The sequence below is a fragment of the Stenotrophomonas sp. YJH_SMC_33 genome, assembly GCF_059372295.1.
Map to the genome: position 1 here is coordinate 112607 of NZ_JCAFVJ010000006.1, position 54721 is coordinate 167327.

Sequence of the window (54721 nt, forward strand, 5' to 3'; positions counted from 1 at the left end):
CTGGGCTGGAGGACACCGCGCCATTGCTGCCGCCCACGCCGCTGCCGTACAGCGACCTCGGCTGGGCGCGGCAGCAGGCCGATTGCTGGAGCGCACCGTTGCCGGCGCCGGAGGACTTCCCGGATGCGGCCGCGCATTCGGCGATGCAGCGCCTGTGGCATCCGTTGTGGGGGGATCGCCGCCAGGAGCTGGTGGTGATCGGCGTGCACATGGATGAGCGCGCGGTGCGATCGGAGTTGGACGCGTGCCTGCTCAACGATCAGGAACTGCGTGCGGGGCCGTTGCTGTGGCAGCAGTTGCCGCAGGCGTTCCCGGTGTGGAAGCGGTGAGCGAACGGCTCCAGTAGATTCACGCCATGCGTGGATGGTGGTTCAACCGGTCTTTGCCCGCCTTGTAGAGCCGAGCCCACGCTCGGCTGCAATTGCAGTGGTTCCACGCCATGCGTGATGCGTCAGCCGAGCGTGGGCTCGGCTCTACAGAATCGAACCCACGCATGGCGTGGATCTACAACGCATCGCGCCATTGCCAGGCGTCGGAGGTGACTCGCAGTACCCGCGTCGGTCGCAATGCCTGCAGCAGGTACCGGTCGTGGCTGACCATCACCAGTGCGCCCGGCCACGCCGCAAGCAATTCTTCCAACGCCTGCAATGCGCTCAGATCCAGCGCATTGCCCGGCTCGTCCAGCAGCAACAGCTGCGGTGCGGGATCGGCATACAGCACGCTGGCCAGCGCGCCTTTCACCCGTTCGCCATCGCTGAGGCTGTGGGCCGCCCGCTGGATGCGCTGTGCATCCAGCCCGAGCAGGGCCAGCCGCGTGCGCAGTTCGCCGGGGGCCGCGCGCGGGTTGGCGGCCTGCACGGTGTCGAGGATGCTGCGCTCGCCGGACAGCCCCAGCAGCTGCTGGTCGAGCAGGGCCAGGGGCGCATGCCGTTGCACGATGCCGCTGCGCGCAGGCAACTGGCCGGCCAGCACGCGCAGCAGAGTGGATTTTCCAGCACCGTTGTCGCCGATCACGGCGATGCGTTGCCCGCGGCGGATCTCCAGCTGCAACGGCGCACTGCAGCCATGCGGCAGCACCAGGGATTCGGCCTGCAGCAGACGCGTGCTGCCACGTTCGCCTGCGACGGCAAACAGCGCCAGCTCCGGCGCCACATGCACCGCCGATGCCGCTGCGCACAGCTGCTCTGCGCTGGCCTGCAGGCGTTCGGCCTGTACCAGCTGCGCGCGGCCGTGGCTGGCCTCGGCGCGCTGCTTCTGCCGGCCGAGCAGGATGGGGGCCTGGTTGGCCTGCTTCGCATCGCGATTGCCACGCGCCTGGCGTTGTTGTTGCCGTTCGTGCTGTTCGCGCGCGCTGCGTTGCTGCTGCCGGTGCTGGGCGCGCGCATGGTCGAGCTGGGCGGCGGCAGCTTCGCGCTCGGCGGCGCGCGCATCGGCGTAGTGCTGCCACGGTCCGCCGTAACGATGCAGCCCGCGCCCATCGACCTCGACGATCTGCTGCATGTGCCCAAGCAGCTCGCGATCATGACTGACCGCCAGCAGGCCACCGCGCCACTGCTGCAACTGCTCGTACAGCTGTTGGCGATGGCGTGCATCCAGGTGGTTGCTGGGTTCGTCCAGGATCAGCCAATCGGCACCGCTGGCCCAGGCACCGGACAGCGCCACCTGCATCGCCTGGCCACCGCTGAGACGCGCGGCAGGCTGGGCGGGGTCGAGGTCATCGGGCAGCCCGAGCATCTGCCATTGCTGCTGCAGGCATTCGCGCAGATCCCAGCGGTCGCCGATGCAGGCGAAGTCGGCCTCATCCACGCTGCCGGCCTCGATGCGTTGCAACGCGGCCAGTTCCGCGCCGACGCCGGCCAGCTCACCAACCGTGCCGGCGGGTGGATAACCGGGCGTCGGCAACAGGAACACCCGGCCACTGCCGCGTACCTGGCCGCTGTCGGGCAGCAGCCGGCCAGCCAGCAGGCGTGCCAGCACACTCTTGCCGGCGCCATTGGCACCGACCAGGCCGGTAGCAACCGGTTCGAAGGAAAACGTCAGATCGGAAAACAGCAGGCGGCCGTCGGCCAATCGATACGACACGCGATCGAGCGTGAGGGAATGCGGGGTCATGCGACCTCCATGGATGCCGGGTTCTCCCCTGCGCGCAGGGGGCGGGAAGAGTCAGGCCGTCTGGTGGGAAGACGGCGGCATCAATGGCGCATTGGTCGCGAGCCTCTGGGAGGAATGAGCGGTCAGTATAGCGGCAGTGGCTGAATGGTCAGGTGTGCGGCCGCCGGGCATGGCCCGGCGCTACCGATGGTCGGGCGGTTCTGTAGAGCCGAGCCGATGCTCGGCTTCCTTTCGCCGCGAGACGCATCCACGCATGGCGTGGATCTACGGCACGGTACCCAGGCGGTCGCCGACGAAGTCGATGAACACCCGCAGCTTCGGCAGTACGTGTCGGCCCGACGGCCACAGCAGATGGAAGGTGCCGCAGGAATGCACGTGTTCGTCCAGCACCGTGACCAGGCGGCCGTCGGCCAGGGCATCGCGCACCGAGTGCACCGGCACGAAGGCCAGGCCGATATCGCGCAGTGCGAGCGCCACCCGCGCTTCGATGGTGTTGGCCACCATGTGCACCGGAAGCTCCTGCGGCGTTTCATCGTCGGGCCAGTGGATCGGCCACGGTTCCAGCTTGCCGGTGGTGGGGAAGCGATAGTGCAGCAGCGTGTGCTGCATCAAGCCTGCCGGCGTGCGCGGAACGCCGCAGCGCTGCAGGTAGCCCGGCGAGGCAACGACGCGGCGCGGGAACACACCCAGGCGCCGTGCGTTCATGCGCGAGTCGCTGGGTTCGCCGACGCGCAGCACCGCATCGAAGCCCTCCTCGATGACATCAACCAGGCGGTCACTGAAGTCCAGGTCCAGGCGGATATCCGGGTACGCCGCCATGAACTCGGCCATCAACGGCAGGGTGAGGTCGCCAACCAGGGGCAGGCTGATGCGCAGGGTGCCACGGGGCGAGGCGTGCGGTTGTGCCAGCTCGGTGCGCGCGGCATCGCGTTCGTCCAGGATGCGCCGGCAGCGCGCCAGGAACAGCTGGCCCTCGGCGGTGAGGGTGATGCTGCGCGTGCTGCGATGGAACAGCCGTACGCCCAGCGCGTGCTCCAGCCGTGCCACGCACTTGCCCGCTGCCGAGGCGGAAATACCCTGCAGGCGTCCGGTCTCGACGAAGCTGCGGGTGTCGGCCGCGTGCACGAAGGTCTGCAGGTTGGCGAGGTTGTCCAGGACTGACATGGGCGTGCGGGCAATGAAAGCGGCAGGGTAGGCCGGCGCGGCTGTAGCGGGCGGCTCCGCCATCGCAACACTGTGGTGCGGGGTGGCGTGGAGACCGTTGCGGCCTTGCGGTGAGACCGTTGCGGCCTTGCGGTTCCGGCCATCATGCCGACTGCGGACTACACGGTCCATGATGCCCGGAGCGGCAACCGGCTTTTTGCGCGGACGCCCGCTGCCTAACGTGGCGGCCTCTCCCCCACGGATCACCGCGATGAATGCCGCTCCTTCCTTCGAACCTGCGCCGACACTGCCTTCGGTGCAGCGGCTGCTGCAGCAGGTCCACCCGCAGCGCCTGGTCGGCGCGGTGGTGCTGGTGCGCGAGCACGGCGTACTGCGCCATGCCAGCGCGACCGGGCTGGCCGATCGTGAATCGGTCACGCCGATGCAGCGCGACCAGCTGTTCCGGCTGGCGTCGGTGAGCAAGCCGCTGCTGAGCACGGTGATCCTGCGCCTGGTGGCCGAGGGTGTGCTCGACCTGGACACATCGGTACAGCGCTGGCTGCCGGATTTCCGCCCGGCGTTGGCCGATGGCACTGCGCCGCCGATCAGCCTGCGCCAGCTGCTCAGCCACAGCAGCGGGCTGGGCTACCGCTTCCTCGAAGCCGATGTGGACGGCCCCTATGCGCGCGCCGGGATCAGCGATGGCCTGGACGCGAACCCGCTCTCGCTGGCCGAGAACGTACGCCGCATCGCGCAGGCACCGCTGCTGTTCGCGCCGGGCAGCCAGTGGCTGTACTCGCTGGGCGTGGACGTTGCCGGTGCCGTGGCTGAAGCAGCGACCGGTGAATCCCTGCAGGCACTGTTCGAGCGCTTGCTGGCCGCACCCCTGGGCCTGCGTGACACCGCCTTCGCTGCGCGCAACGCGGCACGGCTGGCCACGCCCTATGTGAGCGACACACCGCAGCCGCACCGCCTGCGCGAAGGCGAGGTGGTCGCTCCGTTCGAGGGTACTGTCGGTATCGAGTACAGCCTCGCGCGCGCCACCGATGCCAGCCGTTTCCCTTCGGCCGGGGCAGGCCTGGTCGGTAGCGCCGATGAAGTGATGGCGGTGCTGGAGGCCTTGCGTGATGTGCAGCGTTCAGGCCTGTTGCCGCCGGCACTGGCAGCGGAGATGGCCAGCCCGCAGGTGGGCGAACAGGGGCCGCCGGAACCGGCCGGCTGGGGCTTCGGCCTTGGCTTTGCGGTGCTGCGCGATGCGGCCGCCAGCGGTACGCCGCAGAGCGCAGGCACATGGCGTTGGGGCGGCGCCTACGGGCACAGCTGGTTTGTCGATCCTGCGCGCGGGCTCAGCGTGGTGGCGCTGACCAACACCTTGTACGAAGGCATGGATGGCGCCTTCGTCGATGAGCTGCGTGATGCGGTCTACGCCGATCTGGAGGCCGCCCGGTGAGCGGCCATGCCATCGATGCGGCTGGCCCGGCCGGTGAAGCCACGCGCCTGCCGTGGGCGGGGCTGCTGGCGCTGGCCGGCGGCGGTTTCATCACCCTGCTGACCGAGACCCTGCCGGCGGGCGTCCTGCGGCCGATGGGCGAAGGCCTGGGCGTGAGCGATGCGGCGGTGGGCCAGCTCGTCAGCGTGTACGCACTGGGCTCGGTGATGGCCGCATTGCCGATGACTGCGTTGACCCAGCGCCTGCCGCGACGCGCCTTGTTGCTGGCCGCCATTGCCGGCTTCGTGGTGGTCAATACGCTGACCGCAGTGAGCAGCAGCTATCCACTGATCCTGGCCGCACGTTTCCTGGCCGGGGTGAGTGGTGGCCTGTTGTGGTCGCTGGTGGCCGGCTATGCGGCGCGCATGGTGGTGCCCTCGCTGCAGGGCCGGGCAATTGCGGTGGCGATGGTCGGATCGCCGTTGGCGCTGTCGCTGGGCGTACCGGCGGGCACGTTGCTGGGGCAGCAGCTCGGCTGGCGCTGGGCATTCGCCCTGATGAGCGTGCTGGCCGTGGTGCTGCTTGCCTACGCACGCTGGGCTCTGCCCGCGCTGCCGGCGGCGGCAGCCGGCCGGCGCACCTCGCTGGCGACGGTGTGGCGCATGCCCGGCGTGCGCAGCGCGCTGGCGGTAATGGTGCTGTACGTGCTGGCGCACAACGTGCTCTACACCTACATCGAACCGCTGGCGGTGGAGGCGGGGGCCGGCCCGTGGCTGGACCGCCTGCTGCTGGCCTTCGGGCTGGCGGCCATTGCCGGTATCGGTATCGCTGGCTGGGGTGTGGATCGCCACCTGCGCACGCTGGTGTGGGCGGCCGTGATCGGCTTCATCGTGCCGGTGCTCGCGCTGCTGCTGTGGCCGGGCGACGCGATCGCGCTGCTGCTGGCGACGATCCTGTGGGGCGTTGCCTTTGGCGCGGTACCTACGTTGTTCCAGACCGCATTGGCGCGGCGTGCCGGTGCCGCCGCAGATCTGGCGCAGTCGATGCTGGTGACCGGCTGGAACCTGGCCATTGCTGCCGGTGGCGTTGCAGGGGGTGTGCTGCTGCAGGCGGGCGGCCCGAACCAGTTGGGATGGCTGCCGTTGCTGCTGCTGTCGGTGAGCGTGGCGTGGTTGCTGGCACGGCCGAAGGCCTGGGCGTAGGCGGCGAGTCAGTGATGGCGCGGTGCCGGCCAGCGGCCGGCACTACCGTGGTCCCCGCCATCCACGCATGGCGTGGATCTACCGAGCGCAGCGCCTCCTGCGCGACCCATCCACCCGGCCCCAACTGATGGATTCACCGGGCGCGACCACGAGGGGCTCCGCCGTTCGCCGCCTTACTCCACGCCCTCACGCTCGATCGGCACGCTGCGCGGATTCTGCATGTGCTCCCGCGCTGCGCCATAGCGTTGCTGCCGCTTGTGGTGGAACACCACGAACTCGTCCCGTGGCAGCGGCCGCGAGAACAGCCAGCCCTGCGCGAACTCGACCTTGCGCGCATGCAGATATGCCAACTGCGCCTCGGTCTCCACGCCCTCGGCCACCACCCACAGGCCCAGCTCCTTGGCCATGTCGATGATGTGCGGCGTCACCGGGCTCGTCGCGCTCTCGGTGTCGATCGCATCGATGAACGACTTGTCGATCTTCAGCGCGTCCAGCGGCAGCTGCTCCAGGTACTGCAGGCTGGAGAAGCCGACTCCGAAATCATCGATGGCCACGCTGTGGCCGGCGCGACGTGCCTGCGCCAGCATCGTGCGGGCGCGGTCCAGATCGAGGAAGCCGCGCTCGGTGGCTTCCATCCAGATCTGCTGCGGCAGGATGCCGCTGCCGGTCATGTGCTTGGAGATCATCTTCAGCGCACGGCCGCTGCTGATGTCTTCGGCGGCCAGGTTGATCGCGATGTGTGCGCTGCGGTCGGCGACCAACAGATCGCGCATGTCGCGCACGACGTTCTCGATCACCAGATCGGTGATCGCGCCGATCATGCCGGCCTCTTCGGCCAGCGGAATGAACAGGTCCGGCCGTACCTGCGTGCCATCCGGGCGCTGCCAGCGCACCAGGGCCTCGGCGCCGACGCAGATGCCGGTATCCAGCTCGATGATCGGCTGGTAGTGCAGGTACAGCTCGCGGCGGCGGATCGCCGTGGCCAGTTCGCCGCGCAGGGACAGGCGGCGACGCGACAGCCACACCACCAGGCCGGCACCGGCAGCGGCCAGCAGAACACCGATCGGCACGAACAGCCACGCCTGCTGGCGGAAGGTTGCAGCCAGCGCGGTACGCGGCGTGGTTGCGATCGCCAGCCACTCTTCATTGCGGGCGGTGGCGTACAGGGTGTTGTGGTCCAGGCCTTCCTCGGGCGCACGCAGCAGGGTCTCCAGCAACGCGGGATCCATGCCGCTCTGCCTGGCCAGAAGGCGGCCATCCGGGCTGGCCAGGGCAAGGCGCACGTTCGGGTCGGCGATGACATCGACAAACCGGCGCGGATCGACCAGGACGTCGTAGTTGCCATACAGGATCGACAGCACCTGGCGCCGTCCGCTTGCCTCGGGGCGCACATCCACGGCAATGCCGGCGCCATCACTGGTGACGTGGTCGGCCCTGGGCTGGTTCACGTCGGACAGAAACGGCCCCCACGACGTGCAGCGCAGCTTGCCACCCTCGAAGTAGCCCATCTGGTCAACCGACGGCGAGGTCATCACCAGCGTCTGCATGCGCCGGATATGGTCCGGCCCGCAGGCGTCCTGGGCGCCGGCCTCGGCCGACTGCAGCGCCGCCAGTGCTTCCCGGTAGGACTGGTCGGCGCGGCGCAGGGTACGACCGGCGATATCGCGCAGGCGCTGCTGCTCGACGCTGACCGCACGGTCCCAGGTGGCATAGGCCATCACCGCGATCGGCACGGCCGCGGCCAGAATCGCCAGCGCGGTGCCACCGATGATCACGCGCAGCCGGCTCATGGCCGGGGCTCCAGCGGGGTGGGCAGGGCAGGGCACATGGGCGGGCCGATCCTTGGGCAGGAACGGCTATCTGAGCATGGCGCAGGGCCGGGCGGAATGGGATCAATCCGGTATTCGGTCACATTGTGATGAAAGCGGCCAAGTTTGACGTGATTGACCCGTCCGATGCTGGCGCTCGGGGCGCTGGAGGACTACCGTCGAACGCTTCGCCGACCTCTTGCCCGCGCCCATGACCGAGCCCGCAACGCCCCCCGAGCACCTGCGCCGCAGCCTTTCCAACCGCCACCTGCAACTGATCGCCATCGGCGGTGCCATCGGCACCGGCCTGTTCATGGGCTCGGGCAAGACCATCAGCCTGGCCGGACCCTCCATCGTCTTCGTCTACCTGATCATCGGCGCGATGCTGTTCTTCGTGATGCGCGCGATGGGCGAGCTGCTGCTGTCGAATCTGCAGTACAAGTCCTTCATCGATTTCTCCACGGATCTGCTCGGCCCATGGGCCGGGTTCTTCTGTGGATGGACATACTGGTTCTGCTGGATCGTGACCGCCATCGCCGATGTGATCGCCATTGCCGCCTATGCGCAGTTCTGGTTCCCCGGGCTGGATGCGTGGATACCGGCGCTGGCCTGCGTGCTGCTGTTGCTGGCACTGAACCTGGTGACCGTGAAGCTGTTCGGCGAGATGGAGTTCTGGTTTGCGCTGATCAAGATCGTGGCGATCTGTGCGCTGATCATCACCGGCGCCGGGCTGGTGGCCTGGGGCTTCACCTCGCCCAGTGGCCACACCGCGTCGCTGTCGAACCTGTGGAATGACGGCGGCCTGTTCCCGATGGGCCTGGTCGGCTTCTTCGCCGGTTTCCAGATTGCGGTGTTCGCCTTCGTCGGCATCGAGCTGGTCGGCACCACCGCCGCCGAGACCGCCGACCCCGAGCGCAACCTGCCCAAGGCGATCAACTCGATTCCGGTACGCATCATCATCTTCTACGTGCTGGCGCTGATTGCGATCATGGCCGTCACCCCGTGGCGCCAGGTGGTGCCGGACAAGAGCCCGTTCGTGCAGCTGTTCGTGCTGGCCGGCATTCCTGCCGCCGCCAGCCTGATCAACTTCGTGGTGCTGACTTCGGCCACGTCCTCGGCCAACAGCGGCATCTTCTCCACCAGTCGCATGCTGTACGGCCTTGCCGAGGAAGGCCACGCACCGCGGGGGCTGTCGAAGTTGTCGCGCGCTGCCGTGCCTGCCCGTGGCCTGCTGTTCTCGTGCCTGTGCCTGCTGGGTGGCACGCTGCTGATCTACCTGATTCCGAACCTGGTGACTGCTTTCACCCTGGTGACGACGCTGGCGACGGTGCTGTTCATCTTCGTGTGGTCGCTGATCCTGGTGGCCTACATGGCCTATCGCCGCCGCTACCCGGAACGCCACGCTGCGTCGATCTTCAAGATGCCCGGCGGCGTCGCCATGTGCTGGGCCTGCCTGGTGTTCTTCGCCGCGGTGCTGGTGCTGCTGAGCCTGCAGGCTGACACCCGCCAGGCGCTGATCGCCAGCCCGGTGTGGTTCGTGCTGCTGGGCGTGGGGTACCGGGTGCGTCTCAGAACGGTGAAATGACCGGGAATGCGGGGTTTCGGCAACGCCGGAAATCGAGAACGTCGGAAATCGGTAGAGTCGACTGTTAGTCGACTGCTCTTCCATGGGCTTTCGGAAAACCCCGCGCTGCGCGCGATAGTCGACTGACAGTCGACTCTACCGCTGCGGGCGCCGGCGCAAGTGCAGGGTGCAGCCCTGCCGACCCCCATTCACCCAACATTCGCGGGCGCGGCCGGATGATCCGGCCGCCATGTCCCGTCGCCCTCTCCTGCTTGTGCTGTTGCTGCTGCCCAGCCTGTGGCCCGGGCTGGCCGCCGCACGCACCGTCTACCGCTGTGTGCAGGGCAACACCGTCAGCCTGGCCACCGCGCCGGAACCGGGTTCGCGCTGTAGCCCGAAGGAAATCGACGACAACGCCATCCAGACCCCGAACCTGTGGGGCAACATGGGCGTGTTCAGCGGCGTACTGTACGAGCGCGAGCAGGATGGCGTGCTGGTCTACTCCACCCGCAACCTGCCCGGCTCGCGGGTATTCCTGAAGTTCACCGTGGCCACGCCGCCGGGCGAGCCTGCCCACGAAGGCCTGGGCAAGGTGGGCAAGCCGCAGCTGGCGCAGCACGCCAGGCAGTTCAAGGCCGCGGCCAAGGCCACGGGCGTCGACGATGCCTGGCTGCGCGCAATCGCCCATGCCGAAAGCAATTTCGATCCGCTGGCGGTGTCCAGCAAGGGCGCACAGGGCGTGATGCAGTTGATGCCGGAGACCGCACAGGAATATGGCGTGCGCGATCCGTTTTCGCCGCAGCAGTCGATCGAGGGCGGCGCGCGCTACATGCGCGCGCTGCTGCGCCGTTACAACGGCGATCGCCCGTTGGCGGCGGCTGCCTACAACGCGGGCATCGGTGCAGTCACCCGCTACAAGGGCGTGCCGCCCTACGCCGAAACCCTGGCCTATGTGGACAAGGTGATGGCGCTGTACGCGCGCTACCGCGAAGCGATGGGCATCCGCACCGAAGTGCCAGCCCGCTAGGCGGGAGGTGTAGTGCCGAGCCCACGCTCGGCTCCACAGGAAATCGGCTCAGCGCGAGGTGGACGTGCTGACCAGGTCGTAGCGCTCGATGCGGCCGACGCGTGCCACCTCGGCCTGCACGTCGGCACGCTGCTTCAGCACACGCCAGGCGGCATCGATCTTCACGTCGCCGGGCAGCGACGGATACGTGCGCATGTCCTGCAGGGAGGCCAGTGCCTCGCCGCGCTCAACCGGTGAGCGCAGCTGTTCGATCAGCACCGCAGCGGCCGCGTCCAGATTGCCTTCCTCCAGCAGCATCTCGCGCTGGAACAGGCGCGCTTCATCGCCCTGGGCCAGGATGGCTGCGCGCGCGGCCTGTTCGGTCTTGGCATCGCCACGTTCACGGGCGGCAACGAACTGCAGCAGTGCCTGGGCCGCCTTGCCGTAACCGGCCAGGCCCGGCATGTCATTCACCGCGACAGCAGCGTCCTGAATGCGGCCCAGCGAACTGAGCAAGAACCCGACGTTGAACTGGTGCTCGGCACCATCCGGGCCCAGCGCACCGATGCGTGCGGCCAGCCTGGCTGTGGACAGCGCATCATCGTTACGGCCCAACCGGCGCAGCGCCATAAGCCGGCTGTTGAGCAGCCACGCCACCCATTCGGCTTCCGTCGCCGAGGGCGACTCACCTTCGGCCGCCGCACCGGCCATGCCATCGGTCAGCGCAAGCACTTCCTCGTTGCGGTCCAGCATCAGCAGCGTGCTGCTGAACTCGGCCATGCGTGCGTCCAGCGCCCGGTCGAGCAGGCCGGAAACCCGCAGTTCGTCGAGGTGCTTCTGTGCAGCCTGCACTGGGTCGAAGCGGGCATCGTCGCGGTCGACATAGCGATCAAACCGCTTGTCACTGCGCAGGCGGATGATCTCGGCGGGGCCGGTGATGCGCGCCAACGTGGCCGGGATGTCGTCGCCCCGGCCATTGTCGGCCTGCAGTGTTGCCAGTGCCAGCCACAGTCCGGTGGGTTCCAGGCCGCCGCTCTTCCAGCCGTTGTCGAACAGCGCCTGCAGCAGTTCCATGCGCTGCTGGGGCTGGTCCCGCAGGCGGAACTGCAGGTAGTTGATCGCGTGGTGGTCCACCGGCAACGGCGCCTCGGCATGCTTCAGCGCCTGCACCAGGTGCTTCGTGGCAGGTGCCGGTTGGTTCTCGGACAGTTCCACCGAGACCAGGGTCAGCAGGATCTGCGCGTCGTCCGGCAGTGCTTCCTGTGCGCGCTGCAGGTAGCGGCGGGCCTGGTCCGGCTTCTTCTGCACCATCGCGGTCCAGCCGGCCACCTGCGCGGCGCGGCCGCGATGTTCGGCATCGAAGTCATCCAGCATCGGATCTTCCATCAGCCGTTCCATCGCGATCAGCGCGCCCAGCGTGTTGCCACTGCGTGACTGCTGGATGGCCTCATCCCAGCGCGTGGCATAGGCCATGTGCATCACATCGGCGGTGATTGACGGCTTCTGCGGCGCCACCGTGATCGAAGCGGTGGCGGATGTGCTGGCCAATGCGGCGGCCAGCAGGGCAGCAAGGGGGAGGATGCGGGGCATGGAGGATCTCCATCCGTGGGAACCGCATTGAACCTGCTGGGGCTGGTGAGAACAAGCGTGGCGCATGGAACTCTGGTATCCGGCAGTACGATTGGCCTTGGCGCATGCGGTGCCCAGCGTCTATTGTCGGTGCCTCTTCAGGCAGCAGGCAGGCAGCGCAGCGCGATGGCACGGTGGCAATGGATGGCGGCAGGCGTAGCGTTGGCGACGGTAGTGGCATTGGCTGCGACCTGGTGGGAGACACCGCTGCACACGTTGGCTGAACCGGCGGGCCCGGCTCCAACGCCACTGGCGTGGACCGCACAGATCGAGCCGCTGGCCGGCGATGGCCACCCCGGTGACCGCGACGGCGCGTCCGGGCAGGCACGCTTCGCCGATCCCTATGCGTTGCTGCGCAGTGCCGATGGCAGTGTCTATTTCACTGATGCCGGTGATAACAACCGGATCCGTCGCCGCCTGCCCGATGGCCGCGTCGAAACGGTGGCCGGGCAGGGCGAGGGGCGCGTTGATGGCCCGGCACTGCAGGCCAGTTTCAACACGCCTTCGGGCATTGCCGCCGACGCGCAGGGCAACCTGTATGTGGCCGACACCGGCAACCATGCCATCCGCCGCATCGGCACCGACGGCCAGGTGACCACGCTGGCCGGTGGTGAACAGGGCCACGTTGATGGACCTGCCGCGCAGGCGCGCTTCGATGCGCCGATGGGCATCGCAGTGGATGCGCAGGGCCAGGTCTACGTGGCCGATACCTTCAATGACCGCATCCGGGTGATCGGTACCGATGGCAACGTGCGCACACTGGCCGGTGGCGATCGGCCGGGCCTGGCCGATGGCACGGGCGCCGCTGCGCGCTTCGATACGCCGGTGGCACTGGCCTTCGACGCGCAGGGCGCGTTGCTGGTGGCCGACCTGTTCAACAACGCGGTGCGCCGCGTCGGTGCCGATGGCACGGTCAGCACCGTGGTGGGTGGGGGTGGCGTGATCAATGGGCCGCTGTCGTTGGCCACCACCCACGATGGCGTGCTGTACGTGGGCGACATGGATGGCCGCATCGTGCAGGTGACGCCGCAGGGCCATCAGATCGCGCTGGTCGGCAACGGTCGACTGCCACGCCTGGCCCGCCCCAGTGGCCTGGCGATGGACGCCGACGGCAGCGTGCTGGTGGCCGACGCGACGGCCTATCGCCTGCACCGCCTGCGCCCGCTACCGGTGGGGGAACTGCCCGCACCGGCGCTGGTCGGCCCGGCCGCCGATGCCGCGCTGCCCGATACCGGCGGCCGTTGGCCGCTGGCGCCGCAGGATGGCTGGCACGAAGTGGTCGGCACGCTGGGAGAGGTGCGCGGCAACTTCAGCGGCGAGAGTCGCCATCACCTGCACGGGGGCTTCGACGTGCGCGGTGATGTGGGCCAGACCGTGCTGGCGATTGCCGATGGCAAGATCAGCAGCCCGATGGCGGCCTGGAGCTTGGGCGAGCAGGCTGAGGGCCTGGCCGTGGATCGCCTCAAGTACATCCACATGCGGGTGGGCCGCACCCCACGCAATGAACCGTTCGATGCGCGCTGGCAGGCGCTGTACGACGAGCAGGGCAAGCTGGAGCGGATGCGCGTGCGGCGCGGCATGCGCATTCACGTCGGCGATCGCCTGGGCAGCATCAACAACCAGGCGCATGTGCACCTGGCCGTCGGCACCGGTGGTTTCGAGACCAACGCCGTGGCACTGGGCTTCCAGAACTACGCCGACCACTTCGCACCGCGCATCACCGATGTGGCGTTGCTGGACGACAACGACCAGCCGATGGCCGCAGGCAGCGATGGCGTGGTGATGGTGGCGCGCCAGGGACGCGGTGTGCAGATCGTGGTCGAAGCCTGGGACCAGGTCGACAACAACCTGCCGCGGCGGCGCCTGGGCATGTACCAGGTGGGTTACCAGATTCTCGATGCGGGCGGCCAACCGCTGCAGGGCTACGAGCAGCCACGCTGGAACATCGTGTTCAACCGCATGCCGCCGCAGCGGGAAGCGGTGCGCGTGACCTACGCACCGGACAGCGGCATCACCGTGCATGGCAGCGCGGTAACCCGGTTCCGCTACCTGGCCACCAACACCGTGCGTGATGGCCTGATGGAAACCGGGCGCTGGCAGCCGGCGGCGCTGCCGCCGGGCGAGTACATCGTGCGCGCTGGCGTGCGCGACTACAGCGGCAATGAAGGCATCGGCCCGCGCGAGATCAGGGTACGGCTGCTGCCGTAGCCGCAGCCGCAGCCGGCGCGCCGCAGCGTTCGCGCTCGGCGTCCATGTCTTCCAGCGGCCGCACTTCGATGCTGCCGAAGCGTGCCCAAGGGAAGTCGCGGGCGATGCGCATGGCTTCGTCGCGGTCGCGGGCGACGATCAGGTTGAAGCCGGCCAGCAGTTCGCGGGTTTCGGCGAAGGGGCCATCCAGTACGCGGCTGTGGCCATCACGCACGCGCAGGGTCTGCGCGGTGTCGACCGGCTGCAGCTTCTGCGCGGCCAGCAGCGTGCCTTCGGCCTGCAGCTTGTCGGCATGGGCCAGGCAGTCGCGCATCAGCGCGTTGAATTCTTCGATGGGCAGGGCCTGCAGCAGGGCAGGCTCGATGTAGATCAGGAGCAGGTACTGCTGCATGGCGCGGTCCTGGCGGGGGCGGGGTGCCCATGATGGCGCAGGTCTGCGCGTGGGCATGTTGCAGCGCGGGAGGCGCGCCTTCGGCGACTCCCGCCGAAGGCGCGCCTTCCACGGAAGAAAAAATTTCCAACAGACGTGTCGATTCCCAGCCCCTTGGTTCGTTGTACCCAGTGAAGGGCACGCATCACGCGTCCCCACGGGAGACTGCAATGAAAGTGATGGTGATCGTGAAGGCCAACGCCGACTCCGAAGCCGGCCGCATGCCCAGCGAACAGGAACTGTCCGAAATGGGCGCCTTCAACGAACAGCTCGTGGCCGCCGGCATCATGCTGGCCGGTGAAGGCCTGCACGCCACCCAGCGCGGCCGTCGCATTCATTTCGGCGGCGGGGCACCCAAGGTCGAGGCCGGTCCGTTCGGTCCTGCCAGCGAACAGATCGCCGGCTTCTGGTTGTGGGAGGTGCGGTCGCTGGACGAGGCCGTTGAATGGGCCAGCCGTGCGCCGTTCGGCGAGGGAGGCACGCTGGAACTGCGTCCCCTGATCTCCGCAGAAGACTTCGGTGAAGCCTTCACCCCCGAATTACAGCAGCAGGAACAGCGTCTGCGTGCACAGCTGGAAGGTTGACCCGATTCCTCTCCCTGCCGGGCAGGACCCGGCACTACTGCCCTGAACCGCACAACGGAGTATTGCCATGAAACTGATTCCCTTCCTCGGCTTCAGCGGCCAGGCCCACGATGCGATGGCGTTCTACGCCAAGGCACTCGGTGCCCAGGTCACCTCGGAAATGAAGTACCGCGACATGCCGCCCTCCGATGGGTCGCCCGGCTGCAACGAGATGCCGCCGGAAACCCTCGACCACGTTGCGCACAGCCAGCTGGAGATCGGCAACGCCATCCTGATGGCCGCCGATGGCCCCGGCGGTGGCGAGGGTGGCTCGACCACCATCAATGTCGACGTCGACAGCATCGAGGAGGCCGAGCGCGTGTTCGCGGCGCTGGCCGAAGGTGGCCAGGCGCAGATGCCGATCGCTGAAACGTTCTGGGCGCACCGCTGGGGCATGCTGATCGACCGCTATGGCAAGCCGTGGATGGTCAACTGCATGAAGCAACCCTGATTCCTCTCTCTCTCTCTCTCTCTTTCATCCACAAGGAGCTACACCGATGAGTGCACCGCAACCGCAGATGATCTTCGTCAACCTGCCCGTGCAGGATCTGGAGAAGTCCAAGGCGTTCTTCACCGCGCTGGGCTACAGCTTCAATCCAACCTATACCAATGACGATGCGGCTGGCATGGTCATCAGCGAGAGCATCTACGTGATGCTGCTGACCCAACCTTTTTTCCAGCAGTTCACCAACAAGTCGATTGCCGATGCGCACACCCACACGGAAGTGATCAACGCACTCTCGGCACCCAGTCGCAAGGCAGTTGACGAGCTGTTGGACAAGGCACTGGCCGCCGGCGCCAGCGAAGCGCAGCCGGCGCGCGACCTGGGCTTCATGTACCAGCGCGGCTTCCAGGACCTGGATGGCCATCTCTGGGAAATCGCACACATGGACGGCGAGCCGGGCTGACGGCCGCCGCAAGGGAGAACCCACATGGCCTACGTGGATGCTTACGTGCTGCCGTGCCCACAGGACAAGGTGGCGGCCTACCGCCGCCTTGCCCGCAAGGCCGGCGCAGTGTGGAAGGACCATGGCGCGCTGCAGTACATGGAATGCGTGGCTGACGATGTGGAACCGGGCAAGAGCACCTCGTTCCCGCGTGCGGTCAAGGCGAAACCGGGCGAGACGGTGATCGTCGCCTTCGTGGTGTTCCGCTCGCGCGCGGCACGCGACCGCATCAACGCCAAGGTGATGGCCGACCCGCGGCTGGCGTCGCTGGGCCCGAAGGACATGCCGTTCGATACCAAGCGCATGCTCTGGGGCGGCTTCAAGCCGATTGTTGAAGCGTGAGCTGCGGCGCTTGTGCGGGCCGGGCGTGCGTGTTGTGATCGGCGCATGCTCGATCCCGCACTGACGCAGCGTCTGGAAGCCCTCTGGCGGATGGAGTCGCCAGTGTTGATCGCGCGCCTGGCGCGGCTGCTCGGCGGTGATGTCGGCCGTGCCGAGGAGCTGGCCCAGGACACCTGGCTGGCCGCGCTGGAGCGCTGGCCGGAACAGGGCATCCCGGACAACCCCGGAGCCTGGCTGATGACCACCGCGCGCAACCGCGCCATCGATGTGCTGCGCCAGCACCAGCGGGTGACGCAGCAGCATGCGCAGTGGGGTGAGGAACTGCATCCGGCCGCGCTGCCGGCACCCGATGACAGCCAGGCGCTGGAGGATGACCTGGGTGACGATCTGCTGCGGCTGATGTTCGTGGCCTGCCATCCGGTGCTGCCGGCCGATGCGCGGGTGGCACTGACCCTGCGCCTGCTCGGTGGCCTGACCACCGTCGAGATCGCACGTGCGTTCCTGCAGCCGGAGCCAACCATCGCCCAACGCATCGTTCGCGCCAAGCGCACCCTGGCGCAGAAGCAGGTGCCCTACGAGGTCCCGCGTGCTGACGCGATGCCTGAGCGGCTCGGATCGGTGCTGGAGGCGATCTACCTGGTCTTCAACGAAGGCTATGCGGCCAGTGCCGGTGACGACTGGATGCGTCCGGCGCTGTGCGACGAGGCACTGCGACTCGCGCGCATTCTGGCGCACCGGCTGCCGGTGCCGCCGGTGCTGGGCCTGCTGGCGCTGATGGAGCTGCAGGCCTCGCGTGCCGCAGCACGGACCGATGCGCAGGGCGTGCCGGTGCTGCTGGACCAACAGAACCGCGCGCGCTGGGACTGGCTGCAGATTGAACGCGGGCAGCAGGTGCTGGCGCGCGCGCTGGCCGCCGGTGGCGGCGACGATCTCTATGTGCTGCAGGCGCGCATCGCAGCGTGCCATGCGGCGGCGCGGCGCGCCGACGCTACCGACTGGCCGCGTATCGCCGCGCTCTATGCACAGCTGCTGCAGGTGCAACCTTCGCCAGTTGTCGCATTGAACCGCGTGGTGGCGATACTGCGCAGCGAGGGCGCGTTCGCTGCATGGGTACAACTGCAGCCGCTGCTGGTTGATGCGCGCCTGCGCGACTACGCGCCGCTGCAGGTGGTTCGTGGCGAGCTGTTGCAGGCACTGGGGCGTGAGCAGGATGCGCGTGACGCTTTTGGCGAGGCAGCTCGGCTCAGCCAGAACCGGGCCGAGCGCGGATTGCTGCGGCAACGGGCGGGCCTGCCCCGCACAGACTGAGCCGACAAGGACAGCACTTGTCGCCGCGCGCCTGAGCGGCTATGTTTCGCGCCCAGCGGACGCATCAGCGTCCGCATTCCGTGCGTATTGACCGAGGAGCGGTTGGATGTATTCAAGGACGAAGAGCGCATCGCGCGCTTTTGCGCGCCTGCTTGCCTGTGCCCTGTGCCTGGCCGTGTGGCCGATGGCCACCCAGGCGGCAGACAAATCACAGCAGGCCTATTGGGCAGGCTTCGCCTACACCGCTGATGCCGCCGCCGTGCAGGCGACCACGCCGCATGCGCATGCGGTGCTGGAACAGCGCGGCCTGATTCCGTTGAACCAGGCGCTGGCACAGTCGCTCAAGCGCCGCGCCCCGGCCCACCTGCAGCTGATCGACCAGCCGGTGGCGATGCTCGACGGCACCACCAGCGCGACCGTGCTGGCCGCGGCACTGGACCGCGAACTGGTCTCGGTCGAGCCGATCGGTGACCAGTACAAGGTGCTGGTGGAAGTGGCGCTGCAGGCGCTGTTCTTCGACTTCCGCGAGCGCCAGGTGATCGCGTCCTATCCGCTGACCCTGCAGCGCATCGACGTGCAGGATTACCGGCCGGACAACGACGATATCGACGCGATCGTTGCCGATCTCCTGTACGGCAGTGCCGATACCAGCCTGTCGCAGGTGCTGGCCGCCAGCCTCGCCCAGGCCAAGCTGCCCGATGCCGCCGTGCGTCGCCTGCAGGTCGGTGGCGTAACCCTGTCCGACGCGGTCCGCGCCAAGCTGCCCGACCCGAAGTGGGACGCCCCGCTGCGCGCCACGCTGGCCCACGAACTGTCCAAGACGCTGTCATCCAATACCGGCGTCGGCCTGCTGCCGCCGGCCTCGGGCCAGGCGATCGGTGGTGCGATGGCGGCGCGCTTTGCCGACGGCAAGGTCTACCAGCTGAAGATTCCCGAGCCGGACTACGTCATCAACCTGCAGGTGGATGCGTTGAAGAACGGCGTGATCGAAGAAACCCCGGCGATGAAGACGATGCTGTTCGGCGCCTTCTTCACCGCCAAGGTGACCGAGCCGTTCTCGGGGAAGGTCTATTTCGAACAGCCGCTGCGCAAGGGGGCCACCAAGGTGGTGCCGGTCACGCAGTGGCAGGTCGACCAGTGGTCGGCCAGCTACGAAACCCTGCTGGCCGGGCTCGATGCCTTCGCCGGCGCCGCCGCCAAGCGTGCCGATTCGCGCGCCTGGCTGGACGAACAGAAGCCGGGCGGCCGCCCGTTGCAGCAGCAGACCCAAGCCCTTCAGGAGTTGATCAAGTCATGTCGTTGATGCGTACCATCCTGCTCTTCCTCATCGCGCTGGTGGTGGCCTCGCCGGTCGCTGCGCAGACCGCCAGCTCGCGCGGTACCGGTTCGGCCAGCTACGGCCTGCGCCTGAGTGCCGACACCCGTGCCCAGGCCCTGAACAAGGCCAAGGTCAATGCCCTGGAGGCGTACATCGCTGAAACCGGTGCGGCCAAGCTGCGCCTGTTCGAAGCGCGCCGCGCCGAGTTCATCGGCGAGATCGATCGCTACGTGCTCAGCGCCGTGCAGCTGTCGGACACCGAAGACAAGAAGGCCAAGACCTACACCGTCACCGTCCGCGCCGAGATCAACACCACCCTGCTGCAGACCAAGCTGGATGCGGGTTCGGCCGTGGCCGGTGCCACCGCCGCGCAGCGCTCGCTGCTGACCTTCCTGTTCATGGCGCGCTCGCAGGACACCGTGCAGTCGTTCCAGGACAAGGAATACCGCCGCGTCGACGCCAGCAGCAGCTACAGCGAGAACACCCGTGAGGGCGACAGCTTCCGCGGCAACTCGGTCAGCACCAACGGCAGCATCAACCAGAATGGTTCGATGTCGGTCACCAGCGGTGGCAGCACCACCGCACGCGCCGACAACATCACCTGGAAGGTGGCCAACGCCGCCGAAGTGAACACCGCGATGACCGGTGCCTTCAGCGCCGCCGGCTACGAAGTGGTCGAAGCCGAATACGTGGAGGGCGAGTCGCGCGGCCTGCTCAGCATCGAGCGCATCCGCAAGGACTTCAGCACCGGCAACGACCTGGCCCCGGCCACCCTGCGCGATACCGCCAACGGCATCCGTGCGGCCAACATTCCGTACATCGCCGTCGGCACCCTCGACATCGGCATGCGCGACCGCGATCCGGCCAGTGGCAACACCCGCGTGTTCGTCACGGTCACCGGCAAGGTGCTGGACGTGACCGGTCGCTTCCCGCGCACCGTGTCGTCGGTGGGCCCGGTGCAGTTCTCCGGCACCGGCCCGAATGAAACCGTGGCCCGTACCAACGCGCTGCAGCTGGCTGCCGAAAAGGCCGCCCAGCAGATGATCAACGAACTGAACGTCAAGGCGGTCCGCTGATCCGCCACCCCGGTGGGTGCCGAGCCCGCTCGGCATCACCCTGGATTACCGATTCCCACGTGCCGCTTCGCGGCCGTCTCTCCCAAAGGACACTCATATGATCCGCAATACTGCTCTTGTCGTGGCCATCGCTGCCGCCACCCTGTCGATGCCGGCCCACGCTGGCCTGGGCAAGCTGAAGGACCTGGCCGGTGCCGCCACCGGCACCTCCAGCAGCAGCGCTTCCAGCGCCGCCGCCCCGGACGAAGCCGCGCAGGAAGCGCTGGTGCGTCGTTTCGTCAGCTCGCAGTCGCACTCGCTGCAGGCCCAGACCTCGTTTGCCCGTGCCTTCGGCCTGGCCGAGCAGGTGCAGCTGCTGGAAGCCGAGCGCCAGGCGCTGTCGTCGGGTTCGGTAAGCGTCGATGCGATGAAGAAGTCGGTGTCGGTCAGCGAAGCGGCGCAGGCTGCGATCAACGAGCGCCAGGCCGCGCAGCCGGAACTGAACGCTGAATCCAAGCAGCACTACGCCGAAGGCCTGGTCTCGCTGCTGGCGTCGGCCGCCGAAGCACAGAAGCTCGGTGGCGAGGCCAGCAACTTCACCGCCGGCATGAAGAACCTGGGCGCGACCCAGCTGGCGACCGTCGGCCGCAAGCTGGCCGCCGGTGCATGGGTGGCCAAGGAATCGCCGGGCTTCATCCAGGGCCTGTACGGCTCGACCAAGTCGGCCGTGACCTTCGCCAGGAAGAGCAAGGTGAAGGTGCCGTCCAACGCCGATTCGATGCTCGACACGCTCTGATCCGAGGCGAATCTCCATGCGTATGACCTACCGTTTGATCGGCCTGGGCCTGGTTGCCGCGCTGCTTGCAGCCTGTGGCGAGCAGGACGCCCCGGCTGCCGCGCCCGCCAAGGAAAAGGCAACCAGTGCACTGGCCAGCAATGCGCCAGTGGAAGCGGCGCCCCTGCGTGGCACGCCGGATTTCGGCGGCACCACCCAGGTCGCGCGCGAGGCCGACGGCATCGGCAGCACCCCGGAACTGGCGGTGCTGGCGGCGTTGCAGTCGGCGGTGGCGCAGGTCAACGGCGTACGCGTGGCCAGCCAGATGCAGGGCCTGCGTGCAGGCCTGCATGTGGATGTGGATGACGAACACGTCGGCGACATCCGCGCCGACGCGTTCACCCAGCAGATGATCGCCGGCTCGCAGGGCGCGGTGCTGGGCTATGAAATCCTGTCGCAGGACGAAGTGCGGCAGCTGGACGAGGAGACCATCGCCCGTGTGCGCGCCAGCGACGAAGGCTGGAGCTTCAAGGGCTCGGCGTCGGCCAGTGCGTCCGGCGAAGCCTCGGCCAAGAGCGGTTCGGCTTCGGCCAGTGTCAAGCAGAGCTACGACGAGAAGGTCAACGTCGATGCCAAGCGTGGCGCCAGCTCGTTCGATTCCGACGTGACCCACCGCAGCATGCGCAGCTACTGGAAGGTACGCGTACGTGCCCAGATCGCCCAGTACCGCGCACCGGACGAGCAGGGCAAGCCGAAGATCGTGGTCGCGCTGCCGCGTACCAAGGCCGGCAGCTATGCCGTGGGCGATGGCCGCGTGAGCGCCGATGAAGTGGCCGACGCGATCCGCGCACGCCTGTCCGACACGCTGACCCAGACCCAGCGCTTCATCGTGCTGGACCGTGAGTTCGGCGACGAACTGCAGGCCGAGATCGACCACATCAACAGCGGCAACGTACGTTTGCAGGACACTGCCCGTGTCGGCCAGCAGCTGGCGACCGACCTGATCCTGATCCCGACCATCGAACGCTTCGAGTACCCGCGCAGCGTGCGCAACCTGCGCATGTCCGACCGCCAGGTGACCTCGTACTCCGGTGGTGGCCGCATCACCCTGCGCCTGGTCAACGCCACCACCGGCCAGGTGGTGATGTCCGACAGCTTCGACCACCAGCTGGCCTCGACCGGCCCCAGCACCCTGCCGCGCGTGGTCAACGGCCGCAACATGGCCGCGGCGATGATGGAATCGCTGTCGGGCCAGATCGGCACCAGCATCGTCACCACGCTGTTCCCGGTATCGGTGGTCTCGGTGGACGGTGACCAGGTGGTGCTGAGCCAGGGCGGTGACACCGTGCAGGCCGGCCAGCGCTGGCAGGCCGTGCGCCTGGGCGAAGAACTGAAGGACCCGCAGACCGGCCGCTCGCTGGGCCGCAGCGAACACCCGTGCTGCACCATCCGCATCGACCGCGTCGCTGCACAGACCTCATACGGCACCATCGAAGACGGCGTCGACGCGATGCGCGGCGGTTTCCGTCCGGGCCAGATCGAACTGCGCCAGAAGCTGGGCAGCAAGCCGGCGGCCGCCGCCGCAGGAGCGACTGCCTCGGCCGCTCCCGCAGCTGCCGCACGCCCGGCCGCCAAGCCGAAGCCCAAGCCCGCTGCCGCGCCGGCCGAAGATCCGAACTGGTAACAGGCTCAAGCAACACACCGATGGGGTCAGAGCCCTTTCCCGCCGGGAAAGGGATCTGACCCCTTCCTGTTTCAGTCCGTGTCGACCAAGGTCGACACCTACCAACAGCGGCGTGTCGATCAAGGTCGACACCCACCACAGCGGTGTGTCGACCAAGGTCGACTTCCACCAACAGCAGCGGGAACCTGTCGAAGGCGGGGTGGGTCCGGTTGCGGGGGCGTGAGCCGCATGGATGCGGCGACCGAGCTTACATGCATGTACTTGCAGCGTCCCCCGCAACCGGACCCACCCCGCCATCCCACGGAATGCCGCTGTTGCTTTGGCTTTGGCTTTGGCTGTTGCTGTTGCTGTTGCCCTGGCTTCGGCGGGTGCAGGGCGCAGCCCTGCCGAATCCCATTACACTCCAGAGAGATTTCCCTGCTGGAGAGAGCAATGAAGCGAGTAGCACTGGGCGTGCTGGCCCTGTCAGTGTCGAGCGCACTGATGGCCGCCACCCCGAAATTCGACGGCGCGCGGATCTCCGCCGACGTCAAGGAACTGGCCTCCGACGCCTACGAAGGCCGCTCGCCGGCCACCGCCGGCGAAGAGAAGACCATCGCCTTCCTCAGCAAGCAGTTCGCCGATGCCGGCCTGCAGCCGGGCGGTGACCTCAAGGATGGCAAGCGCCTGTGGACCCAGGCCGTTCCGCTGCGCAAGGGCGACATCGTCGGCGCACCGCAGCTGGCGCTGCACCAGGGCGGCAAGACCGTTGCGCTGGAGCAGGGCAAGCAGATCGCCGTGCGCGCCGCCATGAACGGCGCCAGCAACGTCGATATCAGCAAGGCGCCGCTGGTGTTCCTCGGCTACGGCGTGAAGGCCCCGGAGCGCAACTGGGACGACTTCAAGGGCGTGGACCTGAAGGGCAAGATCGCCGTCGTGCTGATCAACGACCCGGACTTCGAGACGGGCCAGGGTGATTTCGACGGCAAGGGCATGACCTACTACGGTCGTTGGACCTACAAGTACGAAGAAGGCGCCCGCCAGGGGGCGCTGGGCGTGCTGATCGTGCACGAGACCGCACCGGCGTCGTACGGCTGGGCCACCGTGGCCGGCTCCAACACCAACACCATGTTCGATGTGGTGCGCGACAACCCGGCGGAAAGCCACCCGCTGCTGGAAGGCTGGATCCAGCGCGACCTGGCCGTGGAGCTGTTCCGCTCGGCCGGGCAGGACTTCGAGGCGCTGAAGAAGAAGGCGCAGCAGCGCGACTTCACCCCGGTGCCGCTGACCGGCGCCAGCCTGGACGCGAAGTACGCGGTGAAGACCGAAGTGATCACCTCGCACAACGTGGCCGCACGCCTGGAAGGCAGCAGCCACCCGGACGAGACGATCATCTACAGCGCGCACTGGGACCACATCGGCGTGGGTGAGCCGGACGCGCGTGGCGACCGCATCTTCAACGGTGCGCTGGACAACGCCAGCGGTACCGCTTCGCTGATCGAGCTTGCCCGTGGCTTCGCCAAGCAGAAGCGCCCGCAGCGTTCGGTGCTGTTCCTGGCAGTCACCGCCGAGGAAAAGGGCCTGCTGGGTTCGGAGTACTACGCCACCCATCCGCTGTACCCGCTGGAAAAGACCGTGGCGGTGATCAACATGGATGGCATGGCGCCGTTCGGTCCGTCGCGCGATTTCGGCATCTACGGCGCCGCGCGCTTCGAGCTGCTGGACCAGCTGAAGGACGTGGCCAAGGGCTGGGATATCCGCTACACGCCGGACCCGAAGCCGGAAGCGGGCCTGTTCTTCCGCTCCGATCACTTCCCGTTCGCCAAGCGTGGCGTGCCGGCACTGTCGTGGTCGGCCGGCCAGGACTGGGTGGACGGTGGCGTGGCTGCGGGCAAGAAGGCCTCGGAAGACTACACCGCCAAGCGCTACCACCAGCAGGGCGACGAATGGCAGCCGGACTGGGTGTTCGCCGGTGCCGCCCGCGACCTGGAAGTGCTGTACACGCTGGGCAACCAGCTGGCCAACTCCCGTGCCTGGCCGAACTGGAGCAAGGACGAGTCGTTCCGCGCCGTACGCGACGCCAGCGCCGACCAGCGCGAATAAGAAGCACCGGTAGTGCCGGCCGCTGGCCGGCATTGCTGCGAGGCTTGCGGCGATGACGGGGTGCCGGCCAGCGGCCGGCACTGCCAGAGCCGCTTCCATCCCCGCTTTCCCGCCCTTCGTCGCAGCCCGCTTGCTTGCCCGGCGGGCCGCCCTATGCTCGGCTCACCCCCTTCCTCCAAGGCGCCGCCGTGTTCGCCAGCCTTTCTCTCCTGTTACGTCATCTGCTGGCCTGGGCTGCGGCGCTGTTCGTCGCAGGCATGGTCTGGAGCGGCATCTTCAGTGGCATGAACGATGGCCCGGGCTGGATTTTCGGCCTGCTGGCGATGTTCCTGATCATTTCCGCGCTGGGCAGTGCCATCACCCATATCCGCCGGGTCTGGCTGGTGGCCGGTCGCCTGGATGCCACCACCTTGTCCGGGCGCCAGCGCCGCCAGATCGAACTGCCGATGGACGCCGGCCACGCGTTCTCGGTAGTGGAAGCGGCGATCGCCGAACTTCCCCGCGTTGAGGATGTGGAAAGCTCGGCCGGCAGCCTGCAGGTGCGCGCCTATGTTCGCCGCGTGGATCTCTGGAATGGGCGTCAGCCCTCGCGCTGGAACCTGCCGGCGCGGCTGGCGATCAAGCGCAACAGCGTGCTGGCCACGGTCACGCCGGGGCAGGGCACCAGCACCGTCACCCTACTGTTTGAACCGGATGCGGGCTGGTGGGCCGACCTGCTGGCGCTGGACGAGGGCAGCAACTTCGAGAACGCCGAAGCGGTCACCCGTGCGATCAGCCGCCGCGTGGCCGACCAGCGTCGCGATGAGCAGGCCGCCGCCGAACAGACCCAGGTGGAAAAGGAACTGTCGGTGGCGCGCTTGAATCTGCTGCACGCGCAGGTGGAACCGCACTTCCTGTACAACACGCTGGCCAACGCGCAGGTGCTGACCCGCACCGACCCGGCGCGTGCCGAACAGATGCTCGGCCACCTGATCCAGTACCTGCGCAGCTCGTTGCCGCAGGTGGACGAATCGGTGTCCACGCTGGGCGTGGAGCTGGAGCGCACCCGCGCCTACCTGGAGATTCTGCGTATCCGCATGGGCGCGCGGCTGGCGGTGGAAGTGCAGGTACCCAACGAACTGCATGGCGTGCACCTGCCGGCGATGGCGTTGCAGACACTGGTGGAAAACGCGATCAAGCACGGCCTGGAACCCAAGCCCGGCGGTGGCACGATCTGGATCCTCGCGCGCGGTTTCGATGACCACGTGACCGTGACCGTCGCCGACGACGGGCTCGGCTTCGGGCAGGGCACCAGCGGTACCGGCATCGGCCTGAAGAACCTGCGCGAGCGCCTGCGCCTGACCTGCGGTGAGCAGGCCGGTGTGGCGATCGTGGCCAATTTCCCCAGCGGCGTGGCCGCGACCATGACCCTGCCGCAGTCGCACAAGGAGCGCAGCCATGCCGCTTGAGGCACTGATCGCTGAAGACGAAGAACTGCTGCGGCAGTCGCTGGTGGAGCAACTTCGCCGGCTGTGGCCGGACCTGAAGCTGGTGGCCGAGTGCGAGGACGGCGCCAGCGCGCTGGAGCAGCTGGCCGAGAAGCAGCCGGACATCGCTTTCCTCGATATCCGCATGCCCGGTATCAGCGGCATCGAGGTCGCGCGCTCGCTGTCCGAGCTGAGTCCGCGCACCCAGGTGGTGTTCGTTACTGCCTACGACCAGTACGCCATCGATGCATTCGAGCAGGGCGCGATGGATTACCTGCTCAAGCCGGTAAGCGACGAGCGCCTGCTTGCCACCCGCGAACGCATCCTGTCGCGGCTGCCATCGACGCGGCAGGACGATGCCGTGCTGGAGCGCCTGCTGCAGCGGTTGGGCCCATCGCAGGGCACTGCAGAGCGACCGCCGCTGGCCTGGATCACCGCCAGCAACGGCCGCGAGACGCAGCTGATCATGCTGGAGGAGGTGGCCTACTTCCGCGCCGACAACAAGTACACCACCGTGGTCACTGCCGCCGGCGAGAGCCTGCTGCGCACGCCGTTGCGCGAACTGCTGGAAGTGCTCGACCCGCAGCATTTCCGCCAGATCCACCGCTCGACCATCGTCAACATGAAGGCCGTGGCGGCGGTCAGCCGCGACGATACCGGGCGGGGCGTGCTGCGCCTGCGTGGCCGAACGGAAACGCTGGTGGTCAGCCAACCGTTCATGAGCCTGTTCCGCGGCATGTAGCCGCAGCCGCATCCCCCCTGCACCGAGGAATGAACATGTCCCGTCTGCTGATTGCGTGCGTTGCCGTGCTGGCACTGGCCGGCTGCGAAAAATCCCGCAACACCTCGATCACCCGCACCCATGCCAACGGCGTGGACACGCTGTACAGCAAGAGTACGGTGGTCGACGGCGAGGCGCGCTTTCAGTGCATTGCCAGCAGCAGTGGCCACTGCCATTACCTGGTGCTGGACCCAGCGTGCAGCACCGATGCCGCGTGCACCACGCCGCCGCTGCGTCGGTTTGCGGTTGCGGCAGGCAAGACCGAGGCCATGCGTGGCCTGCCCGACGGCTTCCGCCAGTGCGTCAGCCAGGACCCGATAGAACACTGCCACCGCGAGTGATCACGGTGGCAGTGTGGATCCCCCCGCTTCGCTGAAGGGTCAGTAGGCAGGCTGCAGCGTCAGCTCGTGATGGTGTTCGGTTTCGCCGACGTGGTTCAGGCGTCCGACCAGCTCCGAGTGCTGCTTCATCCGCCCGATCTCGGTCATGATGCGGATGTCCTCGTGGCGCAGTTCGCGCTTGGTGGTGACCGCCTGCTTGTAGTCCAGCACTTCCGGGTAGTGCTCGGCCAGGTCCAGTGCCTCGGCCACGTGCTCCACGCTGTCGGCCTTGGAACTGATGCGGGCGCGGCTGTTGAAGGCCTTCATCCAGCGCTCGAAGCCGGCCTGCTGATCGAACATGTTGGCCATGAACCAGATCACGAACAGGATCGAGACCCATGAGCCGAACACGATCACCACGCGGGTGAAGGTGATATGGAAGTCATCGCGCCACAGGTAGTTGGCGATCAGGCCCAGGATGAGCAGAGAGGCTGCCTGCCAGCCGATGATCGATGCGATCAGCCACTGGCACTTGGCCTGGGCCAGCACCGCCACTTCATCGCGGATCTGCTGCTCGCTGAGGTTGCGCCAGTGCGCCACCTGTTTGTCGAACGGGCTGCTGTAGAGCTCGTTGTCGCGAAGCAGAATTCCCAAACCCTTGAACAAGGCAATCATGGCTGGCTCCTTGTGGAACGTGCGTCGATCAGCATTGGACGGTGTGGCGGGTCCAGTTCTAGCACTTCCAGCGGGCGGTGCAACGGGGGCAATGCCAAGCGGCGCAAGGGTTTGCCCGGCGGGAGTGAAAATTGATGCATTGCATCATCGCGGTCACAGCCTGCGACAGGATGTCGCAGGGTGAAACGTGCTGCGGCCGCACATGAAACGGTCGCTGAGCGTGGAGGCTCGCCGCCTGCGCCGTGATCGCCGAGAATCGGGGCCGACCGCGCAAGATGCGACCGTTCTTCCGACTTTCCTGGACCCGTGATGCCGGCTTTGCTGCAGCGACTCTACCGCCCCGTCACCGCGCCGATCCGGCGCTGGGTACTGGACGCCTTCCCGCGCGGCCAGAGTGGCATCGACTACGACCATCCGCAGGGCGACCCGGGCTGGTTCGGCCCGGACAGCGTCACCTGGCGGCTGCACGCCGAATTTCCCTCGATGCTCGCCGGTGGCCTGTGCGCGCTGATGCTGCAGACACTGCACCCACGCGCGCTGGCCGGGGTCTACGACCACTCCAATTTCCGCCAGGATTTGGTGGGACGCCTGCGCCGCACCACCGCCTTCGTTGCCGGCACCAGCTACGCGCCCACTGGCGAAGTGGAGGCGCTGGTGGCCAAGGTGCGCCGTATTCATGCACGGATCCGCGGCCAGACCGCGCAGGGCGAGCCCTACGCCGCCGACGATCCGCAGTTGCTGACCTGGGTGCACGTGACCGAAGCCTTCGGGTTCCTGCAGGGTTTCCGCCGCTATGGGCGCGAGGTGCCGGGGGACATCGCCGACCGCTACTACGATGAGTACCGCCGTGTGGCCGAGGCGCTGGGTGCAGTGGATGTGCCGTGCAGCGAAGCCGAGGTGGCGGCGTACTTCTGCGCGCGGCAACCGGAGCTGCGTGTGGACGAGCGCTCGCGTGAAGTGCTGGAGGTGTTGTCCGGCGTGCGCCTGCCGGTACCGGTGCCGGGGCTGTCGCGCGAGGTGTTCCTCGGTGCGGGCGCGGCGCTGCTGCCGGACTGGGCCGAAGGCATGCTTGCACGCAGTGGCCGTCAGCGCGCCCAGGCTGCGGCGTCTGCGAAGCTGATGCAGGGCATGGCGCCGCTGTTCCGCCGTGCGCTGCCCGACGGCCTCGCCAGCCGCGCCTGTGCACGCATGGGCGCGCCGGTGGAGATCCTGCGCGAGTGGCCCGCGGTTGCCTGGTAGGTGCCAACCTTGGTTGGCACGCTTTTCGCGGTGCCGCGGAAGCGCCAACCAAGGTTGGCAGCTACCCGCAAGTGAAACGGGCGCCTTGCGGCGCCCGTTCCGGTTACATCACCACACCTTGACCCGCTTGTCCGGGGCCAGGTACAGCTTCTGGCCTTCCTTCACGTCGAACGCCGGGTACCACGCGTCGATGTTGCGCACGGTGAGTGCGCGGAACTGGCCCGGTGCATGCACATCGGTCAGCAGCGAGTTGCGCAGCGCCTGCTCGCGGCTCTTGCTGCGCCAGGCCTGGGCAAAGCCGAGGAAGAAGCGCTGGTCCGGGGTGAAGCCTTCCAGGGTCTGGCCCGGCTTGCCCTGCAGCGACAGCTGGTAGGCGTCGTAGGCGGTACCCAGGCCGGCCACGTCGGCGATGTTCTCGCCCAGGGTCAGCTTGCCATTCACATGCACGCCCGGGAACGGCTCGTAGCTGCTGAACTGCGCGGCCAGCGCATCGCCGGCGGCGTTGAACTGCTTCAGGTCCTCGGCGGTCCACCAGTTGTGCAGCTTGCCGGTTTCATCGAACAGTGCGCCCGCGTTGTCGAAACCGTGGCTGATCTCGTGGCCGATCACGGCGCCGATCGCACCATAGTTCACGGCGTCGTCGGCGGCGCCGTCGAAGAACGGCGGCTGCAGGATCGCGGCCGGGAACACCAGGCGGTTTTCCAGCGGCACATTCATCGCGTTGATGGTCTGCGGCAGCATCGCCCACTCGCCGTGGTCGACCGGCTTGCCCAGCTTGGCGATGTTGCGCTGGTACTCGAACAGCTCGGCGCGCTGTGCATTGCCCAGCGGGTCATCACGGCGGATCTCAAGGCCGGTGTAGTCGCGCCACTTTTCCGGATAGCCCATGCCCACGGTCAGGCCGGCCACCTTCGCCTTGGCGCTCGCCTTGGTCTGCGGCGACATCCACGCCAGCGCGTCGATGCGCTTGGCGAAGGCGGCAATGATGTTCTTGGCCATCTCGTCCGCGCGTTCCTTGGTCTTCGCGTCGAAGTGCTTTTCGACGTAACGCTTGCCGATCGCTTCGCCCACTGCGTGGTTGGCGTCGTCCACCGCGCGCTTCCAGCGATCGCTCTGCTGCGGCGTGCCGCTCAGCGCGGTGCCGTGGAAGGCGAAGCGGGCATCGGCGAATTTCTTCGGCAGATAGGCGGCGGCACGGTCCAGCGCGTGGAAGGCCAGGTAGTCCTTCCACACCTCCAGTGGCTCGGTGGCGACCAGCCTGGACAGGCCGGCCACGGCTTTGGGCTGCCAGACGATGAAGTCCTGCTGCTTGCCCAGCGCGGCCGCGTCGAGGAAGGCGTTCCAGTCCATGCCGGGCGCCTTGGCATTGAAGTCGGCCTGGGTCCAGGGATTGGCACCCTTGGTCACATCATTGGTTTCTTCCTGGGTGGCATGTGCCTGCGCGATCTTCGTCTCCAGCGCGAGAATGCGTTGTGCCTTGCCGGCCGGATCGGCGACCCCGGCCAGCTGCAGCATCTGTGCGATGTAGGCCTGGTACTGCTTGCGCAGTTCGGCCATGCGGCCGCCGCCCAGGTAGAAATCGCGGTCGGGCATGCCCAGGCCGCCCTGCACCAGGTAGGGCGCATTGCGGTCGGGCTGCAGCAGGTCCACCGACACCCACAGGCCGAACAGGCGGTCGGTGTAGAAGTTGGTCGCATTGAGCAGGTCGACGTCGGCGCGCACATCGCCGCCCAGGGCGCGTGCCAGGCCGGCCTTGTCGGTGATGGCATCGATCGCCTTCAGCTGCGGCTCCACGGGTGCAACGCCGCGCTGCTCGATGCCGGCCTCGTCCATGTAAGCGGCGTAGTAATCGCCGATCAGCTTGTCGTCACCGCTGGCCTGGGTGTTGCCGGCGGCCCCTTCGAGAATGGCGCGGGTGTCGGCCAGGGTCTTCTCGGCAATGACGTTGAAGCTGCCGAAGCGCGACCGGTCGGCCGGAATCTCGGTGTTCTTGACCCAGGTGCCGTTGGCGAAGCCAAAGAAGTCATCGCCGGCGGCAATGCTGCGGTCCATGCCGCTGGCATCGAAGCCGAAGCTGCCCAGCATCGGCTTGGCCGCAGCGGGGGTGGCATCGGCCGGCGCGGTGGCCGTGGCGGCCGGCTCGGCCGGGCGGTCACAGGCGGCCAGGGACAGGCTGGCAACGATGGCCAGCGCCAGGGTGGGACGGCGCAGCTTGGACATGGACTTCTCTTGCGGCGGAAAACGCCAAGTCTAATCTGCGCCGGCCCGCCTGGCGGCCCTGTGCTGCGTCCTGTGCTGTGCAGGATCTGGCTGAACACGTGGAACCGACCTTCACGCCGTGAGCGACGTGGTGCATGCTGGACCCTGGAACCCTGCGCGGACACGGGGAGGTGGCCATGCGGGGGCGGGTCAGGCGTCAAGAATGGCGTCCACCGGCCGTTGAGGTCGGGGACGTGGAGGATTCGTTCGCGCATGAAGCCAGCCGACTGCACAAGGAACACCCGCCGATGCCCGCGCTGAAACGCGCGTTGGCCCGGCCGCTGCGCGCCATTACCTGGGGCGGAGTGCTGCTGGGCGTGCTGCTGGTCACCGGGCTGACCCTCATGCTGGTCAATGACTACCACCGCCGTCTGGAAGCGGCGCAGCGCCAGAGCCGCGCGCTGGCGGTGGGCAGCGAGCGCCTGCTGGCGCTGGAACTGCGCAACCTGGAGCGGGCCATGTCCGGCATCGCCGCCGACGCCGCCGAGCTGTTCCGCAGCGTGCCGGCGCAGGCGCCGGCCCTGCTGGATGCATCCATCGGCGGGGTGCTGGGCCGGCATGCCGAACTGCACAGCATCGCCGTGCTCGACCGCCATGGCCGACCGCTGACGGCCGGCGAGGGCGACCTGCAGCTGCCGCTGTGGACCGACCCGCAGCGTCGTGGCCAGGGGAGCGCGCTGTACATCGGCCCGCCGCAGCGGGCCAGCGATGGCGGTTGGGTGGTCCCGCTGGCGCTGCCGATGGCCGGCGAACGCTGGCTGCTGGCACGGCTGCGCTGCGGCGAACTGCAGCGCATCGTCGGTGGCCTCGACGTCGGCCCCAAGGGACTGGTCTCGATCAGCGATGCCGAAGGCTACATGCTGGCCCGCGTGCCTGATCCGCATGGCACGGTGGGCCACCGCTATGACCTGCCACGCCGTGACCTGCTCGGCACGCAGGCAGTGGTCGAGCTGGGCAGCATGCCGGGCGTGGTGGATGGCGTACCGCGCATCCTCACCATCAGCACGCTCGAACGCAGTCCGCTGGCGGTGCAGGTGGGCCTGGCCGACGAAGACGTGCTGGCACCGTGGTGGCCCTACCTGCAGGCATCGGTGGCAATCGTACTGGCCTACATCGTGGTGCTGCTGGTGCTGCTGTATGCGGTGCGCCGAACCACCCGCAGCCAGCAGTCGATGGCCGAAGAGCTGAAGGCCGGCCACGCCGAGCTGCGCCTTGCGCACCAGGTCGGGCGTGTCTGCACCTGGTACGTGGACGAGGATGCCGCGCTGCTGCGCTGGTCACCCCTGGCGCGCGAGATCTTCGGCGTGCAGACCGATGCCCTGCCGGTGGCCGACTTCTTCGCACGCGTGCATCGCGACGACGCCGCACGCCTGCAGCAGGCCTTCGACCAGGCCTTCGCCGGCGGCGCGGTGCTCGACCAGGTATTCCGCCTGGTGCTGCCCGGAGGCGAGGTGCGCTGGGTCGGGGCACGTGGGCAGCGGGTGGAAGTGGCCGACAGCGAGCGGCGCATGATCGGTGCGCTGACCGACCTGAGCGAACGCTATCAGGCGCGCGAGCAGATGAGCGAAGTGGAACGCCGCTTCCGCCTGCTGTTTGACCGCAATCCGGCGCCGTTCTGGGTATTCGACCCGGACACGCTGCGCTTCATCGAGGTCAACGATGCCGCCGTGCGCCAGTACGGCTACAGCCGCGACGAGTTCCTGGCGATGAGCATCCTCGACATCCGCCCGCGCGAGGGCTGGGACGAGGTGCGTGGTGCCATCCAGCGCGCACAGGTGGGCGATCCTCCGGATGCGACCGTGCGCCTGCATCGGCGCAAGGACGGCAGCGTGTTCGAGGTGCGCGCACACCTGTCCAAACTCGATTTCGACGGACAGCCCGCGTGCCTGGTGCTGGCCGAGGATGTGAGCGAACGGTTGGCCTACGAGCGCGACCTGGCTTACCAGGCGCGGCACAACCCGGCCACCGGCCTGCTCAATGTACGCGCGTTGACCGAACAGCTGGATGGGCAGGGCGAGGGCTATACCATCGCCTTCGTGCAGCTGCGCGGCCTGCAGCTCGTGGCCGATACGCTGGGCCGCGAGATCGGCGATGCGGTACTGCAGTCGATGGCGACCCGGCTCGGGGGCCTGGGCGCGCGCTATGGCACGCTGGCGTTCCAGCCGGCCGAAGATTTTGTCTTGGCCATCGGTGCCGGGCACGATACCCAGCGCGTGCTGGACGACCTGCTGCAGATCGTGTCGGCGCCGATGCGCGGCAAGGACTCGCTGCACCAGTTCGAGCCGCGTATCGGCGTGGCCGTGCATGTCGCCGGTGACGGCCATGGCGCCGAACAGGTGATCGGCATGGCCGCGCAGGCCGCGCACGCGGCGCGTGCCGAGGGCAACGTGGTGGTCTGGTTCGATGCGGCGGTGACCACGCGGCTGGCCGATCGGTTGCGCCTGGCCGGGCGCATCCATGCCGCTATCGACAACGAGTTCCAGCTGTACTTCCAGCCGATCCGGCATGCCGGTGATGGCAGCCCGGCCGCGCTGGAGGCCCTGCTGCGCTGGCCGCAGGCCGATGGCAGCTTCATCCCGCCCAACGAGTTCATCCAGCTGTGCGAGGACACCGGGTTGATCCTGGCGCTGGGCCGCTGGGTGATCCGCGCCGCGGCGAAGGCGCAGCGCCGTCTGGTCGACGCCGGGTGGGGCGAGCTGCCGATCGCGGTCAACGTGTCTGCGGTGCAGTTCTTCAACAGCGACCTGGTGGCCGAGTTCACCCGCGCCCAGCAGGAATTCGGCCTGGCCCGCGGTGCGCTGCACGTGGAGCTGACCGAGAGCAGCCTGATGCGCAAGCCGGCGCAGGCGATGCAGACCATGCAGCGCCTGCATGAGCAGGGCATCAGCGTGTCGCTGGATGATTTCGGCACGGGCTATTCCAGCATGTCCTACCTGCAGCACCTGCCGCTGGACATCCTGAAGATCGACCGCAGCTTCGTGGCGGACGTGGAAACCAATCCACGCAACGCCTCGATCTGTCGCGCGCTGCTGTCGCTGGGCCACAGCATGGGCCTGACCATCATTGCCGAAGGCGTGGAAACACCGGGGCAGCTGGACTGGCTGGCCGCGCACGGCTGTGACCAGGTGCAGGGTTACCTGCTGGGGCGGCCGGCACCGCTGGAGCGGATCATCGATGCGCTGGATGAAGTCCCCGCCTGATCGGGTTTCGTATTTGCCGGCCAGCGGCCGGCACTACCAGACCGAAACATGACGGTAGTGCCGGCCGCTGGCCGGCAAACGCCAGGCTCGGCTACACCCCGGTTTCCACCAGATGGTCGATGAAACTGCGCACCTTCGGTGCCAGGTGGCTGCGGCTGGTATAGACCGCGAAGATGCCGATCGGGGCGGCCTCCCATTCGGGCAGCACGCGCACCAGCCGGCCATCGGCCAACGCGTCTTCCAGCAGGAAATCCGGCTGCAGGATCACGCCCATGCCGGCAATCGCCGCTTCGCGCAGCACGTCGCCGTTGTTGGCGTGCAGCAGGCTGTTCACCGCGACCTTTACTTCGCCTGCGGGCCCCTGCAACGGCCAGTGGTCGCCAGCGGCCCAGTAGCTGTAGCCCAGGCACGCGTGCGCCTGCAGGTCCTGCGGGGTCTGCGGGGCGCCGCGTGCGGCCAGGTAGGCCGGCGCGGCGCACAGGCTCACCCGCGATTCGCCCAAGCGGCGGGCGATCAGGGTGGGGCCCGGCTCGCGGGTGATGCGGATGGCCACGTCGTAGCCTTCCTCGACCATGTCCACCAGGCGGTCGGACAGGGCCAGGTCCAGTTCCACCTGCGGAAAGCGTTCGCGGTAACTGGCCAGCAGTGGGCCGAGGCGGGCGATGCCCCAACTGACCGGTGCATTGATGCGCAGCGTGCCGGAGGGCTCCAGCGCCTGCGCGCCGATGCTGGCCTCCAGCGCGTCGAACTCGGCCAGCAGGCGCACGCATTGGGCGTAGTAGGCGGCGCCGGTGCTGGTGGGGCTGACCCGCCGCGTGGTGCGATGGAGCAGGCGGGTGGACAAGCGCTTTTCCAGCGCGGCGACCTGGCGGGTAACGCCGGCGGTGGACATGTCCAGGGCCTGGGCGGCGGCGCTGAAGCCGTTGCGCTCGACCACCGCCACGAACACGCGCATCGCCTCGAGGGTGTCCATTGTTGCGCCTTCTGAAATAAATACGGTCAATCGATCGTATTTATCGGCCCGTGAAGGCGCAATAACCTGAGCCCACTCCCTTCAAGGTGCTTTCCGATGCACGCCACGACCGCTCCTGATTCGCCGCTGGCCCCGTATGGCGCCGCCCTGCTGCGCCTGGCCCTGGGCGTGCTGTTCCTGGTCCATGCGCTGACCAAGCTGCTGGAATTCACCCCGGCCGGCACGGCAGCGTTCTTCGAGTCGCTGGGCCTGCCCGGCGTGCTCGGCTACCTCACCATCGGCGTCGAGCTGGTGATCACTGTCGCGCTGCTGCTGGGCATCTATGCGCGCTGGGTGGGCCTGGTCGGCGTGCCGCTGCTGCTGGGCACCATCGTCACCGTGCACGGCGCCAACGGCTTCGGTTTCGCCAATGCCGGCGGCGGCTGGGAATACCCGGCGTTCTGGGCGCTGGCGCTGGTGGTGCTGTTCCTGGTCGGCGATGGCAAGTGGACCCTGCGTTCGCGCTGATCGCCGCCTGATCCTGCAACTGGAGAATTCCATGTCCCGCCTGCCTTCGCTGTACATCTCCCATGGTTCGCCGATGACTGCCCTGCATCCGGGCCAGGTTGGTGTGCGCCTGGCCGAGCTGGCGCGCGACCTGCCCACGCCGCGCGCCATCGTGATGGCCTCGGCGCACTGGCTGGGCCGGCAGCCGCTGGTCGGGGCGCATCCGCAGCCGCCAACCATCCACGATTTCGGCGGCTTCCCGCGCGCGCTGTTCGAACTGCAGTACCCGGCGCCGGGTGACCCGGCACTGGCCGAAGAAGTGGCCGGCCGCATCGCCGCCGCAGGACTGCCAGTGGCCATCGACCCGCAGCGTGGCCTCGACCACGGCGCGTGGGTACCGCTGCGGCTGTTGCGCCCGCAGGCCGACATCCCGGTGGTGCCGGTGTCGATCCAGCCGCTGCTCGGCCCCGAGCATCAGTTCGCGCTGGGCCGCGCGCTGGCACCACTGCGCGAACAAGGCGTGCTGCTGGTCGGCTCGGGCAGCATCACCCACAACCTGCACGACTGGGGCGACTACCAGGACGGCAAGGAAGCGCCATACGTGCGGCCCTTCATCGAGTGGGTGGAGCAGCGGCTGGCCGCTGATGACCGCCAGGCGCTGTTCGACTATCGCCGGCAGGCGCCATTCGCCGAACGTGCGCACCCGACCGACGAGCACCTGCTGCCGTTGTTCTTCGCGATGGGCGCGGCGGGCGAGGGCGGCTTCGGTGCGCGTCGCATCGATGCCGGCATCGACGCTGGCTTCCTGGCCATGGACCTGTACCGCTTCGATGGGGCGGCATGAGCCGGGGCTGACGCGCGGCGGCTCCCGTCGTCGCGGTCATGGCCGCATGTGGTAGTTTTTTCCGGGTTTCCGGCGCTGGCCTTCAAGCCGCCCCACGCGCCGCTTCCTGGAAGAAGCATGCATACCATTGAAGTCGTCCTGGCGATGCTGGTGGCCGTTGTCGCCAGCGGCTACCTGGTTCGCGTCCTGCCGTTCTCGTTGCCGCTGCCGCTGGTGCAGATCGGCCTGGGCGCGGTCATCGCCGGGGTGTTCAACCGCGGCCACGCGCTGGAGCCGGAAGTGTTCTTCCTGCTGTTCCTGCCGCCGCTGCTGTTCCTTGATGGCTGGCGCATCCCCAAGCAGGGCCTGTTCCGCGACAAGGGCGCGATCCTCGAACTGGCGTTCGGCCTGGTGGTGTTCACCGTCATCGGCGCAGGCTTCCTGATCCACTGGCTGATTCCGGTGATGCCGCTGGCGGTGTGCTTCGCGCTGGCGGCCATCGTGTCGCCGACCGATCCTGTGGCAGTGGGTGCGATCGCCTCCAAGGCGCCGATTCCCAAGCGCCTGATGCACATCCTGGAAGGCGAGTCGCTGCTCAACGATGCATCGGGCCTGGTCTGCTTCCGCTTCGCGGTGGCTGCGGTGATGACCGGCACGTTCTCGCTGGCCACGGCCTCGCTGACCTTCGTGTGGGTGGCGGTGGCGGGATTGGCGGTGGGCGTGGTGGTGACGCTGGGTGTGTCCACCTTCCAGCGCTGGCTGTGGCGCCGCTTCGGCGAGGAGCCGGGCGCGGCGATGCTGGTCAACCTGCTCATTCCGTTCGCGGCCTACCTGCTGGCCGAAGAGATCCACGCCTCCGGCATCCTCGCCGCGGTCGCCGCCGGTATCGCGATGAGCTACGTCGAGCTGACCGGCCGCGTCTCCGGCAGCATGCGCGTGCAGCGTGCCGGGGTCTGGAACATGCTGCAGTTCAGCTTCAACGGCATCATGTTCGTGCTGCTGGGCGAGCAGCTGCCCGGTATTGTCGAACGTGCCACCACCACCATGAACGAGACCGGCCACCAGAGCGCGTGGTGGCTGCTGGTGTACGTAGTGGTGATCAACCTGGCGCTGGTCGTGCTGCGCCTGCTGTGGGTGTGGCTGTCGCTGCGCTGGAACCTGCTGCGCGCGCGCCGCCGCGGACTGGAGCGGGGCGAAGCGCCGAACTGGCGCATCGTGGTGGCGACCTCGGTGGCCGGCGTGCGTGGTGCGATCACCCTGGCCGGCGTGTTGACCCTGCCGCTGTTCCTGCCTGATGGCAGTGCGTTCCCGGCACGTGACCTGGTGATCTTCCTGGCCGCCTCGGTGATCCTGTTCTCGCTGCTCGGCGCCAGCATCGCGCTGCCGCAGCTGCTGAAGGGCCTGCAGCTGCCGGCCGATTCGGGTGAACGCAAGGAAGAGGACCTGGCGCGCCGCCTGTCGTCGAAGGCGGCGCTGGCCGGGGTCGAGCGCATGCGCCAGCAGCTGGTGATGAACCAGAACACCGAGAACGTGCAGCTGTACAACGATGCCGCCTCGCGGGTGAGCCTGCTGTACCAGCGGCACCTGGAGAAGGACAACGACGGGCCCGACGTAGACCCGGAGAAGGTGCGGCGCATGGAGCTGGGCTACCGCCAGCTGCGCAGCGCCGGCCTCAACGCCGAGCGCGAGGAACTGTTCCGGCTGACCCGGCGCGGGGTGATCTCCGATGAGATCTCGCGGCGCCTGATCCGCAACCTGGACCTGCTGGAATCGCGCAAGCGCGAATGATGCCTGGGACCGGGCGTTGCTGACGCTGACGCGGATTCCGCCCTGGCATGTAGAGCCGAGCCCATGCTCGGCTACGCTTGCTTCAGGCGTCATGAACCCGGAACGAAAAGCAGCCGAGCACAGGCTCGGCTCTACATGCCGGTGCCGGTTATTCCGGTTTCTGGTCCAGGAAATACACCTCGACCTTGCCCTTGACCTTGATCGTCATCGGGTTGCCGCGGCGGTCACGGGCCTTGCCGGCCTGCACGCGGATCCAGCCTTCGCTGACCGAGTATTCCTCGACGTTGTCGCGCTCGATGTCGTTGAAACGCACGCCAACGCCGCGCTCCAGCGCCTGCGCATCATGGAAGGGGCTGGCCGGGTTGATCGCCAGGTGGTCGGGAGGGGTATCGCTCATCGCTTCATTCACAGTGACGGCCACCAAGGCCGGCTTCAGCGGCACAGGATAAACCGTAGAATGCCGACCTGCCCCAGAGGACGTTCCGCCATGCCCGACAACAGCGACTATTTCGACTTCGAGGAAGACATCCACGACTTCGACGAGGAGGGCTTCGAGGCGCGGGTCTGGAACCTGCTGGTGCTGATCAACCCGGGTGACGAAGAGTTGGCCCTGCAGCAGTTCAACCGCTGGCGCGAGCACCTGGCCGAGGACGGTCAGCCGCTGGAAGCGGACAGCGACTGGCTGCCGGCGCTGTTCACCGCCATCGCCTGGCAGTCCGGTTTCGATGTGGAGCGTGAGGACCTGGAGTCGCTGCAGTCGGCGGTGAACGAGCTTTCGGCGCGCTTCAACCTGCAGCTGGACTGGGGTGGCGACCTGGACGACGAGGACTTTGCCGAAGGCCTGGACGGCGTGCAGCTGATGGCCACCGCCTTCGACCGCCTGCGCGAGCACAACTACACGCTGTGGAGCGTGGATGCCGGCAGTGATGGCTTTACCGGGGTGATGGCGCTGACCCGCGACGATGACGCGATGCTTGCGCTGTGCTCGCTGCTGAACGTGGAAATCCGGCTGGGCAGCGACCCGTTCTGAGCGATGGGCCGATCCGCCGGGCACGACCCGGCGGCTTGATCCGCTGAGGACGACCCGACGGGGGTAGAGTCGACTGTCAGTCGACTATCGCGCGCAGCGCGGGGGTCTCGCGGCCGGATGGGAGAGCAGTCGACTAACAGTCGACTCTACCCCCGTCGGTGCCGGTTGGTGTCCGGCGAACCCGCGGCGTGGCCTACGGCCGGTACTGCGCCCGGGCGTTGGCAATCACCGCCTTGACCAGCTCGCGGTCGGTGTGCCGTGAGATCGCCCGGGCGCCGAGCGCGATGGCCTGTGCGCGCAGCCCGGCAGTGACATCGTAGTGGGCGCCGCTGGCCTTGTTCTGGAAGGCGCGCGGTGGAATGCCGAGCTGCGCGGCCATTGCGTGCAGCTCGGCCAGGGTGTCGGCCATCAGGTGCGCCCAGCGCTGTCCGCGCCAGGGATGCACTGCGTCATCGACGTAGACCGTCACCGCCGCGGCCGGTTCAGGCCTGCGGCTTGCTGTCGCTGTCAGCGGCCGGGGCGGCCTCGGCAGCGGCTTCTTCGGCCGCGTCGCCCTCGACGGTTTCGCCTTCTTCGCCTTCAGCAGCGTCGACGCCTTCGAACTCGGACACCAGCTTGTCCAGGTATTCGTCGGCGGTCTGCTCGGATTCGGCCGCCAGGGTGTCCAGCAGCTTCTGCAGCAGTTCGGAGTACTCCAGGTTGACCTTGCGGCCTTCCTTCTCCTGCACGTTGGCCAGGTGCTTGAGCATGGCCAGCATCGGCACCGGGTTCTCGGCGTTGCCCATGGTCTGGCCGCCGATGGCCAGCAGCCACTCACGGCCCTGCAGGCCGATGGCCGCCACCACCTGGCCGTCTTCGTTGGTCAGCACGGCATGGTTCTGCACCTGCTGCTGCGCGTTCAGGCGGAGGAACGGGCGCTTGCCCTGCTGCTTCTTGCGCTTGTCGCGCTTGGCCTTGGAGTTCTGGGACATGGGGGTGAGATCACCTGGAAACGGAAAGACCGCCATTGTAGCGGGTGCGGCGTGGTGCGCTCGCCCGGCATGGCCCTGTGGATTCGGACCAAGGCGCGCACCCACAGCTTATTCCGCTTGCCCCTGCGCGGCCTGCACGTCCGGGTCGGCGGTGGGCGCCGACAGCCCCACCTGGGGGCCGGCACCCGCCAGCGCTGCCTCCTCGGCGGCCTTGGTCATCACCACGATGCTGATGCGGCGGTTGATCGGGTTCTGCGGGTCGGCCTTGTCGAACAGCACCGATGAAGACAGGCCGACCACGCGGGTGATCTTGCTGTCCTCCAGGCCGCCGTCCACCAGTGCACGGCGTGCAGCGTTGGCGCGGTCGGCGCTCAGTTCCCAGTTGCCGTAGCCGCGTGCGGCCGAATAGGCGGTGATGTCGGTGTGGCCGGTCAGGCTGATCCGGTTCGGCACGTGGTTCAGGTAGTTGGCCAGCTCGTGCAGGATCTGTTGCGTGTACGGCTTCAGCGTAGCGCTGCCGAGGTCGAACATCGGCCGGTTCTGCTTGTCCACGATCTGGATGCGCAGGCCTTCCGGAGTCAGGTCCAGCAGCAGCTGGTCCTTGAACGGTTCCAGTGCCTGGCTCCGGCTGATCGCTTCCTGCAGCTCCTTCATCAGTGCTTCCAGCTGCTGCTTGTCGCGCTGCTGCTGGTCCACCGGTTGCGGCACTGCTTCCTTCTGGTTCTGGAAGGGATCGTTGCTGCTGCCCCGCGAGATGTCGGTGGCGCCGCCCAGCTTGATCATCGATGTGCTGGCGCCGCCCGGGCCGGCCATGCCGGGTGCCGGCGTGGCACTCTGCCCGCTCAGCGGGCTCGGGTTGCGGAAGTACTCGGAAATGGCCGCACGGTCGTTCTTGTTGGTGGTGGCCATCAGCCACAGCACCAGGAAGAAGGCCATCATCGCGGTCACGAAGTCGGCATAGGCCACCTTCCACGACCCTCCGTGGTGAGCGGCGTGGCCGGCCTTCCTGACCCGGCGGACGATGACGGTGGGCTTGTTCTCGGCCATGGCTTACTTGACCGTCTTCAGGTGCTGCTCGAAATCGGAGAAGGCCGGGCGCACGTTCGACGGTAGCGTCTTGCGGGCGAATTCCAGCGCGATCTTCGGGTTGTAACCGCGCAGGCAGGCCAGCAGGGCAGTCTTGACCGATTCGTAGATGCGGCTGTCCTGTTCGGCGCGGGCTTCCATCGCCGCCGCCATCGGGCCGACGAAGCCGTAGCCCAGCAGGATGCCGAGGAAGGTGCCGACCAGCGCACCGGCCACGTGGCCACCGACCTCGACGATGTCGCCGCCGATCGAACCCATGGTGATGACGATGCCCAGCACCGCAGCCACGATGCCGAAACCGGGCAGTCCGTCGGCGACCTTGGTCAGCACCTGCGACGGTGCCATGGCTTCAGCGTGGTGCTTTTCCAGCTCCAGTTCCAGCAGCGGTTCCAGCTCGTGCGGCTCGATGTTGCTGCCGATCATCAGGCGCAGGCAGTCGGTGATGAAGTCGATCAGGTGGTGGTCGGCCTGCACCTTGGGGTAATTGCTGAACAAGGCGCTCTCGGCCGGGCGTTCGACATGGTCTTCCAGTGCCATGAAGCCTTCGCGGCGCGCCTTGTTGAGCAGTTCATAGAGCAGGCTGAGGACATCGATGTAATCCTGCTGCTTGTAGCGCGGGCCCTTGAACACGCCGACCATGGCCTGCAGGGTCTGCTTGACCGTCTTGGCCGGGGTACCGACCAGGAACGCGCCGAGCGCGGCGCCGCCGATGATGACCAGCTCGTAGGGCTGCCAGAGGGCACCCAGGCGGCCGTGGGCACCGAGGTAGCCCCCGATCACGCTGATGATGACGACCAGGAATCCGACGATGATGAGCATGGGGCGACGCAGGGAGAGGGGATATCTCCTTGTCGGCCCGTCGCCCGGGTTTCTGAAGAGGGAATTCTGTGAAATCGGTCAGCGGGGTGTTTCAGCCGGCCACACCGGCTTCGGCGCCGCCACGCTGCAGCGGATCGGGCCAGGGCTCGCCATTGCCGACGAAGGAAAGTGAGACGGAGTTCAGGCAGTGGCGCTCGTAGGTGGGCGGCGGACCGTCCGGGAACACGTGGCCCAGATGGCTGCCGCAGCGCGCGCAGGTGATCTCGGTGCGGACCATGCCGTGGCTGGTATCGCGGATCTCGCGCACATGCGCCGGGTCGAACGGGGCGAAGAAGCTGGGCCAGCCGGTGCCGGAATCGAACTTGGTGCTGGAGCGGAACAGCGGCAGCGCGCACAGCCGGCAGCAGTAGACGCCCTCGCGCTTGTTGTCGAGGAACACGCCGCAGAACGGCGCTTCGGTGCCGTGCTGCAACAGCACGCGGCGTTCCTCGCTGCTGAGGCCGGCGACCAGGGTCTCGGTCTGGGTGGCGGTGGGGGGCGTCAGGTCGAAGGCGGTCATGGCGGCGCTCCGTGGGTCGATGGCCTGGGGATGCCGGAAAACGTGGGGGTGCCGGCGCGCGCTTGCAAGTGTGATGGCCGTTCATGGGTGGCACACGGGTGCGGGAGCAAGGTGGGTGTCATAGACGCCGGAGCGTGCCATGAAGCCGACCCTTCCCCTGCTGTTGATCGCCCTGTTGCCGGCACTGGCGCTGGCCCAGGTGCCCACCCCCGACCCCACGGCCACCCGCAGCGCGACCACCGTGGCGCCGCAGCCGGTGGCGCCACCGCCACAGGCGGCCCGGCCGCAGCCGCAGTTGCTGCCTACGCCGCAACCGGCGCAGCCGATCAAGTCCACCGGTCCGGCCCAGATCACGCCGCCGCCAGCACCGAGGCCGGCCGACAAGGTCTACGACCGCAACGGCCGCATCGTGCCCGGCGTGCGCCCGGCCGGCCCGAACCGCGTGTTCGACTCGCGCACCGGCCGCTACTACGACAGCGTGCCGGCCGGCGATGGCCAGCAGATCAAGCGCTGAACCCTGGTGCCACCAAGGTTGGCTGCTGGCTGGCGCTGAGCGGGCTGAACGCGCGAAAACAGCGTCCAGCCGATCACTGTTTTTTCGCCTGCGATTAACCGTTCCGGGGCCACCGTGGCCCTGCGCCGGCATCCCGCCGCCGCATGTCCTTCGTCCACTGGATCGCGACCATGAAAAACCAGCAGAACCGTCATCCCGGCAAGGAACCGCAGGGCCGCAACCCGCAGCAGCAACAGCAGCAGCAACAGCAGATGGAGCCGCAGCAGTACAAGGGCGGCAGGCAGCAGGAACAGCGCCCGCAGAAGCATCCGCAGCAGCGCTGACTGTCGCCATGATCGGGGCCAGAGCCCGCTGTACGGGATCTGGCCCCACCCAGCAGCAGCCTCAGTCCGGAATCGGCAGGCTCAGTGTTTCCTTCACTTCTTCCATCACGATGTAGCTCTTCGACTCACGTACATGCGGCAGTGTCAGCAGCGTGCTGCCGAGCAGCTTGCGGTAGGAGGCCATCTCGCTGATCCGCGCCTTCAGCAGGTAATCGAAGTCGCCCGATACAAGATGGCATTCCAGTACGTTGGGCAGCTTCAGCGCGGCGCGCCGGAACTCCTCGAAGATGTCGCCGGATTTGTACGCCAGGCTGATCTCCACGAACACCAGCAGGCTCGCTTTAACTGCGGCCGGGTCGAGGTGGGCGTGGTAGCCGGTGATCACCCCTTCGCGCTCCAGCCGGCGCACGCGCTCGGTGCACGGGGTGGTCGATAGGCCCACCCGCTCGCCCAGTTCGGTGAAGGAGATGCGGCCCTCGGCCTGCAGGATGCGCAGGATCTTGCGGTCGATCTTGTCCAGTTCGCGGATCCGGGTGGCCATGACCGTCAACCTTCGGGAGTGAATTGAAGTGGAACATCCTGCCGGTTGATTTCAAAACAGGCAAATCAACTGGGAATGGCTGTCTATACTTCCCCAATTATGGTCCCTGTGCGCTCCAGTGCAGGGAATGATCGGGTTGGAGAAGTCCCATGCGAGTCCTAGTTCTCGGCAGCGGCGTGATCGGTACCACCAGTGCCTGGTATCTGCGACAGGCCGGGTTTGAAGTCACGGTCATCGACCGCCAACCCGGCCCGGCGCTGGAAACCAGCTTCGCCAATGCCGGCCAGCTGTCGTTCGGCTACACCTCGCCGTGGGCGGCCCCGGGCGTGCCGAAGAAGGCTATCGGCTGGCTGTTCGAGAAGCACGCGCCGCTGGCGATCCGCCCGGGCATGGACCTGGCCCAGTACCGCTGGCTGTGGCAGATGCTGCGCAACTGCACCCACGAGCGTTATGCGATCAACAAGGCGCGCATGGTGCGCATGTCCGAGTACAGCCGCGACTGCCTGAACGAGCTGCGCGCGCAGATCGGCATCGAATTCGAAGGCCGCGACCTTGGCACCACCCAGCTGTTCCGCACCCAGCAGCAGTTGGATGCTTCGGCGCAGGACATCGAGATCCTGGCCCAGTACGGCGTGCCGTACGAGGTGCTGGACCGCGCCGGCATCATCCAGGCCGAACCGGCCCTGGCCCATGTCGATGGCCTGGTCGGCGCGCTGCGCCTGCCGCGTGACCAGACCGGCGACTGCCAGTTGTTCACCCGCCGGCTGTCGCAGTTGTGCATGGATGCCGGCGTTGAATTCCGTTTCGACCAGGACATCACCGGCCTGGAGTTCGATGGCGACCGCATCACCGGCGTGCGCATCGACGGCAAGCTGGAAACCGCCGACCGCTTCGTGGTCGCGCTTGGCAGCTACTCGCCAGCGCTGGTCGCACCGCTGGGGATGCGCCTGCCGGTGTACCCGCTGAAGGGCTATTCGCTGACCCTGCCGATTACCGACCCGGCGATGGCACCGACCTCGACCATCCTCGATGAGAGCTACAAGGTGGCGGTGACCCGCTTCGACGACCGCATCCGTGTCGGTGGCATGGCCGAAGTGGCCGGCTTCGACCTGTCGCTGTCGCAGCGCCGTCGCGAGACCCTGGAACTGGTGGTCAGGGATCTCTATCCGAAGGGCGGCGACCTGTCGCGCGCGCAGTTCTGGACCGGCCTGCGCCCGGCTACGCCGGACGGTACGCCGGTGATCGGCGCCACGCCGTTCCGCAACCTGTACCTCAACACCGGACACGGCACGCTGGGCTGGACCATGGCCTGCGGCTCGGGCCGCTACCTGGCCGACCTGATGAGCGCGCGACAGCCGCAGATCAGCACCGAAGGCCTGGATATTTTCCGCTACGGCCAGTACGGTCACGCGCCGCAACACGAGAACCGCACATGCGTCCTGCCCGCGCGCTGATCGATCTGGGCGCCCTGCGCAGCAATTACCGCCTCGCCCGTGAACTGGGCGGGGGCAAGGCGCTGGCGATCATCAAGGCCGATGCCTATGGGCATGGCGCGGTGCGCTGTGCGCAGGCGCTGGAAGGCGAGGCCGATGGCTTCGGCGTGGCCACCATCGAAGAGGCATTGGAGCTGCGCCAGGCCGGCATCCGTGCGCCGATCCTGCTGCTGGAAGGCATCTTCGAGCCGAGCGACATGACGCTGGTGGCCGAGCATGACTTCTGGTTCGCCGTCGGTTCACCGTGGCAAGTGGAGGCACTGGCGGCGTTCGACAGCCCGCGCCCGTTGACGGTGTGGCTGAAGCTGGACAGCGGCATGCACCGCCTCGGCCTGGACGTGGACAGCTTCCGCGCGGCGCACGCGCGCCTGTCGGCGCTGCCGCACGTCGAACGCGTCGTGCTGATGACCCACCTGGCGCGTGCCGACGAGCTGGACAGCGAACGCACCCACGAACAGGCGGCGACCTTCGCCCGCGCCATTGATGGACTGGCAGGCGAGACCAGCGTGTGCAACTCGCCTGCGCTGCTGGGCTGGCCGGATGTGCGCAGTGATTGGGTGCGCCCGGGCCTGATGCTGTACGGCGCCAACCCGCTGCCGGACAACACCGTGTTGACCGAGCGGCTGCGCCCGGTGATGACGATGCAGTCGAAGGTGATCGCCGAGCGCTGGATCGAAGCCGGTGAACCGGTGGGGTATGGCGCGCGTTTCGTGGCCAAGGCGCGCACCCGCGTGGGTGTGGTCGCGCTTGGCTATGCCGACGGTTATCCGCAGTTCGCCCCCAATGGCACTCCGGTGCTGATCGACGGCCAGCCCGGTGCGCTGATCGGGCGCGTGTCGATGGACATGCTGACGGTGGACCTGACCGCGCATGCGCAGGCCGGCATCGGCAGCGTGGTGGAACTGTGGGGTTCTGCGCCGACCCTGTCGGAGCTGGCGCCGCGCTGTGGCGTGAGCGCCTACCAGCTGCCGTGCGCGGTCAAGCGCGTGGCGAAGGTGTACGTGTAGCGCCGAGCCCGCGCTCGGCACCGGTAGCGGCCGACCTCGATCGGCGCCGTGAATGCGTGTCGACCAAGGTCGACACCTGCCGGGGGACCTAACGCGCGGCGGTCGCCTGACTGGCCAGCTGGCGCTTCACCCAGTCATCGATCAGACGCTTCTCGTAGCGCAGTGGATCGCTGTCGCTCTTCAGTCCCACGTTGTGCAGGTAGCCGGTATCGCTGAGTCGCGCATCGCCCTCGCTGACAATACGGCCGCTGGCGTCCTTCAGCGTGTACTGCAGGGTGATCCGTGGCGGGTAGATGTCGCGCATGATCCGGATGTCGCGGCCACGCGGGCCGTGCCAAGGCTCGTAGTCACCGGCACGCTTGATGTCGACGAGGGTCACATCGAGGGTCTGCCCAGGCTGCAGCGGCTTGGCTGCGGTGGTCTGCAGGTAGCGGGCCAGCTGCTGCACCCAGTCACCGCGTTCGGCCTCGAAGCGGTTGCTGCTCTGGCGTATTTCGGTGAACTTGGCCGGATCTTCCCATTTCACGCTGACCGGTCCATCGGCCTGCAACGCACGCGGCGCGTCTGCATCGGTCACGGTGCGTGGCGCAGCATTGGCGCCACCGGCCGCCAGGGCGCCTGCCAGCAGGGCAATCGCGAGTGAGCGTTTCATGACGGTCTCCTGCGTCCCCGCGCTGGGGGGGTGTTGATCACGGATCGAGTGTGAGCCTGCTGCCGGACGACCGCAATGGCCGATTGCGTCGTGGGCAAGAGCGGTTGCCGCCAATTCATCGACGTCAACCATGACTGACGGCGCTTGACGCTGTGAATACGCCCTTTGGAAGATGCTGTGCTCCCAACCTGGCCTGCAAAGACCCCCTTGTCCACACTGCCGCCCCTCGTGGAGCGCCCACCGATGCTGGTGCCGGCGCCAGAACCCGACCTGCATCGTGGCGTGCTTGAGCGCATCAACGCCGGCTTCTGCGTGATCCAGGTGCTGTTCGAGGGTGATCGTGCGGTCGACTATTGTTTCATCGAAGTCAACGACGCGTTCGAGCGCCACACTGGGCTGAAGGACGCGCGTGGCAAGTGCATGACTGCGCTGGAACCCAACCACGAGCAGGACTGGTTCCGTATCTATGGCGAAGTCGCACGCAGCGGCCGCCCCGCTCAGTTCGAGATGGAAGCCCGTGCGCTGGGCCGCTCGTTCGCGGTCGACGCGGTGCGGGTGGGGCGGCCGGGAGAAGACAAGGTCGGCATCCTGTTCTTCGACATCACCGCGCGCAAGCAGATGGAAGTGGAGTTGGGGGAAAGCGAAGCCCGTTTCAGCGCGCTGGCAGACGGCCTGCCGATGCCGGTGTGGGTGCTCGATGAGCGCGGCCATGCGCGTTTCGTCAACAGTGCCTTCAGCGAGTTCTTCGGTGGTGATGAAACGCGTGTGCCGGAAGATGTCTGGCGGGGTCTCGTGCATCCGGATGACGCGTCCGTGTTCGAATACGAACTGCAGGAAGCGCTGAAGGCGCAGCGTTCGATGCACGCGCTGGTGCGTGCGCGGCGCGCGGATGGCCAGTGGCGCTGGCTGGAGATGAACGCCCGCCCGCGTTTTTCGCGGATGGGCCGCTTCATCGGCTTGGCCGGCAGCAGTCCGGATGTCACCGAACGACGCGAAATTGAACTGGCCCGCGAGGAGCTGCTGCAGTCCGAGCGCGCCGCGCGCAGCGCTGCGGAGAACATGGCGCGGCTGAAGGACGAGTTCCTGGCCACGCTGTCGCATGAACTGCGTACGCCGCTGACCACCATCCTGGGCTGGAGCGAACTGCTGCTGCAGCGCGTGGACAACACCAGTCCGCTGTACAAGGGCCTGAACGTGATCGCCAACAGCGCCGGTGCGCAGAAGCGGCTGATCTCGGACATGCTCGACCTGAGCAGCATGCTGCTGGGCAAGGTGCAGCTGGAGGTAGAGATACTGGACCTGCGCGACCTGCTGAGCGAAGCCATCGGCGCGCAGGAGCTGGTCGCCGAAGGCAAGGCGCTGGATGTGAGCCTGCTGCTGCCGGAACAGCCGTGCCTGGTGCTGGGCGATGCCACCCGCCTGCAGCAGGTGTTGTGGAACCTGCTGTCCAATGCGATCAAGTTCACCCCGGCCGAAGGCCGCGTCGACCTGCAGCTGCAGGCCGATGGCAATCACTGGGTGATCACCGTGCGCGACACCGGCGACGGCATCGCGCCCGAATTCCTCAACCATCTGTTCAGCCGCTTCCGGCAGGCTGATGGCACCACCACGCGCCGTCATGGCGGTCTCGGCCTGGGCCTGGCGATCGTGCAGCAGCTGGTCGAACTGCATGGCGGCACGGTCACTGCCGCCAGCGAAGGGCATGGCCACGGCGCCACCTTCACCGTGCGCCTGCCCCAGCACCTGCCGGATGCAGAGCGCCGACCGCTGCGCGAAGTGATCAGTGGGCCGATCCTGGAGCCGGTGGTCGTCGAACCCTATCCGCTGCGCGGCATGCACGTGCTGGCGGTGGAGGATCAGCCGGAAGTGCTGGAATACCTGCGCCGCATGCTGGAAGAGCAGGGCGCCACCGTATCGGCGGCCAGCTCGGCCGGCGAAGCGCTGGCACTCCTGGCCGACACCGGCCACCTGCAGTACCACGTGCTGCTGACCGACATCGGCATGCCGGGCATGGATGGCTATGGGCTGGTGCGCACCTTGCGCGAGGACATGGGCGTGGACGCGGCGACCTTGCCTGCGGTGGCGGTGACTGCACTGGCGCGTGCCGACGACCGCCGCCGCGCGCTGGCCTCGGGCTTCCAGGAGCACGTCGCCAAGCCGTACTCGGTGGCGCAGCTGGTGGCTGCCGTGCGCAAGGTGCAGGTGGCGCGCGCGGACAGCGCGCTGCACTGAGCATTCACGGCCGATCGGCGACCCTGCAGTCAGGAGGTCGCCGATGTCCCGCATAGCTCCACGTATCCACACCGATCCGGCGCAGATCGCGCGCCTGGAAGCCCTGCTGCCGCAGCTGGATGGCGAAACGCAGGTGGAACTGATTCTGCACGATGGCCGCCGCCTGCTCGGCACGGTGGCCGTGAGGCCAACCGTGCAGCAATACCGCAACGCCGCGGGTGATGAAGGCAGCAACGGCCAGTTGCGCCTGGATGACTACGACACGCCGGTGCAGCAGCACCATGTGTGGCTGGATGAGATCGCCAGTATCAACCGCCTGCCACCCAAGGCGCCTTGATCCGATGTGGAGCCGAGCCCACGCTCGGCTCTGCCGCCGCCCGAGCGTGGGCTCGGGCGCTACAGATGTGTCAGTGCTCGAACAGGGTCGGCGTCGCCTCGAACCGGCGTGCGTACGCCCGCTCCTCTGCAACCCTCGCCACCTCGTCATCGGCCAGGTCCGGTGCCCCATAGACGGCGTAGGCAACGCTGCCGTCGGCGCCATGACCGACCTGGTGGAGCCGGTAGCGTGAGTGGCCGCCGCCGGTGTCCTCGGGGTAATGCACGGGCGGATGGCTGCCTTCCAGGTCCATTTCACTGTTGTCGACCACGCCACCGACGAACAAGGCTCGCATGCAGGTTCTCCTGGGTTTCCGGGGGAGCCTCTACCCTGAACGTTTCAATGTTGCTGGCAGATCAAAGCCCCGTTCGGGTTTCGCAAAGCGGCTGCCGGGGCCGGCCCGGTCAAGCCGGTACAATGGACGGCCCTCACGCTTGAAGTACCCGCGCCGATGGCCTCCAGCGACGACGCCCCCCTGCAGACCCTGTTCCTGCCGTTTTCACAAGGTGCCCTGCGCTGGCCGGAAGGTCCGGTGGCCTTCCTGCGGGCCCGCGACGGCTGGCCGCTGCGCGAAGCGGCCGGCAACCGCGAGGTGCACTGTGAACAGAGCTTCGCCCCGTTCGCGCAGCCGCTGCAGCAGGCCGCCGGCTGGACCGTCAGCGGCCAGCTGGATGATGTGGCCGGCAAGGGCCGCTACCCGTTGGTGCTGGTGCTGCCGCCGCGCCAGCGCGAAGAGGCTCGTGCGTTGTTTGCGCGCGCGCTGGCGCTGGTCGCCGACGGTGGCCGCATCGTCGCCTGCCAGTCCAACAACGAAGGCGCGCGCTCCGGCGAAGGCGACCTCAAGCAGTTGGCCGGCCTCGGCGGCAGCCTGACCAAGAACCATTGCCGCGTGTACTGGACCGCCCCACTGCAGGGCCAGCACGACGCTGACCTGGCCAAGCGCTGGTCGGCACTGGACGCGGTGCGCCCGATCGTCGGCGGCCGTTTCCTCAGTCGTCCGGGCGTGTTCGCCTGGGATCGCATCGACCCGGCCTCGGCACTGTTGGCCGAGCACCTGCCGGCCGAGCTGGCCGGGCGTGCTGCCGACCTGGGCGCTGGCTACGGTTACCTGTCACGCGAACTGCTGGAGCGTTGCCCGAAGATCACCGCGCTGGACCTGTACGAAGCCGAGCAGCGCGCACTGGCGCTGGCCGAGCTGAACCTGGCGCCGCCGCCGCGCCCGCTGCCGCTGCGCTTCCTGTGGCGCGACGTCACCGCCGGCATCGAGCCGGGCTACGACGTCATCATCAGCAACCCGCCGTTCCACACCCCATCGCGTGCCGACCGCCCGGACATCGGCCAGCGCTTCATTGCCGTGGCTGCGCAGGCGCTGCGCCCGGGCGGGCGCCTGTACGTGGTGGCCAATCGCCACCTGCCGTACGAGCACACCCTCAACGACAGCTTCGGCGCGGTGCGCGTGGTCGCCGAGCGCGACGGCTTCAAGCTGGTTGAAGCGGTGAAGGGGAAAGGCAAGTGAAACTGGTCAAGCACATTGCCAATCTGGGCTATGGCAGCCGCAAGCAGGTGCAGTGGATGTTCCGCGAAGGCCGCATCACCGACGCCGACGGCGAGGTACTGTACGCCGACGACCAGGTGCCGCACGAGGTGATCCGGGTTGATGGCGAGCCGCTGGACCCGCCGGTGGGCCTGTCGATCGCGCTGCACAAGCCGGCTGGCTACACCTGTTCGACCAAGGATACCGGCCGCCTGATCTACGACCTGTTGCCGCCGCGCTTCCGCGACCGCAATCCGGTGCTGTCCACGGTGGGCCGCCTCGACCGCGAGACCAGCGGCCTGCTGCTGCTGACCGACGATGGCAGCCTGCTGCACCGGATCATCTCGCCGAAGTCGAAGCTGCCGAAAGTCTATGAGGTCGAATTGAGCGAGGACCTGCGCGGCGACGAGGTGGCGCTGTTCGCCAGCGGCACGCTGATGCTGGAGTCCGAGAAGACGCCCCTGCTGCCGGCTGAACTGGAAGTGCTGGATGCGCGTCGCGCGCGCCTGGTGCTGCACGAAGGCCGCTACCATCAGGTACGCCGCATGTTCGCCGCCACCGGCAACCACGTGCAGGCCCTGCACCGCAGTCGTGTTGGCGGGCTGGACCTGCAGGGGCTGGACGAAGGGCAATGGCGGCAGCTCACTTCCACCGACCTGGATACGCTGTTCGCTCCATGACCACCATCGCTGCGCTGCCGTTCCTCCCCGACGCCGTCATCTTCGACATGGACGGCCTGATGATCGACAGCGAGCGGGTCTCGCTGGCCTGCTGGAGCGAGGCCGCCGACGAATTCGCACTGGGCCTGGACGAGGCAGTGTTCCTGCGCATGGTCGGCCTCGGCGACCGGGATTCGCACGCGCTGCTGCGTGCGCAGGGTATCGAGGACAGCGTGATCGAGGCGGTCGCTGCACGCTGCCACGAACTGTACGAAGGACGCACACAGACCGGCCTGCCGTTGCGTCCGGGCATCCTGGAACTGCTGGAGCTGCTGAAGGCGCACGCGGTACCGCGCGCGGTGGCCACCACCACGCGGCAGCCGCGTGCCAACCGCAAGCTGGCGGCGGCCGGACTGCTGCCGTATTTCGACGCGGTGATCACCAGTGGCGACGTGGCGCGGCCGAAACCGGCACCGGACATCTACCTGCTGGCCGCGCAGCGACTGGGCCAGGTGCCTGGGCGCTGCCTGGCGCTGGAAGACTCACCCGCTGGCACGCGCGCGGCATTGGCCGCTGGCATGACCGTGATCCAGGTACCGGACCTGGTGCATCCTGACGAAGAGCTGCGCGCGCTTGGCCATCGCATTGTCGGTTCGCTGGTGGATGCGCACGCGTTGCTGCTGCCGCTGCTGCCGAAATAAGCGGTAGGTGCCGACCGTTAGCCGGCACTGAGCCGAGCATGGCTCGGCTCTACATCTATTGGTGGGTGCCGACCGTTGGTCGGCACACCTGCCCCCATCACACCCGCCCGAACACCAGCGCGGCGTTGGTGCCACCGAAGCCGAAGCTGTTGGACATCACCGTGTCCAGCGTCTGCGCGCGGCTTTCGCGCAGGATCGGGAAGCTCTCCACCTTCGGGTCCAGTTCGCCGATGTTGGCCGAACCGGCAACGAAGCCATCGCGCATCATCAGCAGGCAGTAGATCGCCTCGTGCACGCTGGCCGCACCCAGCGAATGGCCGGACAGCGCCTTGGTCGAGGACAGCGGCGGCACCGCATCGCCGAACACTTCGCGGATGGCGTTGAGCTCGGTGACGTCGCCCAGCGGCGTGGAGGTGCCGTGGGTGTTGAGGTAATCCAGCGGGCGATCGACGCCCTGCAGTGCCATCTTCATGCAGCGCACCGCGCCTTCACCGGACGGGGCGACCATGTCGGCGCCGTCGGAGGTCACGCCATAGCCGATCAGTTCGGCATGGATGCGCGCGCCGCGCGCAACGGCGTGGTCGTAGTCCTCCAGCACCAGCATGCCACCACCGCCGGCGATGACGAAGCCGTCGCGGTCCTTGTCGTACGGGCGCGAGGCGCTGGCCGGGGTCTCGTTGAAGCTGGTCGACAGCGCGCCCATCGCATCGAACATCACGCTCATCGACCAGTGCAGGTCTTCGCCGCCACCGGCGAACATGATGTCCTGCGCGCCATGGCGGATCATGTCCGCGGCGGCGCCGATGCAGTGCGCCGAGGTCGCGCAGGCGGCCGACAACGAATAGCTGACGCCCTTGATCTGGTAGGCGGTGGCCAGGCAGGCCGAGACCGTCGAGCACATCGTGCGCGGCACCATGTACGGGCCGACCTTGCGCACACCACGTTCGCGCAGCAGGTCGACCGCGCCGATCTGCCATTCGCTGGAGCCGCCACCGGAACCGGCGATCAGGCCGGTGCGCAGGCTGCTGACCTGCTCGGCGCTGAGCCCGGCATCGGCGATGGCATCGCGCATGGCCAGGTAGGCGAAGGCCGCCGCGTCGCTCATGAAGCGCTTCTGCTTGCGGTCGATCAGCGCCTCCAGATCGAGGTCGACACGACCGCCGACCTGGCTGCGCAGGCCCGCTTCAGCGTGGTCGGCCAGGGCGGTGATGCCCGAGCGCCCTTCGCGCAGCGCGGCCGAAACGGTATCCAGATCATTGCCGAGGCAGGAGGTGATGCCCATGCCGGTGATGACGACGCGACGCATCAGAAGCTCCCGGTTTCGGTGAACAGGCCGACGCGCAGGTCGCGGGCGCTGTAGATTTCGCGATCATCCACGTACATGCGGGCATCGGACTGGGCCATCACCAGCTTGCGGTTGATGACCCGGCTGATGTCGATCTCGTACCGTACGAGCTTGGCGTCCGGCAGTACCTGGCCGGTGAACTTCACCTCGCCACAGCCCAGCGCGCGGCCCTTGCCGGGGGCGCCCAGCCAGGTCAGGAAGAAG

53 protein-coding genes (2 of these 53 cut by a window edge) are annotated in these 54721 nt (G+C 67.7%); 34 read left to right on the top strand and 19 right to left on the bottom strand.

Annotated elements, in window-relative coordinates; translation table 11 throughout:
- On the top strand, window positions 1-329 hold the 3' portion of the coding sequence (locus AC5P9W_RS11515) for a GTP-binding protein (RefSeq protein ID WP_495219241.1). It extends 997 nt beyond the left edge of the window; 329 of the gene's 1326 nt are visible here — the last part of the coding sequence; its start codon lies off the left edge, out of view; it ends in the stop codon at window positions 327-329.
- A gap of 175 nt (window positions 330-504) precedes the next feature.
- On the opposite strand, the gene AC5P9W_RS11520 is transcribed toward AC5P9W_RS11515, so the two are convergent.
- Both AC5P9W_RS11520 and AC5P9W_RS11525 read right to left on the bottom strand, forming a co-directional pair.
- A complete protein-coding gene (locus AC5P9W_RS11520) occupies window positions 505-2112 on the bottom strand; it encodes an ATP-binding cassette domain-containing protein (RefSeq protein WP_495219243.1) in 1608 nt (535 codons plus the stop codon).
- A 264-nt stretch (window positions 2113-2376) separates the two neighbouring features.
- Complete coding sequence (locus AC5P9W_RS11525; protein ID WP_058980865.1) at window positions 2377-3276, bottom strand: LysR family transcriptional regulator; 900 nt, start codon at window positions 3274-3276, stop codon at window positions 2377-2379.
- Between the two features lie 250 nt (window positions 3277-3526).
- On the opposite strand from AC5P9W_RS11525, the gene AC5P9W_RS11530 reads away from it, so the two are divergent.
- Together AC5P9W_RS11530 and AC5P9W_RS11535 are read left to right on the top strand one after the other, a co-directional pair.
- A complete protein-coding gene (locus AC5P9W_RS11530; RefSeq protein WP_457654793.1) occupies window positions 3527-4705 on the top strand; it encodes a serine hydrolase domain-containing protein in 1179 nt (392 codons plus the stop codon).
- Window positions 4702-5886 carry an MFS transporter gene (locus tag AC5P9W_RS11535; protein WP_457654792.1) on the top strand — a complete coding sequence of 395 codons (1185 nt, stop codon included), beginning with the start codon at window positions 4702-4704 and terminating at the stop codon, window positions 5884-5886. Before AC5P9W_RS11530 ends, AC5P9W_RS11535 begins: the two co-directional genes overlap by 4 nt.
- Window positions 5887-6059: 173 nt before the next feature.
- On the opposite strand, the gene AC5P9W_RS11540 is transcribed toward AC5P9W_RS11535, so the two are convergent.
- Window positions 6060-7676: an EAL domain-containing protein gene (locus AC5P9W_RS11540; protein ID WP_019660889.1), complete on the bottom strand. Its 1617-nt coding sequence runs from the start codon at window positions 7674-7676 to the stop codon at window positions 6060-6062.
- 229 nt (window positions 7677-7905) lie between these two features.
- Here AC5P9W_RS11540 and cycA point away from each other — a divergent pair, with 229 nt between their 5' ends.
- On the top strand, window positions 7906-9279 hold the full coding sequence (cycA, locus tag AC5P9W_RS11545; RefSeq protein WP_021204435.1) for a D-serine/D-alanine/glycine transporter: 1374 nt from the start codon (window positions 7906-7908) through the stop codon (window positions 9277-9279).
- A 229-nt stretch (window positions 9280-9508) separates the two neighbouring features.
- Entirely contained in the window at window positions 9509-10285 is a 777-nt protein-coding gene (locus AC5P9W_RS11550; protein ID WP_019660891.1) for a lytic transglycosylase domain-containing protein, read from the top strand.
- Between the two features lie 48 nt (window positions 10286-10333).
- Here the strand turns inward: AC5P9W_RS11550 and AC5P9W_RS11555 are convergent, their stop codons facing one another.
- Complete coding sequence (locus AC5P9W_RS11555) at window positions 10334-11854, bottom strand: tetratricopeptide repeat protein (RefSeq protein ID WP_495219245.1); 1521 nt, start codon at window positions 11852-11854, stop codon at window positions 10334-10336.
- A gap of 165 nt (window positions 11855-12019) precedes the next feature.
- Here AC5P9W_RS11555 and AC5P9W_RS11560 point away from each other — a divergent pair, with 165 nt between their 5' ends.
- A complete protein-coding gene (locus AC5P9W_RS11560) occupies window positions 12020-14101 on the top strand; it encodes an NHL repeat-containing protein (protein ID WP_495219246.1) in 2082 nt (693 codons plus the stop codon).
- Here the strand turns inward: AC5P9W_RS11560 and AC5P9W_RS11565 are convergent.
- Complete coding sequence (locus tag AC5P9W_RS11565) at window positions 14079-14492, bottom strand: YciI family protein (RefSeq protein WP_049403440.1); 414 nt, start codon at window positions 14490-14492, stop codon at window positions 14079-14081. The two genes, AC5P9W_RS11560 and AC5P9W_RS11565, sit on opposite strands and share 23 nt — an antisense overlap.
- A 209-nt stretch (window positions 14493-14701) precedes the next feature.
- Between AC5P9W_RS11565 and AC5P9W_RS11570 the strand changes: the two genes are divergently transcribed.
- The 13 genes from AC5P9W_RS11570 (at window position 14702) to AC5P9W_RS11630 (ending at window position 27253) form a co-directional block, all read left to right on the top strand.
- Entirely contained in the window at window positions 14702-15115 is a 414-nt protein-coding gene (locus AC5P9W_RS11570) for a YciI family protein (RefSeq protein WP_053500761.1), read from the top strand.
- Between the two features lie 67 nt (window positions 15116-15182).
- Window positions 15183-15605 (top strand): VOC family protein, encoded by a 423-nt coding sequence (locus tag AC5P9W_RS11575; RefSeq protein WP_206621842.1) that lies wholly within the window; start codon window positions 15183-15185, stop codon window positions 15603-15605.
- 46 nt (window positions 15606-15651) lie between these two features.
- The gene (locus AC5P9W_RS11580; RefSeq protein WP_206621841.1) at window positions 15652-16062 is read left to right on the top strand and encodes a VOC family protein; all 411 of its coding nucleotides are present in this window, start codon (window positions 15652-15654) and stop codon (window positions 16060-16062) included.
- 24 nt (window positions 16063-16086) lie between these two features.
- The gene (locus AC5P9W_RS11585) at window positions 16087-16443 is read left to right on the top strand and encodes a DUF1428 domain-containing protein (protein WP_495214070.1); all 357 of its coding nucleotides are present in this window, start codon (window positions 16087-16089) and stop codon (window positions 16441-16443) included.
- 45 nt (window positions 16444-16488) lie between these two features.
- Window positions 16489-17751 carry an RNA polymerase sigma factor gene (locus AC5P9W_RS11590; RefSeq protein ID WP_495219248.1) on the top strand — a complete coding sequence of 421 codons (1263 nt, stop codon included), beginning with the start codon at window positions 16489-16491 and terminating at the stop codon, window positions 17749-17751.
- A gap of 106 nt (window positions 17752-17857) precedes the next feature.
- Window positions 17858-19054: a hypothetical protein gene (locus AC5P9W_RS11595; RefSeq protein WP_021202154.1), complete on the top strand. Its 1197-nt coding sequence runs from the start codon at window positions 17858-17860 to the stop codon at window positions 19052-19054.
- On the top strand, window positions 19045-20145 hold the full coding sequence (locus AC5P9W_RS11600) for a hypothetical protein (protein WP_021202155.1): 1101 nt from the start codon (window positions 19045-19047) through the stop codon (window positions 20143-20145). The genes AC5P9W_RS11595 and AC5P9W_RS11600 overlap by 10 nt, the downstream gene beginning before the upstream one ends.
- A 97-nt stretch (window positions 20146-20242) precedes the next feature.
- A complete protein-coding gene (locus AC5P9W_RS11605; RefSeq protein ID WP_021202156.1) occupies window positions 20243-20920 on the top strand; it encodes a hypothetical protein in 678 nt (225 codons plus the stop codon).
- A 16-nt stretch (window positions 20921-20936) separates the two neighbouring features.
- Window positions 20937-22583 (top strand): CsgG/HfaB family protein, encoded by a 1647-nt coding sequence (locus tag AC5P9W_RS11610; RefSeq protein ID WP_180832583.1) that lies wholly within the window; start codon window positions 20937-20939, stop codon window positions 22581-22583.
- A 432-nt stretch (window positions 22584-23015) separates the two neighbouring features.
- Complete coding sequence (locus tag AC5P9W_RS11615; protein WP_111097730.1) at window positions 23016-24665, top strand: M28 family metallopeptidase; 1650 nt, start codon at window positions 23016-23018, stop codon at window positions 24663-24665.
- Between the two features lie 188 nt (window positions 24666-24853).
- On the top strand, window positions 24854-26113 hold the full coding sequence (locus tag AC5P9W_RS11620; protein WP_021204365.1) for a sensor histidine kinase: 1260 nt from the start codon (window positions 24854-24856) through the stop codon (window positions 26111-26113).
- Window positions 26103-26873 carry a LytR/AlgR family response regulator transcription factor gene (locus AC5P9W_RS11625; RefSeq protein ID WP_021204366.1) on the top strand — a complete coding sequence of 257 codons (771 nt, stop codon included), beginning with the start codon at window positions 26103-26105 and terminating at the stop codon, window positions 26871-26873. The genes AC5P9W_RS11620 and AC5P9W_RS11625 overlap by 11 nt, the downstream gene beginning before the upstream one ends.
- 35 nt (window positions 26874-26908) lie before the next feature.
- On the top strand, window positions 26909-27253 hold the full coding sequence (locus AC5P9W_RS11630) for a hypothetical protein (protein WP_031270794.1): 345 nt from the start codon (window positions 26909-26911) through the stop codon (window positions 27251-27253).
- A gap of 39 nt (window positions 27254-27292) precedes the next feature.
- On the opposite strand, the gene AC5P9W_RS11635 is transcribed toward AC5P9W_RS11630, so the two are convergent.
- Window positions 27293-27907 (bottom strand): hypothetical protein, encoded by a 615-nt coding sequence (locus AC5P9W_RS11635; RefSeq protein WP_021204368.1) that lies wholly within the window; start codon window positions 27905-27907, stop codon window positions 27293-27295.
- A 309-nt stretch (window positions 27908-28216) separates the two neighbouring features.
- Here AC5P9W_RS11635 and AC5P9W_RS11640 point away from each other — a divergent pair, with 309 nt between their 5' ends.
- Window positions 28217-29146: an oxygenase MpaB family protein gene (locus AC5P9W_RS11640; RefSeq protein ID WP_197575636.1), complete on the top strand. Its 930-nt coding sequence runs from the start codon at window positions 28217-28219 to the stop codon at window positions 29144-29146.
- A gap of 108 nt (window positions 29147-29254) precedes the next feature.
- Here the strand turns inward: AC5P9W_RS11640 and AC5P9W_RS11645 are convergent, their stop codons facing one another.
- The gene (locus AC5P9W_RS11645) at window positions 29255-31366 is read right to left on the bottom strand and encodes a M13 family metallopeptidase (protein ID WP_021204370.1); all 2112 of its coding nucleotides are present in this window, start codon (window positions 31364-31366) and stop codon (window positions 29255-29257) included.
- A gap of 176 nt (window positions 31367-31542) precedes the next feature.
- Here AC5P9W_RS11645 and AC5P9W_RS11650 point away from each other — a divergent pair, with 176 nt between their 5' ends.
- Window positions 31543-34605, top strand: a complete 3063-nt coding sequence (locus AC5P9W_RS11650) for a bifunctional diguanylate cyclase/phosphodiesterase (RefSeq protein WP_171953450.1) — start codon at window positions 31543-31545, stop codon at window positions 34603-34605.
- A gap of 91 nt (window positions 34606-34696) precedes the next feature.
- On the opposite strand, the gene AC5P9W_RS11655 is transcribed toward AC5P9W_RS11650, so the two are convergent.
- Complete coding sequence (locus tag AC5P9W_RS11655) at window positions 34697-35578, bottom strand: LysR family transcriptional regulator (RefSeq protein WP_021204372.1); 882 nt, start codon at window positions 35576-35578, stop codon at window positions 34697-34699.
- A gap of 96 nt (window positions 35579-35674) precedes the next feature.
- Between AC5P9W_RS11655 and AC5P9W_RS11660 the strand changes: the two genes are divergently transcribed.
- From AC5P9W_RS11660 to AC5P9W_RS11670, 3 genes are all read left to right on the top strand, one after another.
- Entirely contained in the window at window positions 35675-36085 is a 411-nt protein-coding gene (locus AC5P9W_RS11660) for a DoxX family protein (protein WP_188250013.1), read from the top strand.
- Window positions 36086-36116: 31 nt separating this feature from the next.
- On the top strand, window positions 36117-36908 hold the full coding sequence (locus tag AC5P9W_RS11665; RefSeq protein WP_134734983.1) for a DODA-type extradiol aromatic ring-opening family dioxygenase: 792 nt from the start codon (window positions 36117-36119) through the stop codon (window positions 36906-36908).
- 117 nt (window positions 36909-37025) lie between these two features.
- On the top strand, window positions 37026-38675 hold the full coding sequence (locus AC5P9W_RS11670; protein ID WP_188250014.1) for a Na+/H+ antiporter: 1650 nt from the start codon (window positions 37026-37028) through the stop codon (window positions 38673-38675).
- A gap of 148 nt (window positions 38676-38823) precedes the next feature.
- Here AC5P9W_RS11670 and AC5P9W_RS11675 read toward each other — a convergent pair whose 3' ends face one another.
- On the bottom strand, window positions 38824-39072 hold the full coding sequence (locus AC5P9W_RS11675; RefSeq protein WP_026347120.1) for a DUF3297 family protein: 249 nt from the start codon (window positions 39070-39072) through the stop codon (window positions 38824-38826).
- A 90-nt stretch (window positions 39073-39162) separates the two neighbouring features.
- Here AC5P9W_RS11675 and AC5P9W_RS11680 point away from each other — a divergent pair, with 90 nt between their 5' ends.
- Window positions 39163-39705, top strand: a complete 543-nt coding sequence (locus tag AC5P9W_RS11680; protein WP_019660910.1) for a DUF6630 family protein — start codon at window positions 39163-39165, stop codon at window positions 39703-39705.
- Between the two features lie 193 nt (window positions 39706-39898).
- On the opposite strand, the gene AC5P9W_RS11685 is transcribed toward AC5P9W_RS11680, so the two are convergent.
- The 5 genes from AC5P9W_RS11685 to msrB all read right to left on the bottom strand — a co-directional run bounded on the left by AC5P9W_RS11685 (window position 39899) and on the right by msrB (window position 43140).
- On the bottom strand, window positions 39899-40174 hold the full coding sequence (locus AC5P9W_RS11685) for a DUF4031 domain-containing protein (protein WP_019660911.1): 276 nt from the start codon (window positions 40172-40174) through the stop codon (window positions 39899-39901).
- A gap of 13 nt (window positions 40175-40187) precedes the next feature.
- On the bottom strand, window positions 40188-40676 hold the full coding sequence (locus tag AC5P9W_RS11690) for a hypothetical protein (protein WP_188250015.1): 489 nt from the start codon (window positions 40674-40676) through the stop codon (window positions 40188-40190).
- Between the two features lie 108 nt (window positions 40677-40784).
- Complete coding sequence (motB, locus tag AC5P9W_RS11695; protein WP_019660913.1) at window positions 40785-41723, bottom strand: flagellar motor protein MotB; 939 nt, start codon at window positions 41721-41723, stop codon at window positions 40785-40787.
- A 3-nt stretch (window positions 41724-41726) separates the two neighbouring features.
- Window positions 41727-42581 (bottom strand): flagellar motor stator protein MotA, encoded by an 855-nt coding sequence (motA, locus tag AC5P9W_RS11700; RefSeq protein ID WP_019660914.1) that lies wholly within the window; start codon window positions 42579-42581, stop codon window positions 41727-41729.
- A gap of 91 nt (window positions 42582-42672) precedes the next feature.
- Window positions 42673-43140 carry a peptide-methionine (R)-S-oxide reductase MsrB gene (gene msrB / locus AC5P9W_RS11705; RefSeq protein ID WP_180832579.1) on the bottom strand — a complete coding sequence of 156 codons (468 nt, stop codon included), beginning with the start codon at window positions 43138-43140 and terminating at the stop codon, window positions 42673-42675.
- Between the two features lie 139 nt (window positions 43141-43279).
- Here msrB and AC5P9W_RS11710 point away from each other — a divergent pair, with 139 nt between their 5' ends.
- Both AC5P9W_RS11710 and AC5P9W_RS11715 read left to right on the top strand, forming a co-directional pair.
- The gene (locus tag AC5P9W_RS11710) at window positions 43280-43654 is read left to right on the top strand and encodes a hypothetical protein (protein ID WP_021204376.1); all 375 of its coding nucleotides are present in this window, start codon (window positions 43280-43282) and stop codon (window positions 43652-43654) included.
- A gap of 143 nt (window positions 43655-43797) precedes the next feature.
- A complete protein-coding gene (locus AC5P9W_RS11715; RefSeq protein WP_197575638.1) occupies window positions 43798-43977 on the top strand; it encodes a lana protein in 180 nt (59 codons plus the stop codon).
- Window positions 43978-44038: 61 nt separating this feature from the next.
- Here AC5P9W_RS11715 and AC5P9W_RS11720 read toward each other — a convergent pair whose 3' ends face one another.
- Window positions 44039-44518 carry an Lrp/AsnC ligand binding domain-containing protein gene (locus AC5P9W_RS11720; protein ID WP_019660918.1) on the bottom strand — a complete coding sequence of 160 codons (480 nt, stop codon included), beginning with the start codon at window positions 44516-44518 and terminating at the stop codon, window positions 44039-44041.
- 149 nt (window positions 44519-44667) lie between these two features.
- Between AC5P9W_RS11720 and AC5P9W_RS11725 the strand changes: the two genes are divergently transcribed.
- Window positions 44668-45972 carry a D-amino acid dehydrogenase gene (locus tag AC5P9W_RS11725; RefSeq protein WP_058980697.1) on the top strand — a complete coding sequence of 435 codons (1305 nt, stop codon included), beginning with the start codon at window positions 44668-44670 and terminating at the stop codon, window positions 45970-45972.
- Window positions 45951-47018, top strand: coding sequence for an alanine racemase (gene alr / locus AC5P9W_RS11730; RefSeq protein WP_019660920.1), 1068 nt, complete (start codon window positions 45951-45953; stop codon window positions 47016-47018). The genes AC5P9W_RS11725 and alr overlap by 22 nt, the downstream gene beginning before the upstream one ends.
- 88 nt (window positions 47019-47106) lie before the next feature.
- On the opposite strand, the gene AC5P9W_RS11735 is transcribed toward alr, so the two are convergent.
- A complete protein-coding gene (locus tag AC5P9W_RS11735) occupies window positions 47107-47670 on the bottom strand; it encodes a DUF3016 domain-containing protein (protein ID WP_019660921.1) in 564 nt (187 codons plus the stop codon).
- A gap of 243 nt (window positions 47671-47913) precedes the next feature.
- On the opposite strand from AC5P9W_RS11735, the gene AC5P9W_RS11740 reads away from it, so the two are divergent.
- Window positions 47914-49902, top strand: a complete 1989-nt coding sequence (locus AC5P9W_RS11740) for a hybrid sensor histidine kinase/response regulator (RefSeq protein ID WP_026347121.1) — start codon at window positions 47914-47916, stop codon at window positions 49900-49902.
- Window positions 49903-49945: 43 nt separating this feature from the next.
- The gene (locus tag AC5P9W_RS11745; protein WP_019660923.1) at window positions 49946-50239 is read left to right on the top strand and encodes a DUF3247 family protein; all 294 of its coding nucleotides are present in this window, start codon (window positions 49946-49948) and stop codon (window positions 50237-50239) included.
- 70 nt (window positions 50240-50309) lie between these two features.
- Here AC5P9W_RS11745 and AC5P9W_RS11750 read toward each other — a convergent pair whose 3' ends face one another.
- The gene (locus AC5P9W_RS11750) at window positions 50310-50573 is read right to left on the bottom strand and encodes a hypothetical protein (RefSeq protein ID WP_005407925.1); all 264 of its coding nucleotides are present in this window, start codon (window positions 50571-50573) and stop codon (window positions 50310-50312) included.
- A 156-nt stretch (window positions 50574-50729) separates the two neighbouring features.
- Between AC5P9W_RS11750 and AC5P9W_RS11755 the strand changes: the two genes are divergently transcribed.
- The 3 genes from AC5P9W_RS11755 to AC5P9W_RS11765 are packed head-to-tail and all read left to right on the top strand — an operon-like array spanning window position 50730 to window position 53172.
- Window positions 50730-51794 carry a class I SAM-dependent methyltransferase gene (locus AC5P9W_RS11755; protein ID WP_019660924.1) on the top strand — a complete coding sequence of 355 codons (1065 nt, stop codon included), beginning with the start codon at window positions 50730-50732 and terminating at the stop codon, window positions 51792-51794.
- The gene (locus AC5P9W_RS11760) at window positions 51791-52492 is read left to right on the top strand and encodes a pseudouridine synthase (protein ID WP_021204380.1); all 702 of its coding nucleotides are present in this window, start codon (window positions 51791-51793) and stop codon (window positions 52490-52492) included. Before AC5P9W_RS11755 ends, AC5P9W_RS11760 begins: the two co-directional genes overlap by 4 nt.
- Entirely contained in the window at window positions 52489-53172 is a 684-nt protein-coding gene (locus AC5P9W_RS11765) for an HAD family hydrolase (RefSeq protein ID WP_021204381.1), read from the top strand. Before AC5P9W_RS11760 ends, AC5P9W_RS11765 begins: the two co-directional genes overlap by 4 nt.
- A gap of 97 nt (window positions 53173-53269) precedes the next feature.
- Here AC5P9W_RS11765 and fabB read toward each other — a convergent pair whose 3' ends face one another.
- On the bottom strand, window positions 53270-54478 hold the full coding sequence (gene fabB / locus AC5P9W_RS11770) for a beta-ketoacyl-ACP synthase I (RefSeq protein ID WP_019660927.1): 1209 nt from the start codon (window positions 54476-54478) through the stop codon (window positions 53270-53272).
- Window positions 54478-54721: the 3' end of a 3-hydroxyacyl-[acyl-carrier-protein] dehydratase FabA gene (gene fabA, locus AC5P9W_RS11775; protein ID WP_014035851.1), read on the bottom strand. The gene runs 272 nt beyond the window's last position; the window shows 244 of its 516 coding nt (coding positions 273-516); the start codon falls outside the window, past its right edge — the gene reads right to left on this strand; its stop codon occupies window positions 54478-54480. The genes fabB and fabA overlap by 1 nt, the downstream gene beginning before the upstream one ends.

Excerpts from the sequence above, each read along its gene's own strand:
- AC5P9W_RS11680 (WP_019660910.1), top strand. The coding sequence starts at position 39,163 with ATGCCCGACAACAGCGACTATTTCGACTTCGAGGAAGACATCCACGAC.
- AC5P9W_RS11655 (WP_021204372.1), bottom strand. The coding sequence starts at position 35,578 with ATGGACACCCTCGAGGCGATGCGCGTGTTCGTGGCGGTGGTCGAGCGC.
- AC5P9W_RS11595 (WP_021202154.1), top strand. The coding sequence starts at position 17,858 with ATGTATTCAAGGACGAAGAGCGCATCGCGCGCTTTTGCGCGCCTGCTT.
- AC5P9W_RS11540 (WP_019660889.1), bottom strand. The coding sequence starts at position 7,676 with ATGAGCCGGCTGCGCGTGATCATCGGTGGCACCGCGCTGGCGATTCTG.
- alr (WP_019660920.1), top strand. The coding sequence starts at position 45,951 with ATGCGTCCTGCCCGCGCGCTGATCGATCTGGGCGCCCTGCGCAGCAAT.
- AC5P9W_RS11530 (WP_457654793.1), top strand. The coding sequence starts at position 3,527 with ATGAATGCCGCTCCTTCCTTCGAACCTGCGCCGACACTGCCTTCGGTG.
- AC5P9W_RS11600 (WP_021202155.1), top strand. The coding sequence starts at position 19,045 with ATGTCGTTGATGCGTACCATCCTGCTCTTCCTCATCGCGCTGGTGGTG.
- AC5P9W_RS11580 (WP_206621841.1), top strand. The coding sequence starts at position 15,652 with ATGAGTGCACCGCAACCGCAGATGATCTTCGTCAACCTGCCCGTGCAG.
- AC5P9W_RS11585 (WP_495214070.1), top strand. The coding sequence starts at position 16,087 with ATGGCCTACGTGGATGCTTACGTGCTGCCGTGCCCACAGGACAAGGTG.
- AC5P9W_RS11575 (WP_206621842.1), top strand. The coding sequence starts at position 15,183 with ATGAAACTGATTCCCTTCCTCGGCTTCAGCGGCCAGGCCCACGATGCG.
- AC5P9W_RS11715 (WP_197575638.1), top strand. The coding sequence starts at position 43,798 with ATGTCCTTCGTCCACTGGATCGCGACCATGAAAAACCAGCAGAACCGT.
- AC5P9W_RS11690 (WP_188250015.1), bottom strand. The coding sequence starts at position 40,676 with ATGTCCCAGAACTCCAAGGCCAAGCGCGACAAGCGCAAGAAGCAGCAG.
- AC5P9W_RS11630 (WP_031270794.1), top strand. The coding sequence starts at position 26,909 with ATGTCCCGTCTGCTGATTGCGTGCGTTGCCGTGCTGGCACTGGCCGGC.
- AC5P9W_RS11590 (WP_495219248.1), top strand. The coding sequence starts at position 16,489 with ATGCTCGATCCCGCACTGACGCAGCGTCTGGAAGCCCTCTGGCGGATG.
- AC5P9W_RS11550 (WP_019660891.1), top strand. The coding sequence starts at position 9,509 with ATGTCCCGTCGCCCTCTCCTGCTTGTGCTGTTGCTGCTGCCCAGCCTG.
- AC5P9W_RS11720 (WP_019660918.1), bottom strand. The coding sequence starts at position 44,518 with ATGGCCACCCGGATCCGCGAACTGGACAAGATCGACCGCAAGATCCTG.
- AC5P9W_RS11640 (WP_197575636.1), top strand. The coding sequence starts at position 28,217 with ATGCCGGCTTTGCTGCAGCGACTCTACCGCCCCGTCACCGCGCCGATC.
- AC5P9W_RS11560 (WP_495219246.1), top strand. The coding sequence starts at position 12,020 with ATGGCACGGTGGCAATGGATGGCGGCAGGCGTAGCGTTGGCGACGGTA.
- AC5P9W_RS11750 (WP_005407925.1), bottom strand. The coding sequence starts at position 50,573 with ATGCGAGCCTTGTTCGTCGGTGGCGTGGTCGACAACAGTGAAATGGAC.
- AC5P9W_RS11635 (WP_021204368.1), bottom strand. The coding sequence starts at position 27,907 with ATGATTGCCTTGTTCAAGGGTTTGGGAATTCTGCTTCGCGACAACGAG.
- AC5P9W_RS11645 (WP_021204370.1), bottom strand. The coding sequence starts at position 31,366 with ATGTCCAAGCTGCGCCGTCCCACCCTGGCGCTGGCCATCGTTGCCAGC.
- AC5P9W_RS11625 (WP_021204366.1), top strand. The coding sequence starts at position 26,103 with ATGCCGCTTGAGGCACTGATCGCTGAAGACGAAGAACTGCTGCGGCAG.
- AC5P9W_RS11615 (WP_111097730.1), top strand. The coding sequence starts at position 23,016 with ATGAAGCGAGTAGCACTGGGCGTGCTGGCCCTGTCAGTGTCGAGCGCA.
- AC5P9W_RS11740 (WP_026347121.1), top strand. The coding sequence starts at position 47,914 with ATGCTGGTGCCGGCGCCAGAACCCGACCTGCATCGTGGCGTGCTTGAG.
- AC5P9W_RS11755 (WP_019660924.1), top strand. The coding sequence starts at position 50,730 with ATGGCCTCCAGCGACGACGCCCCCCTGCAGACCCTGTTCCTGCCGTTT.
- fabB (WP_019660927.1), bottom strand. The coding sequence starts at position 54,478 with ATGCGTCGCGTCGTCATCACCGGCATGGGCATCACCTCCTGCCTCGGC.
- cycA (WP_021204435.1), top strand. The coding sequence starts at position 7,906 with ATGACCGAGCCCGCAACGCCCCCCGAGCACCTGCGCCGCAGCCTTTCC.
- AC5P9W_RS11525 (WP_058980865.1), bottom strand. The coding sequence starts at position 3,276 with ATGTCAGTCCTGGACAACCTCGCCAACCTGCAGACCTTCGTGCACGCG.
- AC5P9W_RS11745 (WP_019660923.1), top strand. The coding sequence starts at position 49,946 with ATGTCCCGCATAGCTCCACGTATCCACACCGATCCGGCGCAGATCGCG.
- AC5P9W_RS11675 (WP_026347120.1), bottom strand. The coding sequence starts at position 39,072 with ATGAGCGATACCCCTCCCGACCACCTGGCGATCAACCCGGCCAGCCCC.
- AC5P9W_RS11555 (WP_495219245.1), bottom strand. The coding sequence starts at position 11,854 with ATGCCCCGCATCCTCCCCCTTGCTGCCCTGCTGGCCGCCGCATTGGCC.
- AC5P9W_RS11665 (WP_134734983.1), top strand. The coding sequence starts at position 36,117 with ATGTCCCGCCTGCCTTCGCTGTACATCTCCCATGGTTCGCCGATGACT.
- AC5P9W_RS11660 (WP_188250013.1), top strand. The coding sequence starts at position 35,675 with ATGCACGCCACGACCGCTCCTGATTCGCCGCTGGCCCCGTATGGCGCC.
- AC5P9W_RS11710 (WP_021204376.1), top strand. The coding sequence starts at position 43,280 with ATGAAGCCGACCCTTCCCCTGCTGTTGATCGCCCTGTTGCCGGCACTG.
- motA (WP_019660914.1), bottom strand. The coding sequence starts at position 42,581 with ATGCTCATCATCGTCGGATTCCTGGTCGTCATCATCAGCGTGATCGGG.
- AC5P9W_RS11610 (WP_180832583.1), top strand. The coding sequence starts at position 20,937 with ATGCGTATGACCTACCGTTTGATCGGCCTGGGCCTGGTTGCCGCGCTG.
- AC5P9W_RS11650 (WP_171953450.1), top strand. The coding sequence starts at position 31,543 with ATGCGGGGGCGGGTCAGGCGTCAAGAATGGCGTCCACCGGCCGTTGAG.
- AC5P9W_RS11605 (WP_021202156.1), top strand. The coding sequence starts at position 20,243 with ATGATCCGCAATACTGCTCTTGTCGTGGCCATCGCTGCCGCCACCCTG.
- motB (WP_019660913.1), bottom strand. The coding sequence starts at position 41,723 with ATGGCCGAGAACAAGCCCACCGTCATCGTCCGCCGGGTCAGGAAGGCC.
- msrB (WP_180832579.1), bottom strand. The coding sequence starts at position 43,140 with ATGACCGCCTTCGACCTGACGCCCCCCACCGCCACCCAGACCGAGACC.
- AC5P9W_RS11725 (WP_058980697.1), top strand. The coding sequence starts at position 44,668 with ATGCGAGTCCTAGTTCTCGGCAGCGGCGTGATCGGTACCACCAGTGCC.
- AC5P9W_RS11565 (WP_049403440.1), bottom strand. The coding sequence starts at position 14,492 with ATGCAGCAGTACCTGCTCCTGATCTACATCGAGCCTGCCCTGCTGCAG.
- AC5P9W_RS11570 (WP_053500761.1), top strand. The coding sequence starts at position 14,702 with ATGAAAGTGATGGTGATCGTGAAGGCCAACGCCGACTCCGAAGCCGGC.
- AC5P9W_RS11735 (WP_019660921.1), bottom strand. The coding sequence starts at position 47,670 with ATGAAACGCTCACTCGCGATTGCCCTGCTGGCAGGCGCCCTGGCGGCC.
- AC5P9W_RS11765 (WP_021204381.1), top strand. The coding sequence starts at position 52,489 with ATGACCACCATCGCTGCGCTGCCGTTCCTCCCCGACGCCGTCATCTTC.
- AC5P9W_RS11520 (WP_495219243.1), bottom strand. The coding sequence starts at position 2,112 with ATGACCCCGCATTCCCTCACGCTCGATCGCGTGTCGTATCGATTGGCC.
- AC5P9W_RS11670 (WP_188250014.1), top strand. The coding sequence starts at position 37,026 with ATGCATACCATTGAAGTCGTCCTGGCGATGCTGGTGGCCGTTGTCGCC.